Source organism: Facklamia sp. P13064 (assembly GCF_050409425.1).
Lineage (GTDB): Bacteria > Bacillota > Bacilli > Lactobacillales > Aerococcaceae > Facklamia.
In genome coordinates this window covers 230,687-286,196 of sequence record NZ_JBNUPM010000001.1, presented here as the reverse complement: position 1 = coordinate 286,196, position 55,510 = coordinate 230,687, and the positions used below count along the sequence as shown (strand labels likewise).

Sequence of the window (55,510 nt, the reverse complement as noted above, 5' to 3'; positions counted from 1 at the left end):
GGAGGCCTTGGAGTTGATGTATCAGGGGTATGAAGAACTACAAGGAAATTTTAAAGAACTAACAGCATATTTTTTTCAACGATTAGATGAAGCGAGCATTAACTATCAAAGAAATGGTGATCTTAATCATCATAATAACCGCATACACAGTATTTGGTTTAAAGGAAAATTAGCTAGCCAGTTGATTATTCAAATGGACATGCAAGACATTTATCTTTCAGCAGGATCCGCTTGTTCAGCCGGTTCAGTAAAACCCAGTCGCATTCTAACTGCTTATTACCCAGATAACCCAGCGCGTTGGCAAGAGAGTGTTCGAATTTCATTTGGTCGTTATACGACTAAAAATGAGATTGATCAATTAATTGAAGCAATTATAAAAATAAATAAATAGTAAGGAGTAGAACAATGGCATTTACACCAGAAGCAAAATTATTAGGATTCAATCGAACTTTTGAAGTCAGTCCAGAATGTAGACCTTATACTTTAAGAGATAATGGCTTCAATGAAACACGTGGAGGTAACTACTTATACAAACGAGAATTAGATTCGACACATCGTACAGGTTTGGTTTTAAAGGTAACTGTTAATGCTGATTTAAATGGGTTAAAAATTTCAACCGTAAATTCTAACGGTTTGCAGGCGGTTAATGTGTTCAGCCTGGCCAACAACGAGATGGTAATTGAAAAAATAAATTTCATTTTCGACGGATTTGTTGACCGAAACGTTCTAGTTGAAGTAAAATAGAAAATAGTTTTGAATGTATCTAAACGGACTTTCCATTCAAGGTGAGTTCGTTTTTAATCTTTATATAAATATTAAAAGAAAGGAAGACCCAATGACTCCAACAAAAGATAAAGCACAAACGCGAGTAGTGATAGGTATGTCAGGAGGTGTCGATTCTTCGGTAGCCGCCTTATTACTAAAGGAAGAAGGCTATGACGTGGTCGGTCTGTTCATGAAGAACTGGGATGATACGGATGAAAATGGTGTTTGTACGGCTACCAAAGATTATGAAGATGTTGCCTTAGTCGCTGAACAAATTGGTATTCCCTATTATTCAGTTAATTTTGAAAAAGAATATTGGGATCGCGTTTTTGAATATTTTTTAAGTGAATATCGCAAGGGACGAACACCCAATCCGGATGTTATGTGTAATAAAGAAGTCAAATTCAAGGCCTTCTTAGATTATGCCACCGAATTAGGGGCGGATTATATTGCCATGGGTCATTATGCCCAAGCAGCAAGAGATGACAAAGGACAGGTTCATTTGTTGCGTGCATCGGATCAAAGGAAAGACCAGACTTATTTCCTTAATCAATTATCTCAACAGCAATTACAAAAAGCTTTATTCCCACTTGGACACTTGGAAAAAACACAAGTGCGTGAAATTGCAGCCCAAGCAGGCTTAGCAACCGCTAAGAAGAAAGATTCTACTGGGGTATGTTTTATTGGAGAGAGAGATTTTAACCAATTTCTATCTAATTATTTACCCAACCAACCGGGTAAAATGAAAACTTTAGATGGTGAAGTGAAAGGCGACCATATGGGATTGATGTACTATACAATTGGGCAAAGACATGGTTTAGGTATAGGCGGATCTACTGGATCGAATGGCTCCAATGAGCCTTGGTTTGTGATTGGCAAGGACATGGCTACTCAAACACTTTATGTAGGCCAAGGCTTCCACCATCCGCATTTATATGCTGATTACTTAGAAGCTTCGGATCTTTCTTTTACAGATGGTGATAAGAGTGATCGGACTTTTAGATGCACTATTAAATTTCGTTACCGTCAAGAAGATGTTCCAGCAGAAGTGACGATTTATGACCAAGGGAAAAAAGCACGAGTGGTTTTTGATGAACCAGTACGAGCCATTACGCCTGGACAAGCGGTAGTTTTCTACCAAGACCAAGAGTGTCTAGGAGGTGGCATTATTGATGCGGCCTATAAAGATAATCAAATGCGGCAATATATTTAAATGTCAGTCACCCTGAGCATTTAGGGTGATTTTTTTATGGACATATTAAGAGTCTTAGGCAAGCTTTGAATGGCAAGCTCTAGTTCTTAATAAAAAAGATTGATATAATAAGACATACAAGTGAGGTGAGAGTGGATGGAAGAATTAATAGTAGGTAGCGTGGAAAGTACCATCTTCGAAAATGACCAAAATTTTTATAAGGTCTTGCGCATTAGTGTAGATTTAGATCAAACGAGTCTCTTGGTAGACGAAGAATTGGTTATTACGGGTCAATTTACTACGATCCATTACGATACGCCCTATCAATTTTTTGGAAAATTAGTCCACCACCCACGTTTTGGACAGCAATTTTCAGTCACTCGCTACCAGCAATTGATGCCGACTTCACGCAGGGGCTTAATTGATTATTTGTCCAGCAATCGTTTCAAAGGAGTAGGTCCTAAAACAGCCACAAAAATCGTAGAGTCATTAGGGGAAACGGCAATTGATCAAATCCTTGATGATCCCAATGCTTTAGACAAAGTGAGTGGTTTAACAGCTAAAGTTGCCAATCAATTAAGGGCCAGTCTTTTAAAATTTCAAGGAACAGAACGTATTTTTATGCAGTTAAGCGAATGGGGCTTTGGTCCTAATTTAGCAGATAGAATCTATAAGAAATTCCAATCGAATACACTGGAACAAATAAAAGAAAATCCCTATCAATTAGTAATAGAGATTGAAGGAATCGGATTCACTAAGGCCGATAAGTTAGCAGAACAATTAGGCATTCAACCCGACGCCGCTGAACGAATTGCTTCAGCTATTACCATGGCGGTGGCACAAATTTCTACCGATCAAGGAGATACCTATGTACCGATACCGGATTCGTTGAGAACTGCACGCGACCTCCTAGAAAAAAGTCGCCCCTTTTTGATTGAGGATGATTTATTGACCAAGGGGTTGGATCTTGCAATTATTCAAGACCAGCTGTTAGTGCTAGGAGAAGATCTTGTCATTCCCTCAATTTTCTACGCAGAGTACGGAAGTAGTAAAAAGATTCACGACTATCTGATGGCTGAACAAGTTAAGCGATTTGAAGCAGAAGAGATTGATCAAGCCATTGAGGATGTTATGGCCTTAATTAAAATTGACTATGATCAAGAGCAACAGCAGGCATTAAAATTAGCCATTCAATCCCCTCTCTCTATTATTACAGGAGGTCCAGGAACCGGAAAAACAACCTTGGTACAAGGACTCATTTATTTACATGCTATCTTACATGGCTATGATCTGGCCGATCTAAATGAGGATAATTTTGATTCTCCAATCCGTTTGGCGGCTCCGACAGGCAGGGCGGCTAAACGGATGCAAGAAACTTCTCATTTGCCAGCTTCTACCATTCACCGCTTAATTGGTTATAATCGTGAGTCGACGCTAAGAGACTTTGAACCGATGATAATTGATGGCAGCCTTTTAATTATCGACGAAATGTCAATGGTTGATGTGTGGTTAATGAATTGGTTGCTACAAGCCATTCCCTATGAAATGCAAGTAGTCTTTGTCGGGGATAAGGACCAACTGCCCTCAGTAGGACCAGGTAAAGTTTTTTCAGATATGATTGATTCGGGTCTGATTCCAACTGTTTCGCTATCCAAAATTTATCGTCAGTCCGATGATTCATCCATCGTTCATTTAGCTCACCATATACGTCAAGGCTATCTGCCAGAGGATTTTTTAGCCAAGCATAATGACCGTTCATTTATCCCTTGCTCTGCTCAGCAAGTCAGTGATGTGGTTGGACAGATTGTAGCAGCAGCAATTAAAAAAGGCTTTAATAGCCAAACGCTACAAGTCCTAGCCTCTATGTATAAGGGACCAGGTGGCATCAATCAGATCAATGACTTGATGCAAGAAATGTTGAATCCTGCTAGTTCAAAAAAACGTGAGATAAAACATTTTGACCAAGTCTACCGTATAGGAGACAAGGTTCTTCAACTGGTAAATAATACAGAAGAGGGTGTTTACAATGGGGATATTGGCAAGATAACTGCTATCTTAACGGCAAAAGAAAGTTCAAATAATGTGGAAGAAGTGATTGTTGATTTTGATGACAATGAAATCCACTATCGTAAAAATGAACTGGATCAGCTGACTCTGGCTTATTGTTGTTCCATTCATAAGGCACAAGGATCAGAATATGACTTAGTCATCTTACCATTGGTTGATCGCTATTCACGCATGTTAAGAAGGGACATCATCTATACTGCTGTGACAAGGGCGGTCAAATCCTTAGTCATGGTAGGGAACCCTCAAAGTTTTAATAAGGCGGTTTCACAAGTTCAAATAGAACGCAAAACCAAATTAGCTGAATACTTACAATTAAACTTGACTGAGCAAGCAAAGAAGCGAGAGCTGACAAAAAGCAAAAAGCAAGAGGATGATACAGCAAGTGTTACTCAAGTAGCAGAAAGCAAAATGTCAAAAGCAAGCTTTGTCTTAAATGACCAAACCATCTGGCAAGTCGATCCCATGATTGGCATGGAAGGACTCAAGCCGGAAGATTTTGTATAGTAATAAAGCTTTCTTTGTGTGATTTTAATAGTAACTAGCAAAACCTCCTAAAGAATGTTTCTTTAGGGGGTTTTGATAATTAAAACTTCAGTCGCATTATCTATTGATTATAATTTCAAATAAAACAGAAAGGATGCCGACGATTATCAAGATGGCCATCAGAGAATATTGTTTTCTACTATAAGCTAAATTTATTTCCATCAGCCATGTGGCAATATACACTACTGTTGAAATAAAAAGTAAAGCTAACCCTAAGGACAATCCAATCGAAAAAAGTGGATTAGACTTAGGCAAGCCTGATAGCAAGACGGATATAATTATGATTACGCCAATCATGCCTATAATTGGAAAGATTTTCAAAATGTTTTCAATTTTTAAATCTTTCTTGTGATTATCTTTATTCATAAGTTTCACCACCTTTTATAAATATTATTTAGCTAATTTTAATTTAATAACTGGTCCTCAAGATTAATTATATAACTTGTTACAACTTCTATCTTTCTTCAATTCCTTGATTTTTTAAAGGTGTTATGGATGCCTAGGCTTTTACTAAAGAATTTATCGTACGATCACCTACTTTTCAATGAAAAACTTTCTATTAATGATTATATACTAACTGGCAAGATTTTTTTATTCAGGATTGACCTTTTTTATAAAAATTGCTATATTACTAAAGGTAGAGGACATGTCAGGTCATTCTAGAGAGATTACATTTGGTGCAAGTAATCAAGACATTGATGCTCCCTCATACGGACCATTCGAAAGATTGGCGTTTTGCTGGCGTTAACAGTCACTTAAGAAGATAACCAAGAGTTATTATAAGCAAGGTGGTACCGTGGTTAAGCGCCCTTGCATATAATGACTCTTTATTTTTATTGAAGGAGAATGCGGCATGAAACCATTAAAAAGTAAAGAAATACGTCAGATGTTTTTAGATTTTTTTGCAGAGAAAAATCATCAAATCGTTCCCTCAGCTAACCTCATTCCAATTAACGATCCAACGCTGTTATGGATTAACTCAGGGGTTGCTGCTTTGAAGAAATACATGGATGGAACTGAAGTTCCTGACAATCCCAAGATTGCCAATGTTCAAAAGTGTATTCGTACCAACGATATTGAAAACGTTGGTGTGACTGCACGACACCATACTTTATTTGAAATGCTAGGTAACTGGTCCATAGGGGATTACTTTAAAGAAGAAGCCATTCAATGGGCGTGGGAATTTTTAACTTCAGAAAAATGGTTGAATTTTGATCCCAACCGCCTATATGTTACCTATTATCCCGAAGATGAAGAAACTAAGCAGATTTGGATAGAAAAATGTGGTTTAGATGAAGATCATATTGTGGCTGTGGCTGATAATTTTTGGGATATTGGTGCCGGACCATGTGGTCCCGATTCAGAGATCTTCTACGACCGAGGGGAAAATTATCAAAACCTTTCAGCTGATGACCCTGAAATGTACCCAGGAGGAGAAAATGAACGTTACTTAGAAATTTGGAATCTAGTATTCTCACAATACAATCATATGCCAGATGGAAGCTACCAACCCTTGCCTAACAAGAACGTTGATACAGGTATGGGCTTAGAACGGATGGCCTCGGTCATGCAAGATGTTCCGACAAATTTCGAAACAGATTTATTTATGCCGATCATTGAAGCAATTGGTAGATTGACAACTGTCAATTATGGTGATGATGTAAAAACAGATACCTCTTTTAAAGTTATTGCTGATCATATCCGTGCGGTATCCTTTGCTATTGCTGATGGAGCTTTACCTTCTAATGAAGGACGCGGCTATATCTTAAGACGCTTAATCCGTCGTGCAGTTATGCATGGTCGTAAATTAGGAATTAATCATCTGTTTATTTCAGATTTAGTGCCAATTATTGTGGCTATGATGGGTGATCCTTATAAAGAGCTCATCGAAAAAGAAAACTTTGTTAAAGAAGTACTTTTAAAAGAAGAACAACGTTTCCATGAAACAATTGAAGAAGGCGAAGTCCAACTTCATCAAGTGATTAATGCGGTTCGTCAAGCAGGCCAAACGGTTATTAATGGAGACAGGGCTTTTCATTTATATGACACCTTCGGTTTCCCACTTGAATTGACGCAAGAAATGGCTGATGAAGAAGGGCTAACAGTAGACATTGAAGGTTTTGAGACAGCCATGGAAGAACAAAGAGAAAGAGCCCGTGCCGCACGTACAGATGAAGGATCGATGGCGATCCAATCGACAACTCTACAAGCTATTGACTATGATTTTGATTTTGTGGGTTATGAACAATTAAGTTCAGATGCGACATTGAAATATATTGTCGTCGATGACCAAGAAGTGGACCAATTACCAGCTAATAGTGAAGGGATTGTATTCTTTAACCGCTCACCTTTTTATGCCGAAATGGGGGGACAAGTAGCCGATTTAGGAGGGATTTTTGATGGCGATCAAATGCTGGCAGAGGTCCTAGATGTTCAAAAGAGTCCTCATGGTCAATTTATGCATAAGGTGAAAACATTGGAAATGCCGTTAAATCGTGAACAGTCTTATACTTTGACAGTTGACCGTCAAGCCAGAATGAGGACCAATCAAAATCATACAGCTACTCACTTATTACATAAGGCCTTAAAAGAAGTTTTAGGGGACCACGCTAATCAAAAAGGATCGTATGTGGGGCCAGATCGCTTACGTTTTGACTTTTCACATTTTGGTAAAATGTCAGCCGAAGAACTTAAACAAGTGGAATCCTATGTAAACTTTATGGTTGAAAACGCTATTAATGTTGACATAAGTGAAATGCCAATTGATGAAGCAAAAGCAATGGGAGCCATGGCACTCTTTGGTGAAAAATATGGGTCAATTGTTCGCGTAGTTAATGTAGGCAATGAATCCATCGAATTGTGTGGAGGAACTCACGTTAACAATACTAATGAGATTGGAACCTTTAAATTAATGGCTGAAAGTGGTATAGGAGCAGGATTGCGCCGCATTGAAGCCTTAACAGGTCAAGCAGCTATCGCCAACTATCAAAAGAACGAATCGCTACTAAAAGAAGTTCAAAATCAATTGAAAGTTAGCCAAAGTGATCAACTGTTAAGCAAGATTGAACAGTTACAACAGGATCTTAAAGTACAGCAATCTGAAATCGACTCCTTGACTGCACGCTTAATGCAGGAAGCTTCAGATGAAATCTTTGATGATGTTCAAACAGTTAAAGACATTAGCTTTATTGCAGCCAGCGTAGACAATCAAAATATGGATTCTTTAAGATCTTTAGGCGATACATGGCGAGAAAAAGCTGCTTCTAATATCCTTGTTTTAGCCACTTCTCATGAGGGAAAAGCTAATCTGTTAGTTTTAGTCGATCAAGAAACAGTGGCTAAGGGCATTAATGCGGGAGATTTAATAAAACCATTAGCAAAACATATTAAAGGTGGTGGAGGAGGTCGTTTGACTATGGCGCAAGCAGGGGGTAAAAATCCAGCGGCTATTCCTCAGTTATTAGAAGCAGTGCCGCAAGAGATTGAGAATAGACTGATCTAGCCTGAAACACAATTTTAATAGTGAAAAAGCTATAAATAAAGCACAATAAGAGCCTTTTTATAGGGGTTTATGGTAAACTGGAGATAATAGCTAACAAATCAACTAGGGATGTATTAAGTTGATGAGATTAAGAAAGGTTCGGTGAATACATCTATGCAATCATTAGATGAAACAATACTCTTTAAGTTAGATGATTTAAACCAACATACAGTTCGCGAGAGCTTAGAGATTGTCTATCGCGCATTGGAGGAGAAGGGGTATGATCCAGTCAATCAAATTGTGGGCTATCTCTTATCAGGTGACCCGGCTTATATTCCACGTCACAATGATGCGCGTAACCTCATTCGTCGTCATGAACGCGATGAAATTGTCGAAAAATTAGTCAAGTATTATCTAACTAAGAAGGAGTCTTAGTTCATGCCAATTGGAAATCGCAGCATGGGCTTAGATGTGGGTTCTAAAACGGTAGGGGTTGCTATTAGTGACTTAATGGGTTGGACAGCCCAAGGAATCGAAACTATACCGATTGATGAAGAATCGGATAACTTTGGTTATCAACGTCTTCAAGAACTCATCGAAGAGTATAAAGTAGATAAAGTCATTATTGGCTTGCCAAAAAATATGAACAATACATTAGGACCAAGAGCAGAGGCTTCCCAAAAATTTGGTGAAAAACTGCATAAAATTGTCCCAGACTGTCAAATTATTTATCAAGATGAGCGATTGACTACTTCTCAAGCAGAACGGATGCTGATTGAAGAAGGGAATGTCTCACGTAAAAAACGCAAAAAAGTAATTGATAAATTAGCAGCAGTGATGATTTTACAAAATTACTTAGATTATAAGAAATAGGGGTGTTAAGATGGTAGAAGAACATAATCATGAACACGCAGAAAAAGAAATTGACTACATTACTGTTGTCGATGAAGAAGGCAACGAATCGTTATATGAAATTCTATTCACCTTTGATTCACAAGACTATAATAAATCCTATGTCCTTATTTATCCAGCTGGAGCAAATGAAGAAGAAGAAGTAGAAATTCAAGCTTACTCCTATAAAGAAAATCCAGATGGGACTTCTGGTGATTTACAAGCGATCGAAACTGAAGAAGAATGGAACATGATTGACGAAGTATTAAATACATTTTTGGCAGATGAAGAAGAATAGTTAAGAAAGCTAAGCTCTTTCCGATTGATGAAATCGGCAAGAGCTTTTTCTCTTATAAAATCATGAAGCTTGAAACATTAATTTAATCATTCATTAATTAGGTCAGGATAGTTATTTACTGTGTTATTTGCTATAATGCTTACAACATTAGGCTATTAGGAGGAAGTATGAAGATAGATTGGAATAGAATACAAGAAGATGCAAAAGTAAATGAAACCATGCATGTTAAAGAATTACTTTGGACCAATCGAGTAATTAAAATCATTCTTTGGATATTTTTGATTATTATCGTAGTAGGCACCTTACTCATTTATTGGAAACTGGATAAAGATTTAGGGCCGGTGGATGCCAATAGTTCTGAGGCAATCGAAGTGACGATTCCCATCGGGTCGACTTCTAGTGATATTGCACAAATTTTAGAAGATGAAAAACTGGTTAACAATAGTCAAATTTTTAATTTGTTTATGAAATTTAAAGGAGCTAGTGACTTTCAAGCAGGCTATTATCAATTAAAGCCTAATATGAATGCAGAAGAGTTGATTGCAACTTTAAAGGAAGGTGGCGAACCAATCCAAGAAGATATTGATACCACACTGACTGTTGTGGAAGGCATGCAAATAACTGATATTGCACAAGTAGTGGCTGAACAAACACCAATTGAAGCTGATACTTTTCTTGATCGCGTTCAAAGTGAAGAGCTGTTTGAAGACTTGTTAAGGCGTTTTCCAAGCTTGATTCAACCACTATCTGAGATTGAAGGCTTAAAATATCGTTTAGAAGGTTATCTTTTCCCAGCTACTTATGATTATATTGCTGGCATGACGGCTGATGATTTAATCATTAATATGGTTGGAAAAGCTAATATTGAATTTCAGAAATTGCAAGAAGACCTTAGCAATACTTGGTTAAACTATCACCAGTTGTTGAGTCTGGCTTCGGTTGTTGAACGAGAAGCATCGACTGATGAAGATCGCGCCTTAGTTGCAGGAGTTTTCTTCAACCGTCTAAACATTGAAATGGCTCTACAAAGTGATATTACGGTTATTTATGCACTTGGCAAGCATAAAGAGCTGGTTACTTATGAAGATTTAGAAGTAGATTCGCCTTATAATACGTATCAACATAGCGGGTTGCCAGTAGGACCGATTAATAGTCCTTCTCTATCATCGATTATGGCGACTATATATCCAACTTATTCAGATAACTATTACTTTGTCGCAGATATGAATACAGGCAAAATCTATTATTCTGCAACAGAAGCTGAGCATAGTGCCTTAGTAGAACAATACGTTCAACCATTCTTTGATGAAGCAAAAAAAGAAGCGAGTCAAGAAAATGCAGAATTAGAAGAAGAATAGCAAGAACAACAAATGAAACTTTTAACAAGCATTTGAATACTAAAAAAGAAATAATATGAAATGGCTTGCATTCAGCTAATTTATATGTTATTTTCTTAAGTATAGTTTTGAGCAAGTTCAATAGAAAGCAAGTAATCACCTCTTATTGGGTGGTTGCTTTCTTTATGTATTTGTCAATTAAGGGAGTGAAGTAATGGGGGATAGACCCATCATCATCGGTGTCACTGGTGGATCAGGTTCTGGTAAATCAAGTGTTAGCAAGCGAATATTAGAACAGTTTACTGAGATGTCCGTTTTGGTCTTAGCACAAGATAATTATTATAAAGACCAAAGCCATCTGACATTTGAGGAAAGATTAAAGACGAATTACGACCATCCCTTTGCTTTTGACAATGATTTATTTTTTGAACATATCCAAGCTTTTATAAGAGGTGAAACAATTGAAGTCCCTATTTATGATTTTGTGAACCACACGCGTTCACTTGAAACACGTAGAGAAGCTTCACGTGACGTGCTAATCTTAGAAGGGATTTTAATTTTTGAAGATAAAATGATTCGTGACTTATGTGATATTAAAATATATGTCGATACGGAAGATGATATTCGCCTTTCTAGAAGAATTAAACGCGATGTCATTAAAAGAGGACGTTCTGTAGAATCTGTTCTTGAACAGTACGAAACAGTTGTCAAGCCGATGCATCATCAATTTACTGAGCCAACTAAACGCTATGCAGATATTATTGTCCCGGAAGGCGGCCATAATCATGTGGCCATAGATTTATTAGTTACTAAAATTAACACAATTATTAATTAATTTGAAGGAGTATTAACAGATGGCAGATAAAACATATCCAATGACCCTAGAAGGTAAGAAAAAAATTGAAGCTGAATTAGAAGATTTAAAAGTAAATAAACGAGCTGAAATTATTGAACGCATTAAAGTAGCCCGGTCTTTTGGTGATCTTTCTGAAAACTCAGAATATGAATCAGCAAAAGATGAACAAGCTTTCGTTGAAGGACGTATTTCAACATTAGAAAATATGATTCGCTTTGCTGAAATTATTGATGATAAAAATGTTGCGGCTAATGAAGTAACATTGGGTCGTACCGTGACTTTTAACGAATTGCCTGATGGTCCTGAAGAAGCATATACCATTGTTGGCTCTGCTGAAGCAGACCCAATGGAATATAAGATTTCTAACGATTCGCCAATGGCCAAAGCTCTATTAGGCCATAAAGTGGGTGATAAAGTAACTATTGAAACACCGGGCGGCTCATTTGATGTGGAAATTACTAAGGTGGCTAAGGCATAATTTATCCAACAGTTAGACTCCTTTTGGGGGTCTTTTTTTATGCCTTTTTCTAGGATTTGTTTGCTATAATAGATGGAAGATAAGCAAAGTATTATCTTTTTTCAGTTTATCTTTTATGCAATAATAGCAATGACTTAACAGAAGGGAGGTATTCCAATGAAAGACTTCTTTCGCAAACGTATTTTTCTCACGATGATTCTTTGTATCTTTTTAATTATATTAGAATTACTTACAGATTGGCATTTTCTTGGAATGTTTGCAGGAGGATTTTTGCTCATCAGTTTGAGCCTTTATATAGAGCGCTATTGGTTGAACCGATTGATTTTAGGATTGGGTTTGATTTTGGTTATTATGACGATTGTTTTAACCAAATCATTCTGGCTATTTCTTTTAACCATCTTTTTCGCTTTAATTGTCTTTAAAAAAGAGCATATCCATGAAATGGGTAATCTTTCGGAGAGTGTTTTACATCCAGCCCCTAAAGAGTCTGAGAGTTATTACGGGATTAAACTGCTTCAACCACAAGACCAGCAGCGAACAATCTTAGAATATCGCTCTCTTTTTGATATGCGAGAAGAAGGAACCAAGACTTCATATGAGTGGGATGATATTAATCTTGTATATTTTGGTGGAAATTCTATTATTGATTTAGGGAATACCCTCATTCCAGCAGGTGAGCATACGGTAGTCATTCGAAAAATGTTTGGCCGTGTTCGTTTAATCATTCCGAGGGATATTGGCTTGAAACTGAATATATCTTTAATTAGTGGCAATGTTTTATTTGAATCTCAAGACTATGTATTAACATTGGAAAACTTTAAATGGCGTAGTCCCGATTATCAACAGGCTAACCGCAAATTAAATGTTATTATTTCAAGCTTTATAGGAGATGTTGAGGTGATTATTTTATGAATTTACGGTTATGGATTCGTATCTTACTCAATCAATTAATTATTACATTGCTGATCTGTTTTTTTGTGGTTGGTCTTTGTGCATGGCAACTACCAGCTTTTAATATTGAAGACCTTTTTATAATTAAGATCTGGGACGTTCGATTATTTATCTGGGTAGTAGCCATTATTATTGCCTTCTCAGTCATCTATAGTTTATATCTTACCTTTTCACTAAATGATTCTTATGAACTGATTCGAGCAAAAATCAATTGGTTATTGTTAGGCAAATATCACCATCCGATCTTCAATAAAACCAACCGTAAATCTAGTCTCTATACACAAGATTATAGCTTGGCCCAAGATATTAACCGCCTGCGCAATCGCTTGGTTGATTTGACTGAAGACTTACAAGAATTTACAGCTGCTCCGGTCTTTGTCGGTGAAGAGACTAAGGAAGAAATTATCGAACATGAGCGTAGTCGCATAGCACGTGAACTTCATGATTCGGTATCCCAACAATTATTTGCTGCTATGATGATGTTGTCAGCTATTACTGAATCCTATCCTGAAGAGGAAAACCCTAAATTAAGTGCTAAGCTTGAAAAAATTGAATCGGTCATTGGAAATGCTCAAACTGAAATGCGAGCCTTGCTCTTGCATTTACGACCGGTTGACTTACAAGGAAAATCACTGCAACAAGGAATTAATAATTTGCTATTAGAACTACAAGCCAAAATACCTCTAGAACTGACTTGGGAATTAGATGATCCTAGATTAGAAACGGGAATCGAAGACCATCTCTTTCGGATTATTCAAGAAGCGGTGTCGAATACTATGCGGCATGCTCGAGCAAATAAATTAGATGTTTATCTAAGAGAAACAATGGATATGATAAATATTCGCATTGTTGATGACGGACGTGGCTTTGATCCTGTTCAATCGAAAAAGTCAGGCTCTTATGGTTTAACCAATATCCAAGAAAGAGTGAAGGGGATGGGAGGGGCGGTTTCGATAATTTCTTCTCCAGGGCAGGGAACGGTTGTCGATATTAAGTTGCCTTATAAACTTAAAAAATAAAATTATAAAACAAAGGAGTCAGTGTATGATAAAAGTATTATTAGTTGATGACCACGAAATGGTCAGGCTAGGTGTTTCGTCTTATCTAAGTATTCAAGAAGATATGGAAGTGGTGGGAGAAGCTAATAATGGCTTAGTAGGTTATCATCGTGCCCTGGATTTACGACCGGATGTTATTTTGATGGACTTAGTCATGGATACCATGGACGGAATTGAAGCTACGCAAAAAATTATGCAAGAGTGGCCCGAAGCTAAAATTATTATCGTGACATCTTTCTTAGATGACGAAAAAGTATATCCAGCTATTGAAGCAGGAGCTCAATCATATATCCTAAAAACTTCATCAGCTAAAGAAATCGCCGAGGCTATTCGCTCAACCTACCAAGGTAAGAGCGTGATGCAGGATGAAGTTACGCAAAAGATGCTAAATCGCGAAACCGAAGAAAGGCAAGTCCATCTGCATGATGATTTGACCAATCGTGAGCGTGAAGTCTTAGGATTGATTGCTAGAGGGTATTCCAATCAAGCGATTGCAGAAGAGTTGTTTATCACTTTAAAGACGGTAAAAACCCACGTCTCTAATATCCTATCAAAATTAGAAGTGGATGATCGCACACAAGCGACGATATATGCTTTCCAACATAATTTGGTGGATTAAGCAAAAAACTCGCTCAGATAAAAAAATTGCTATATGATAGATTCAGTTTATAGAGGAGGGAGTTGTTGCATTTGATTGCAACAAAGCATATGAAACTAACAGTAACAAATAAAGCTGCAGATTGGTTTAAGGAAGAAATAGGATTTAGCCAAGGTGCTGGTGTTCGCTTTAAAACAAAAATTTATGGATCGAGCCCTTTTGACAATGGTTTTGGGATTGCCATTGATTCTGTTCAGCCAGAAGACCCTTTAGTCACTTATCAAGCGCCCAATGGGGTCCTCTTCTTTATTGAACAAGATGACGAATGGTTTTTTGATGAATATGATTTAGAGGTAACTCTTGATGAAAGACTCTGTGAACCCACTTACAATTACATTAAGAATGGTCATTCCATTCATTAAATGAGGAGGATGTTTGTGTCAGCATTACAAAATCAAAACGCTATGAAAACTAAACGCTTAGTTATTTTAAGTATCTTCATGGCTATTATCCTATTACAAACTTGGGTACCTTTTCTAGGCTATATAGCCATACCCCCATTAAATATTACTATTATTCATGTAACGGTAATTGTAGCGACCTTATGGTTAGGCACTAAAGATGGTTTTATTATCGGAGCATTTTGGGGCTTGAACTCCTTGATTCGTGCTTATGTTATGCCAACATCGCCCATGTATGTTTATGTCTTTTCTTCACCATTAGTCTCACTTTTACCACGGATGATTATGCCTTTGATTGTTGGATGGTTTGCCCACCAAGCTCAAGATAAAATTCAAGATCGCTTGCGCTATATGATAGCAGGGGCCTTAGGTTCAATCTTAAATACAGTTTTCGTCTTAGGGGCAATTGGCCTCTTTAAACAGGCAGAGTATTCACAAATTAGTGGAGCCAATCTCGATAGCTTATGGCAGGTGCTCGGAGGTATTGTGTTAGTGAATGGTGTACCTGAGATGATCTTTTCAATTTTAGTGACGCCAATTTTACTGAATGCCGTCAAAAAATTACCTCAAACTCTTTAAGTAGGAAGTCCAAGATAATTCGTCTAAAAGCTGACTGACCTTCTTTGACATTTCCTCATGGAGATGCTAGTATGTATTTATACCTTTAATTGGGGGTGTCATGGTTTCGACAGGTGTTGTTCGAACCTTGGATGCGTCAGGTAGGCAGCGACTACCTCACCAACGCTACAGTTAAATATAACTGCAAACAATAATAACAATTTAGCTTTAGCTGCCTAAAAACAGCTGGCTAAGATCAGCCTAGCATCGCCCATGTGTTAGTTCCTGGTCTCAAATTAGTGGGATACGCTAAGTCTTTCCGTCTGTAAGCCTTAGAAGAGATAAGCAGACTCGCAAACACAAATGCCTGTTGGTCGGCTATGTGGGAGCTAAATAATAATAGACGCAACTATTGACGTAGATTCTTTGGTGGCGAGACATTTGGACAGGGGTTCGACTCCCCTCATCTCCATTGTATTTATTGTAATATCAAGGTTTGCAAGCATTTTGTCCAAAAAATGCCCAAAACTAGTTGAATTTGCAAAATACGCTGTTCATCCTATTATCATTATCTTGTCGCAATTCATCTATAATATGGATATAATATTTTCGTGTAATTTCTGGGGAACTGTGTCCCAATCTTTCGCTTATATATTCAATAGATAGTTGATTATGTAATAAGATACTTGCGTGAGTGTGCCTCAACGCATGAACAGTAATATTTTTAATGCCTGCCTTAGTGCAGGCTCTTTTTAATGTTTTATTTACTGAAGTAAGTGTGATTGGTTTATCTCCATAAGCTAGTAAATAATTATCAGGATTGCGGTTATTAATTAGTTTTTCGCGCTTCTTATAGGTTATAAACCATGCTAGTTTATCGGATATACCTTTATCAAGCTTAATGATGCGATTGCTTGACAGGGATTTAGTTGATTTTACTTCTTTGGTGTAATGATAATCAAAAGATTTATTGATAGAGATCGTATCATTTTCATGATTATAATCTTCAAATTTCAAAGCAAGTAATTCTCCAATTCTTGCGCCAGTAAATACTCCTAGTAATAAAGCGAAGCGAGAAGTCATTGAAGGATTGAAGCCATTATTTAAAACATCCAAAAGCTTGTTGACTTCATGTTCAGATAGATATTTTAATTCTTTGGACTTTTCAGGTTTATTTCCATGAATATCTATTTCGTGACTGGGATCAATAGGTATTAATCCATTTCTAAATGCGTAACGGACAACCAACTTTAAATGACTATGTAGCTTGCTAACTGTTTCCTTAGCATGTTTTTCAGCAAACCAATCAATAAATTCTTGATAGTCTAAATTATTTAGGCTGCTTAAATATTTGTCTCCAAAAAACTCTTTAACTCTTCGAATATCTCTTTCGTAGGCTTTTTGAGAGTGCGTACCTATCTTATCTTTTTTCTTTTTAAGGTAATAGATCTCCATAAATTGCCAAATAGGAGTATCCGCTTCAAATACATTGATATTCTGTAGAAGTTTCTTTTCTATTTCCTCTGCTTCAATTTTAGCCTCTGTTTTGGTTCTGAATCCTCCTTTTTCTTTTACTTTAAACTCGCCATTATCTTTATAACTAATTCGATACGACCAAGTACTACCTCTTTTTCTGTAGCTTGCCATGGTGCTCCTCCCTCACTTTTTTGACAAATGCCTTTATTTCTTGGTATTCTTCTTCATTTATTTCTCCTTCCGATAAATTTAAATGTAACCCATCTTCCACATTTAACTCCCGTTTTAATCTTTGGATAACTTCCACCTTGTTCATAATTCACCTCCTTTCAATGGGAACGTATGTTCTTTTAATGTTTAAAAGAAAAAGCCCGAAGGCTTAGTCTTTAAACCAAAATATCTCCATTTCTATCTGGCCTCTTAAATAAAGCACCAAAGAATGAAAACAAAGCTAGTATCGCTGGTATAAACGTCCAGCTGAACAAAAGATACATAAACCCTTTAAAATTATCACCTATATAAAATTTATGGATTCCAATTGCTCCTAAAAAGAAAATGATAATCAAGTAAAGAACTTTATTTACTTTTTTACGACCGTTATTATAATACATTCCTGGGTTTTCTGCGTGCTCCACAACTATATGATGAACTTCATGAGAATGATTTTTACTACTGTTGTTTTTTCTAAACACAAAAATTATTGTTAAAATTGCAATAAAAACTAAGTATTCCATCCGAAAATATTCCTCCAACTTTTAATAGTAGATTTTATTTATTTGCTAAACTCTGTCTATACTCATAGGCTTCAGGAGATTCAGTTATTTCAACAGTGAGTTCCTTATGAGAGTCCAGGATATCTTTGATCTTAGAAAAAGGAACTTTGAAATATTCTTTTCTGCTATTTACCTTGTTAACTCTGTATGCATCTAACTCTCTGTGTAATTCAGATTCTAATGCAAAAGCGTCTTCGCTAAACATAAGAGCGTGAACATCAAATTTAAACGGAACTGAAGCGCTACTAAGTTCTGCAATACGTTCTAAGGGTTCTAGACGTCTAGTGACACCAATCTTATAAATATCTTCACCAAAAGATCCGATGTTTGAGATTACATAAACATAACCTGCTGTTGCATGTCCTTCTCTATAATCAATATCCTCTTCGATTTCTTCAAGTTCTGAAATTTTATCTTGGTATGATGATAACTGTTTCAATAATTCTGGTTTCTGATCTTCAGTAGCGTTTTTTATCATCTTTTCAACATTTTCAATCATTTGCATATAGTGAGCTCTATCTTTTTCCAATTGAACTCTTTTTCTTTTTATTTCTTCTTGAAGCTTTTTGTCTTCTCTTTCTTTAGCTCTTTGTTCACGAAGTAAATCTTTTTCTTCTTGTTTAATTAGTTCATACTCTGCTGCCAGTTCTAATTCCTTAATTTTTAGTTTTAGGTATCTTTCACTAATTGCTACTTCATTTCTTTTATATAACTTATTAATCTGTTCAAAAATTCTTTTTAAAGCTTTAATTTTATTATCGGAGTTAGAAGTTGTAATTTTCGATAGAAGGCTATCAGCTTCTCCATTGAAGCCTCTAAGCATTGCCTTTATTAATTGGTTTTGCATTGTTTTTCCTTTAGATAAGCTATTATCTAATTTCATAGGGGTCAATATTAATCCAGCGCTATTATTTTTAATTAAGTCTTTTTCTTTCAACCGTATTTTTGCAAGCGCGTCTTTATATTTATCAGAATCACTAAATTTATACTTTCTTTTATACAAGCCATAATCTATAAACTCTAATTCCAAATTAGCTTCCTTAATTTTATAATTTAACTCTTCTAATAGGTGTTTCTTTTTTTGAATTTCAGTATCTAGCGAATTATTCCTAATTTTTGAAAATATGTTTTGTTTCTTAGATGCGTTATCCTCATTATTTAAAAATTTTTCATTTTCTTTTATTGGTAAAACTTTCTCTTTTTTAAATAAAAGACGCCCTAAATAAAATAAGATTAAAAATAAGATCAAATTTGTCAAAATATCTTGTTTAGTAAAATTTGTTAAAAGTCCCATAAGAACAAAAAAGCAAAGAAGTCCAAGAACAATTTTGTTGAGCCATCTCACAAGTATTCCTCCATTTCGTAAGGTATATAGTTTTCTTTTAAGATACAAAAACTTGATTTGTTCCAATCAATTTCTTTATCAAATAGACAAAGAGCTGTTGCAAATTGATTGGCTACTCTTTCCATTTTCCCTTTAGCATTTATACCGATGTGATAATAACTGACAACATCATAATCATTAATCGCATGCCATAGCTCGTGAGACATCACAAAATAGCGTTCTTGAGTATGCTCCAATTTCTTATTTAGTATGATTAATTGTTTATTGTAAATAGGTAAGTATATTCCTTTGAAATCGTCGTCGGTTGGGGCATAGCGAACATCTATCATATAATTATCAGCAATTTCAAAAGGGTTGCTAGTCTTATGATAGTTAACCAGATCAACTACTTTATCAATTATGGTTTGATTCATTTCCCTCCTCCTCTAAGAATGCTTTAACAACAGTAGTCAATACTTTAAGATTGTGGTCGCTTATTTTATTCCCGTTATAGGTTAAAGATCCTGATTTTATTAAATTTGTTATTTCAATGTCTTTTGGTGATGAATGCCCTAAGAGATAATCAACACTAACATTAAAGATTGTTGCAATTTCTTTTATAACTTCGATGCTGGGTTCTGTTTTTCCAACTTCCCATCGACCTATAGATTGTTGAGTAGTGTTAAGACGTTTTGCTAATTCTGATTGTGTCATATTGTAACGATCTCTCAATTCTTTCAGTCTGTTCCCAAACATACATTTCACCTTCCTAAATTTTATAAATATATTATACACAGAAAATGTGTTAAGAATACTATAAACACAGAAAAATTGTAAAAACTATTGACTAACACATAAATTGTGTTAATATGTAGTTATAAAGCAAGAAAGGAGTATGAAATGAATAAGTTATCAGAACTAAGAAGTTATTATGGTTATTCTCAAAGTGAGTTAGCAAAAATATTAAATACTAATCAACAAACAATTAGTAGGTGGGAATTAGGAGTAACAATTCCTAAACCTTATCAAATGCAAATGCTAGAAGATCTATTTAAAGTCGACAAGGAAGATATTTTTTTTAACCTATTTAACTCACAAAACGAGTTAAAAGTAAAATAAAACACAATTTAGGTTTGTTTATTCTTATCCTTTATAAAATTGAAGAAAAATACTTAAGGAGGTGGATGGATGTCGATTGAAGAACAAATAACACAATCGGTTATTACGGCACTTAAACTGCATTTGCCTGAGCAAGCAGATGTAAAGATTGAAATAAATCTTTTAGAAGCGAGTGAATTGGTTGGGAGAGACCGAGAAGATTTAAGGAAAGTTCTATATCTTAATCGCAAGGAAATAGAGAGCAGAGTGGGGAATTCAGGTTTTGTCATTTTCCCCGAAAATAGAAGTCGTTGGCGAATAGCAAGGAAACCGTTTATCGAATGGTGGGAGTCAAATCTATATAAAACAAAGGCGGTGAATTAGATGAACGAAGAAGAAATTAAAAAGACTGAAGAAGAACGCAACAAATTACTAATTTTTTATCTAATCATTTTATTATCAATCATTATAATAGGACCATTATTAGTTTACGGATTGTATCTGTGGGGGTGGTATTAATGTTTGAAAATGCTTTAAAAGCAGTTGTTTTTTACAAGAAACCAACATTTATCGTCGGAAGAATGTTGAGGGATGGGTGTGAATTGAACGACCAAGTTTTTTTAACTCTATCCAGGCTTGGGGCAGGATTGATTACACAGCAGCGAGCAATTTCAGAATTAGCAAGTGAATGGAAAACACAAAAAGAAAAAAGCCCGCACGGCAATGCGGACTAAACACTAAATCTAGGAGGATTATATCATGAATCAAAGACTTTTGAAAGGGACTACAGATAGTCTCGGGGTTCCATTGGAACCAGATGAAGATTTGCCAGTTGCTAAAGATTGGAAAGGCGAAGCACTTTATGAAGGTGATTCAGTAATTGAGTTTGATGGGGATCTTATTTATGATGAACCGACTGAAATAGCAGAGTATTTTAGACAATTTGATAGATATGAATTGCGCAAAGGAGTGAATTGTTAGTGAGGTTTAGCGAATCAACAAAAAACATCTTTAAGGCTTTGTCAGAATTTAAAAAAGAATTCAAGCAACCTTTAAAAGACGCAGATAACCCATTTTTTAAATCTAAATATGTTCCTTTGGAAAATGTGGTTCAGTCAATAGACAATGTAGCGCACAATCACGGATTAGCCTATGTTCAATCTACAATCACTAATGAGCAGGGACAAGCAGGAGTTACGACTATAATCACCCATTCGAGCGGAGAGTTTATTGAGTTTGATCCACTTTATTTAAAAGCAGACAAACCGACCGCACAAGGCATGGGCTCAGCTATCACATACGCTAGGCGCTATTCATTATCGAGCGCTTTTGGAATAGCAAGTGATGTTGATGATGATGGAAACGAAGCGAGCCAAAGTATCGGTCATAACAAAAAAGAAAAAGAAAGATTTAATAAAGCACAAAAACCGACTTTAGAAGAAACGATTAAACGTGCTGATCAATTAAGAACATCTATTCAAAATATTAAGAAAGTTTCGCGTCAACAATTAGATGAGTGGATATTTGAGTATTTAAAAGTTAAAAGTACAGAAGAAATCACTCCTGACATGTGGAACCAGGTTGTCCCATGGTTAATAAAGTTGGAAGCGAAAGCAAAGTCAGACGCGAAAAAGCAAAAAGAAGAACAAGAAGTTATTAATTGGGGAGGTAATTAAAATGAAAGATCTGATGCAAATTGTGGAGTTTAAACCTGATTTATACGAAATTAAAAATTTAAATCAAATCAAGGAATACGCAGAAAAAACTGCTAACAAATATAAAGGGATAGTTGTTGCTAGTGAAGAGACCTATCAAACAGCTAAAAAACAAAGAGCAGAAGTTAAAAAACTTAGAGAAGAAGTAGAAACTGCTAGAAAAAAAGTAAAGAATGACAAGCTGAAAGAGTTAGAAGATTTTGAAAAAGATATGAAAAGTATCTCTTCAATCTATAACGAAGCTTGGGAAGAGTTGGAAAATAATATAAAAGATTTTGAAGCGCGTGAGCGACAGGAAAAAGAAGATTTAATTCAAGTTTTGATTTCTAACCACGGAGAGGGCTTTGAAATAGAACACAATCCAAAGTGGACGAACAGAACTTTTTCTGAAGAACAAATAGCAGAAGAAATCAAACATCAAGTACAAGATATAAAAGAAAAAATTGAAAAGAGAAAGCAGGAATTGAAAGTCATTGAACAAGCTGTACTAGCTAGCGGATTAGAAGATACCGCTGGTTGGATAACTATGTATGACAGGGGAATCGACTCTCAAGAAATATTGCAAAGGATTTTTAAAGCAGGAGAAGACAAGAAAAGTCTTGCTGCGCAAAAAGAAAATAAGATCCAAGAAGAAAATATAAACACAAATCTCTACAACCAAGATTTAGAAATAAAAAACATTAAAGACGAAGAACCTCAAGAAAAAATTGTAGAAGATATTATCAAAATTAGAGGGACAATAAAACAGTTTAACAATTTAAATGAATATCTTGTTAGTACAGGTATGAAAGTTGAACGCTATTATCCTGAAAAAAATTAAAGAGGGGATATTATGCGCTGTGAAGTTAAAAACTTTAATGACCATGAAATTTTACTAAAAACACATGATTCAATTGACTTTAATAAATTTACAGAAAACACATGGAACGGTCGCATATTTGGATATTTTGAACCTTGGATTAAAGGGAGTAGCACAGACCAGCAACGGAAGCACTATTGGGCATTAATCGGAGACATACATGATTATACAGGAGAACGTAAGGGTCGAATCAATCTTAACATGAAAGCTTTGTATATGATTGAAAAAGACACAGATAAAGAGCCTTCGATTGCTAGAAATAAAATGAAAAAAGAAGAAGTAGCAGAATGGTTAGATATGATAATTCATTACTGCATTGATAAACAAATACCATTTCAGCATCCAGTTGGGTACGTACCGAGCGATATTACTAAGTATGTTTACAAGATGACTATGAAAAGAATGTGTGTTGCTTGTCATAAATACGCAGAAATACATCATGCAACAAATCTAATTGGTATGGGCAATAACCGAAGTAAACATAATCATTTGGAGTCAACATTTTTACCTCTCTGCAGGGAACACCATCAACTAATACATAACAAAGGGTTAGATTGGTTTTGCGCAGAATGGAATGTGGTTCCAATTAAATTATCCAGGGAAGATCTAAAAGAATTAGGGGTGATGTAATGAGTGAAAACAAACGGTATTACTGGCTTAAACTAAATGAAAACTTCTTTAAGGAAGATACAATTCAATGGATAGAAGATCAAGAAAACGGAAAAGATTATGTGATTTTTTATTTAAAACTATGCTTAGAGTCTTTAAAAGATAATGGTAAGTTGGTTCGCTATGTAGGAGAGAAATTAATTCCATACGATGTAAAAGCACTAGCAAAACTAACTGGCACGTCATTAGATACAGTAGCAGTCGCAATGAAAACATTTGAACAAATTGGTCTTGTGGAAATGTTAGAGACGGGAGAACTCTATCTTAAACAAATAAATGAAATGATTGGAAGCGAGACTGATTCTGCTAAGCGAATGAGAAAACTCAGAGCAAAAGAAAATCTGACTGAGCTTCCCGAACCGTCACATTGTGACAACAACGTTCAGAAAAGTGACATTGTTGTTCAGAAAAGTGACACAGAGAAAGAGATAGAGAAAGAGATAGATATAGATATAAAGAAAAAGAGTAATAAGTCTCAGCAATCGAAGTCTCGATATGCTGAGGACTCTAACTATTTCTTACTTTCCAAATTTTTATTATCTCTTATCAAAAAAAGGAATCCTGAACATAAAGAACCTAATTTACAAAACTGGGCAGATGATTTCAGAAAATTAGTCGAATTAGATAATAGAGATTTAAGTCAAGTGAAGAATGTTGTTATTTGGTGTCAGAATAACGACTTTTGGCAAAATACTATTCTAAGTCCAGCTAAAGTACGGAAACATTATGACAAGCTTGTCTTACAGATGAATAGTCCGAATAAGACCCGTAATCAGCACATAAAAACTGAACCAGTGCCAAGCTTTATGACGAATAAGCAAGAAGTGAAATCAGAAGTTGTTAGTAAAGAAAAGCAAGAAGAAATGAAGAAAAGACTGAAAGAAACTTTGAAATCTTGATGGGAGGATTTTAAATGTATGCAGTTATTAATGAATAAGTATCAGATACCTTTAACAATAGCTAAATATGATTACAAGACGGGTAAATTTACGCATGAATATTTTTAGGAGGGATTATTATCAACCATGTAAATTTAATAGGTCGTCTAACTAAAGAAGTAGACCTTAGATATACTTCATCTGGCACACCAGTTGGCAATTTCACTTTAGCAGTAAATAGGAGCTTCACAAATGCAGAAGGAGAAAGGGAAGCAGATTTTATAAGATGTGTGATTTGGCGTAAAGCTGCAGAGAACTTAGCTAATTTTACACGTAAAGGGTCACTAATCGGTGTTGAAGGATCCATTCAAACTAGAAATTATGACGATGATCAAGGAAACAAAGTTTATATCACAGAAGTTAACGTTAGGAACTTCCATTTGTTGGAACCTAAAGAAGTGACAGAGCAAAGACCGATAGACAACAACAGCCAACAGACATATCCTTCAAATCGGCAAAACGTGCCACAGGAGGCCTTTTCTCCTAGCAACCAATATAATCAACCGTTTACACAACAAAACGGCTCACAGGCGCAAGATTTCAGTAATATAGGCATGGGAAAGTCAGAAATCAATGAAGATGATTTACCATTTTAGAATTTCCATAGCCAAGGAAAGATAGAGAACTTGTTTGAAAGAGGAAAGGAGAAGGCGAGTGAATAAAGTTAAGTGCGAGCTTTACAACGATCATTTTCAAAATTATAAAAGATATGGAATTCCAAAAGCCCAGCTTGTTATTGCAGACATTCCTTACAACTTAGGAAATAATGCGTATGCAAGTAGTTTGGAATGGTATGTGGACGGAGATAATAAGAAAGGTGAGTCAGAAAAAGCTGGAAAACAATTTTTTGATACAGACAGTGATTTCAGAATATCTGAATATATGCACTTTTGTTCAAAGTTATTAAAGAAAGAGCCAAAAGAGAGAAATCAAGCGCCAGCAATGATCGTTTTTTGTGCCTTTCAACAAATGCAAATGGTAATAGATTATGGTAAGAAATACGGCTTTAAAAACAATTATCCGATTATTTTTTGTAAAAAAAGTTCTTCGCAAGTTTTGAAATCTAACATGAAAATTGTAGGAGCGACTGAATATGCCGTTGTATTATACCGAGATAAACTACCTAAATTTAGAAATAACGGGAAAATGATAAAAAACTGGTTCAATTGGGAAAGTGACAGTCGAAAAACAATTCCTAAAGTTCATCCAACGCAAAAGCCCGTTCAATTATTGAAACGTCTAATTGAAATTTTTACAGATGAAGGGGATATCGTTATTGATCCTTGCGCAGGGAGCGGGTCAACGTTGAGAGCCAGTTTGGAGTTAGGTCGACATTCTTACGGTTTTGAAATAAAAAAAGATTTTTATAAAAAGGCAAAAGAAGAGATGTTATCTAATGTGCCTTTGCAAAGTAGTTTATTTTAAACAATAAAAGAGGAGGATAAATAAATGCTACCAAAATTTAGAGCGTGGGATAAAGCGACAAACAAAATGCGAGGTTGTTATGGATTTAATGAGATGGAAAACGAAGTATACGTATCTAGTGTCGCTAATGACGAGTTTAATGGGAGATTAAGAACAGTTCATGCTGTTAAATGCAGACCTGATGAAGTTGTTCTTATGCAATCAACATTTCTTAAGGACAAAAATGGTACCGACATCTTTGTCGGCGACATAATCAAAACCGACTCAACACAGGGTGTGGTTTTATACGATGTTTTAGAGGGCTTATATCACATTAACGGAGATCCCTTGCAGTATTTCGTTAGCGAAACGAATTCTAATAATTCTCAAACCGAAATTCAAGTCATCGGAAATATCTATAAAAACCCAGAACTATTGGAGGACTAAAAATGAAAAGAGAAAAACTTGAAACCTATTTAGGTAAGAATGTCGAATTATCATTTTTTGATGGCGATGTCATTCGTGGTGTATTAAAAAAGAGTGAATATCCAAAATATTATTGTTGTTTTAGGCCTATAAAGAGTAATACATATTTTAGGACCAGTCACGTTAAAAAAATAAAAGAGTTATTGGAGGACAAGTAAATGAAAGAATTAATAAAAGAAATTGAACAGTTTGTCGATGATGCCTTAGACCCAGATGTTGAAGATTTTTTATTAATGCTAAGAGATAGGTTACTTGAACTGGAAAAGAAGGAGGCTGATTAAATGTTAACAAAAGAATTTATTAAAAAAGTTAAAGAGAGTAATGAAGATTGGGACGTAGAGCTAGCGGATAAATGTATATACATTAAAATAGGTCGTACATATTATTGTAGTGTAAGAACTGATGAAACCTATGCTGTTGACACAAGATATGGAGATTTTTATGAAACGAGCGAAACAGATAAAGAAAAACTTTTTAAATTATGCGTTGAATACGCGTCAACGCCGATTGAAGAACGAGAAGATAGGTTGTCGGATATCGAAAGAGCTATTTTAGAAAATGTTGAAGGTATTAATTACATTGCTAGAGATAGGGATAATAATCTATACGCTTACAAAGACAAGCCGACTAAAGACTCTTACGGCTGGAAAGTAAATAATAATATCGATGACTATATAAAATTAAATAAAAATTTATTCTCCTTTATCAAATGGGAAAATCAAGAACCGACTGAAATTATTGATTTACTGGAGGCTGATTAAATGCCACTAATCGTAGCATTATTATTAACCGTACTTATCATGTCATCAATATACAGAAAGGACGAGTTCGATTGAAAGAACGAAAAGTAGGAGATCGCTACCGACCCATTGTAACGATTAAAAAGATGAAAAAGGGTAAAGCTACTGTTATTGAAGCGAGTGGGAACACTTATATCTTAAGACACCCTGACCAGTATAGGAGGAAAGCATGAAGCAATTTAAGATTTTAGTAAAAGATGTTCACGGAAATCAAAGATATGTTTACTTTGATGCTAAAACGATTCAAGAAGCAGAAACTGAAGCAAAAGCAAAATATCATTCAGTAGTTGCCATTGAAGAAGTAACGCCAAGCATGGATCTATTCGAGGTGTTTTAAAATGGCGAATGATAGGCACAGAGCAGTAGCGAGAGCAAAGTATAATACGTTTTTGCGACTATCAAAAAAGATAAAGTATCTAACGCTGAAAGCTTTGAGAGGTATATTTGGAGGTGATTGATTGAAGCGCAGTACATTTAATTATATTCAGGATATATTGAGAGATTATCCGAAACTTGATAAATACATCGAAGAACGAGAAGAAGAATTGCGTTATCCGTTTAAACCAACCGATATTAATGCTGGTATTCAAGGCAATGGACGTAACGATAAGATGACTAATATGTTGATAACCATCGAAGAAGATAAAAGAATCACTGCATTAAGGCGTAATCAACGTGTTATATCGGACAATTTGGACGAATGCGATGAAGATACTAAAACAATTATTAATGAATTGTATCTCAAAAAATATCCAAGGTACACAATGAATGGATTGGTAGAAAATAAGATTATCTATTGTAGCAGGAGTCAGGCTTTTAATTTAAGAAATCGATTCTTCGAGAATATCGCTGATGATTTAGGACTAGATAAATAGATTGTGGACTTTTTGTGGATTTTGAAGGGTAGTATATGTGTTAAATTTGTATTGTGGGAAGTTAACAAACAGACCGCGTCTATGTATTGTGTTCTAAAAATATAGACAAAAAAACTTTTAGCAACTGTGGCGGAATAGGTAGACGCTTAAAAGGGATAAGACATATTACGTGGGCAACCCTTGAACAGTAATGTGTTATGTAAGGTGCAAATCCTTACCAGTTGCATTGCGGATTGTGATTGGTCCGCAGACTCGTACAACCAAAATCACCTCCTTTCTTACCACCCTATGCGACGAGGGTGGTTTTTGGTATAATTTTATTATCTTAATTTAAAGGAGGGAAAAATGGCAACTGTTTTTATTGGAGGATATATGCTACTGTATTTTATTTTATTGATTGTTATGATTTTTATATGGTTAGGATTTAAAGTCAGTCTTTATAAAAAAGGTGAAATAAATGAGAAGGATAGAACTATTAGGTTTATAAAAAAATATCTTTTTAAAAGTTCAGACGAATTTATAAATTTTGTCTTTTTTTGTCTTTTACTAACTGTTTCTTTTATTATCTTTTTTTGTGGTTCCTTCCTTGTGTACTCTCTTGAGAATACTAATTATTGGTATAAATTAGGAGAGATATTTATGGATAAATCGATGGATATTGTTCTGGTAGGTATTTTAGGCTTGTTTTTAAGCAGAGTAATTCAGAATATTAAATAGGTTATAACTTAAAGACACCCATTCGGTGTCTTTTTATTATGCATTGAAAGGTGGTGGTCTATTGAGTGGCTAAAATGACAGTTAAACAGAAGAAGTTTGCTGATGAATATATAGTGAGTGGGAATGCGACACAAGCTGCTATTAAAGCTGGTTATAGTAAAAAATATGTAAATACTAACGCTTCTAAATTACTACAAAATACTACAATTAAAACTTACATAGACCAGCGCTTGAAAGAGATTGAAAAAGATAAGATTGCAACCGCTGATGAAGTCATGCAAAAGCTCACTTCCATTCTAAGACAAGAGTTGACGGAGGAAAAGATAGAAGTTAGTCCGATTACCGGAGAGTTCCTAACAATTAATAAAAAACCTAGCATAGCAGAAGTTATCAAAGCAGGCACCGAAATCATGAAACGCTACCCGCTAGACGCCAACGAAGGGGCAACCTTTGTTATCAACTATAAGGGGATTCCTAACGATGAAGATTGATGTTGATTTAACAAAAGAAGTAAATCCTAACTTTTATTGTTTATGGAATTGTAAAAAGCCTTATCGGGTTTTAAAAGGTGGACGTAGTAGTTTTAAATCTTCAGTTATCGCTCTAAACATTATTGATGATTGGATCATGAACTATTTGACTAAAGGTAAAAAGGCTAATGTAGTTGTTATTCGTAAGGTGGCTAATACCCTAAGAGACAGTGTTTATCTAAAGCTGCAATGGGCGATTAGTAAGTTTGGTATGCTTAACCAATTCGATATGAACGTATCGCCTTTGAGAATTAAGCATAAAGCCACTGGATCTACTATCTTTTTCTATGGCCAAGATGACTTTTCAAAGTTGAAATCAAATGATATTGGTAATTTAATTAGTGTTTGGTATGAAGAAGCAGCGGAGTTTGATAGCTTTGAAGAGTTTGACCAGACCAATGCAACTTTTATCCGACAAGGACATAAGGATGCTAAGCAAGTGAATATTTACTGGTCTTATAATCCGCCTCGTAATCCCTATTCATGGATTAATGAGTGGTCTAGCAACTTAAAAGGCAATAACCTATACCTCGTTCACTCAAGTAGTTACCTTGATGATGAATTGGGCTTTATCAATGAGCAGATGCTAGAAGAAATTAATCGAATTAAGGAAAATGACTTTGATTACTATCGTTATATCTACTTAGGCGAGCCAGTCGGACTGGGTGACAACGTCTATAATATGGATTTATTTAAGGTTATAGACGAGTTTCCAGAAAATGATACATTAATCGCCTTATATCTTTCGACGGATACAGGGCATCAAGTTTCAGCGACAACAACCTCTTGTTATGGTTTGAGTGCTAAAGGAAATGTTTATCTGCTTGATACTATTTACTACTCTCCAGAAGGTAAGGTGGTAAAAAGAACACCAGTTCAACATTGCGAGACCATCTTTGAATTTGAGCAACGAATGATTAAGGAATGGAAATTGCCGATTAGGAACTCAACCATTGATTCGGCTGAAGGAGCCATTCGTAACCAATATGTAGACTTATATGGTGCTTATTTACATCCAGTAGCTAAGAAGAAAAAAATAGACATGATCGACTATGTGCAAGAATTGCTCGCACAGGGTCGGTTTTTTATTTTGGATAAACCAAGTAACGAAATATTTATTAAAGAACACCAACAATACAGATGGGAAGAAAGGTCTATTAAAAACAATCCAAGTAACCCAGCAGTTATTAAAGTAGCAGATCATACATGTGATAACTTCCAGTATTTTGTATGTGACAACTTAGACGATTTAGGATTGACAGCAGGTAAGGGGGTTAGTTAATGTTTGAAAAATTAAAAAGTTTAATTAGAAAGGTGGGGGTCACAATCGGATTAGTAAGTGAAATAAAAAGTGTTGAAGATCATAAAGACCTAGTGATTGATGAGAAGGCATATTCAAGGATTAAACAAAACAAATCAATTTACAGTGGGTTCTTTGAAGATTGGCACAAGTTAAAATATCGTAATTCTAATGGTGATATTAAGACCAGGAATATGGTGACACTTAATGTTGCTAAAGTCATGGCTCAAAGAATGGCAAGTCTTATCTTCAATGAGAAGGTGATTATTGATGTGACTTCAAGAGGCAAACCACCAGAGAACGAAGAAGATAAAGCACATGAGTTTATAAAACAAACCCTAAAAGCTAATGGCTTCCATAAAAACTTCCAACGTTATTATGAGTACTGTATGGCTTTAGGTGGTATGGCTATTAAAGTTTATGAACATAATGGCAAAGTTAAGCTTGCTTGGGCCAGCGCAGATACTTTCTTCCCTCTTTCGAATGACTCTGATGTAATTGATGAAGCCGTATTTATCAATGAAGAAACTAAAGACGGCAAGTATTATACACTTTTAGAGTGGAATGAATGGGAAGGTAATAACTATGTTGTTAGAAATGAACTTTACGAGTCAAAAGACAGTAAGAAATTAGGGGTTAAAATTCCTTTAAATACTTTGTACGAGGGATTGGACGAAAGAACCGTTATTCAAGGCCTATCAAGGCCTTTGTTTATTTATATCAAGCCTAATATTGCTAACAACAAAGATTTAACAAGCCCTCTAGGTATCTCGTTGTATGAGAATTCCTATGACACGCTTTATTTTATTGATTACCTATATGACTTCTTCATGAACGAATTTAAGTTAGGTAAGAGACGGATTACTGTTGACCCAACAATGCTTAAGGGTATTGCTAAATATGATAATAGAGGTCAAACAGTTGGCTTTGAAAAAGTCTTTGATACAGAAGAAACAGTATTTACTCCGATTGGTAAAGCTGATGAAGGTATTAAAGATTTATCGGTTAGTTTACGGTCGCAAGACATTATTGATTCAATCAATGCGAATTTAGAGTTGTTGAGTATGCAGGCTGGTTTATCTCCAGGTACTTTTACTTTTGATGGTAAATCAGTAAAGACAGCTACAGAAGTAGTAAGCGAGAATTCTTTGACTTATCAGACTAAGAACAGTCATGGAACTTTAGTTGAAGAAGGTATCAATGAGCTAGTGACCACTATTTTAGAGGTGGCATATCTATGTGATATCTATGATGGCGATTTAGAAGTTGATGTATCTGTTGATTTTGATGATTCTATCGCTCAAGACAGAAATCAGAACTATCGCTATTATTCATCCGCTACAATCGATGGATTGATGCCTAAAGCAGAAGCGATCCAACGTATTTTCAATGTGAACGAGGACACTGCCAATGAGTGGTTAAAAATAATTAACCAAGAAAAATCTCGTCCGATGATTCGATCAGAACAAGTAGATATGCTTAACTTATCGCCGTTGAATATGGAGTGATTAAATGCAATCTAGTTTGTTTATCGAAAGAATCTACCAAGAAATCGAAATGGAAATCTTAAAAACCATTGGCGAGACACTAGCTATCGGATTGTATGATGACCAAGGCCATTTAAGATGGCAAATGAACCAGTTATCAATGATTGGTAGGTTAAGACAAAAGCATTTTGAAATCATTGCTAATCATGCCAATATGACGGTTCAAGCAGTCGCTCAACTAATCAATGAGTCAGCTATCAAAGAAGCTACGCGGATTGACAATCAAGTGAAACCAGCAATTGATGCGGGAAAAATTGATGCGATAGCTACTAATGACCGTCTTTTTAACTCAATTAGAGCTTTAGAAAGGCAAGCGATAGATATCACTAATATGCTTAATAGTTCTCTATTAGAGGGCGCAGAACAAGTTTATCGTGATATTATCACTCAATCAGTTGTTGAGGTTTCTGTCGGAAGGAAATCTTTAAATGAAGCATTAGTAAAGACGATTAAAGAGTGGGCAGATAAGGGCATTCCAACGTTTACCGATAAAGCAGGCAGACAGTGGAGTAATGAAGCTTATGTGAATATGACGGTAAGAACGACAGTTAAGAATGTTGTCAATCAAATATCTAATGACCGATTTAATGAATATGATATTGATTTGGTGCAAGTTTCTGATCATTCAGATAGTCGACCAGATCATGCGCCTTTTCAAGGGAAAATTTATTCAAGAAGCGGTAAGTCTAAGAAATATCCGCCTTTAGAAGTTACAGGTTATGGTGATTCAATCACTGGATTAGTAACAGGAATAAATTGCAGACATATGCTATATGCCTATATTGAAGGAGTATCTCTTAATAATTCTAAGGTTGTTAGTCTGAAAGAAGCTCAAAAGAACTATGAACAAGCCCAAAGACAACGCTACTTAGAAAGACAAATAAGAAACGCTAAGAAGCGTAAAATCGTCCTAGAAAGCGTTAAGGCAGAGAAGCAAGAGATTATCAATGCTAAAGAATTAATCAAGCGTAGACAAGCAAGAATGAGGCAATTTATTAAAGATACTGAACGTACTAGAAGATATGACAGAGAAAGGGTGGAGAATTAATGAACCATGAAACAATGTTGCTGGTAGCTAAGAAAGCATTAGAATCTGTGGATCCATCTGATGTAGTAAGAGTAACTTTTGATCAAGGGCAGAGCCCGAACGGTTACGCAGGAATGACAATCAACGTTATTTTTAATGAGCCGAATAATCAAACTGATGAAAAAACCGAAGAATGGCTTGGTGATTAGCAGGAGGTGATCTTGTGCTGAAAGATGCTGTATCTCGTGACTAAACGTTAATTAGGAGGAAGTATGGAACAAAAAGATTTTACTAAGTCAATAAACGATTTGATTTTGCTAGGGAAAGAACAAGGACTAAGCACTAAAGGTATATCAGATAAATGGCATACCTTTGGAGAGCTTTACTATCATCGCATGATGTTGTTTGCTATTATCTGCAATCAAAACAAAGAGATTGCATGGAAAGCTAAAAAACATAGTGACGGAACAATGTTTGAAGATAGTTTTAATGTTGGGATTAATACACCAGAGGGTCAATATACCTATCACTATCATTTAGACGATTGGGATATGTTTGATGTAAAGGAATTAGAATATGCACCAGAATACGATGGGCACAAGCCTAAGGATATCACAAGACTAATAAGTATTTTATAAAAAAGTCCTATCAGTAGGGCTATTTTTTATGGGCTTTTATCTGTTAGCCCTAAAAGAAACAGAAGGGAAAAATACCTATTACAGGGGGAAATATTAATGGAATTTGAAAATCAAGTTACCGTTGACGAAACAACGGAGGAAACAAAGGTTACTGAACCAGAAAAATCAGAGGAAAGCAAAAATTCTTTTTCGCAAGAAGATGTTAATAATGTAGTCGCTCGAGAGACTAAAAAAGCAACTGAAAACTTGCTAAAAGAATTGGGAATTGAAGATTTTGAAAATGCAAAAGACGGTCTTCAAAAGTTCAGAGAATGGAAAAACTCGCAAAAGACAGAAGCTGAAAAACAGTCAGAAAAGCTGCAAGCAGCGATTACTGATAAGGAGCAAATAGCTGAAGAAAACTCAACGTTAAAAGCTCAAATCAGCGCCTATAAGTTAGGAGTTAAAGATGATTCTTTAGAAGATGTCATTCAACTTGCAAAAGCTAAAGTCACAGATGATATAACAATCGATGATGCAATTAAGCAAGTGGTCGAGAAGTATCCTCACTTCAAAGAAGCAAAAGAGGATGATTCAAACACTAAGCCTAAATTTGTAGTCGGAAAAAATCCAACTTCTTCCGATGACGGAGATGTTTGGGAAAGCGTAATGAAAAAATATAAAAAATAAGGAGTTAACAAAATATGATTACTTTATACACTCAAAACTTTGTAAAGATTTTACCGGATATTTATGCAGTTAAATCACTATTCTTATCCACTTTTGGTGGGGCTCTACAAGTAAAAGACGGAGTCTCTGAAACAGATAAGTTTATGGAATTAAAGACAATTGATGCCGATGTAACAATTCAAGATTATTCAACCGATGCAAACGTAGGTTTCTTAACAGGAACAGGAAATACAACTCGCTTTGGTCCTCGTAAAGAGATTAAAGCAGTAAATAGCCAGATTGAATATGAAGCGCCTTTAGCGATTCATGAAGGCATTGATAACATGACTGTGAATGAAAATCCACAGAGAGTCATTGCAGAGCGTTTAGCTAAGCATGCCGAAGCATGGACGGAACACATTAACGCATTTTTATCAAAAGCACTATCTGATGCAGCATCTGAAACCTTAACAGGTGAATTGACAGAGGGCGGAGTCGCTAAAGTCTTTTCAGAAGCTCACGCAAAGTTTGTTAATAATAAGGTGGATACTGCTCTTGTAAAGCGTGCTTACGTTTCTCCAGCAGTATTTAACTTAATTATGGAATCTAAATTAACGACAACTGCTAAACATTCAAGTGCTGACATTGATAACAACACAATCACTAAATTTAAAGGGTTTGTTATTGAAGAATTAGCAGACTCTTACTTCCAATCGGGTGAAAATGTTATGTTCGCAGTAGACAATGTGGGAGTAGTCGGTGTAGGGGTTCATGTGGCGCGTACTTATGAGTCTGAAGACTTCGCAGGCGTAGCCTTACAAGGGGCTGCTAAATATGCTAAACATATTCCAGAGAAGAATAACAAAGGAATCTTAAAAGCGACTTTAACAGAAGCGGGAGTATAGGAGGTTAAAAAATGGCCAAATATAAAGTATTGAAACCAATTAAGGACTTGGAAACAAATAAGCGTTTAGAAGTTGGGGAAGAAGTTGAACTAACTGTTAAACGTGTCGAAGAGTCCGAGAAGAAATACGGAAAAGGTTACTTAGAACGTATTGAAGATAAAGGACCATCTAAAGGCGGTGAATAACCGTGGTAAATGCAGAATATTATACAGATGACTATGCGGGGGTGGAGATAGAACCAACCAAGCTAAATAGATTAATTAAACGAGCCAGCAGGGATATTAATTCCCTTGTTGGCTTTATTAATTATGAGGAATTAAGCGAGTGGCAACAAAAGCTATACGATGATGCGATTTGTGCACAAGTAGAGTTCTTGGCCACTAATGGCGAGCTCGCTTCTACTCTTGTAGAGTCACAAGCAGATAGCTTTTCTATTGGTTCTTATTCAGAGTCTAAATCAAGGCGAGTCAATGAACCTAAGCAAGGGGATATTACTAATCGTTACGCTTTAGCAACTTTAGATTACTTGGTTCAAGCAGGCCTTTGGTATCAAGGAGTGAGGGTGTTATGGTAAAGCCTATTCGATTGGATTTATTGATTCATACCGTTGAGGTTGAAACTTACTCGGAACCTGACACATGGGGAAATACCTATGAAGAGAAAAAGACCATTGAAAAAGTGCGGGTGGAACCAAGAAGAAATCTAGTGACAACGAAAGACAATCGTCAAGTGACTAGTAACGCTATTCTTTTTCATGATGCGACATTCTCAACACCTTGTGATTTCGAACTTGAAAGTAAAGTCATATTTAATGGCCAAGAAATGAAGATTGTTTCCATTCAACCATTTTATGACAATCAACGATTACACCACACCGAAGTGGGGCTGATTTAATTGTTTGATGCGCATATTAAGTTTGAGCGAGAAGGCATTGACCGAAAATTAAGGAATGGCCAAGACAAAGCTAAGATGATTCTCACCGAGCAGATTGTTAAGGATAGTAACGAATATGTTCCTATGCTTGAGGGTGTATTAAAGGGCAGTGCTTTATCAAACAGTGACTACAAAAACGGTATAGCAGTATGGCAAACGCCTTATGCTCGTAGATTGTATTACAATCCGCAGTTTAACTTTTCCAAAGATGCCAATCCGAAAGCAGGGGGCCTTTGGTTTGAAAGAGCCAAATCTAATCATCTGAAGGAGTGGCAAGATATTATAGCGAAGGAGTACACATAGCATGCAAGAGAAAATTGAAGAATTAATTACGCTGATCAATAGCTTGAATCTATTTGCTAAGTGTATTGTTGGCAATCTCTCTCAAGAAGATAGGTCTATCTCGCTGATAGTTGCGCCTAGCGGTTCGATTGATAGATTCCTGGATAGTAATCGGGTGGAGTCTTTCGCCTTTCAAATACTAGCTAAATCACCTAATCAAAAGGAAATAATTCAAGCATTAGATACTATCAAAGACGAATTAGAGCGTAATGGAGTAGAAACAACTACATTACCTAACTATGTTCAAAGAGACGGTAAGTCAACTATTTACACAGCGATATTCAAGACAAGTATCGAAAAATTTAATTAAAAGGAGTTAGTAAAATGTCAGAAACTATTACACAACAACAAAAACGTGATCAACGTATAAAGAACGCGAAACTCAAAAAACATTATATTGCAGACCCAGCTTACCCAGACCATTTTATGCGCTTAGGTAAGTATGTAACGGAAGCAAATGACGGTTCCGAAGACATCACAGAAGATGGTGTCGCATGGTATGACGGTGATGGTACGGTTTCAGAGGAAATCACTGGTTATACTGAACGAACAGAGTTTGTCGGAACTTATGGTGAAGACGAAGAAGCTATGCGATATTTAAATCACATCAGACGCGATCCGGGGAATCGTGAGGTTATTTGGAAGGTAGAAAACGCAAATGGTACAACGGAAGTCGGACTAGCAACTGCTTCAAATATTATTACAGGCGGTGGAAATGCAGGAGAGTTTGGACAGTTTGCGACAACCCTAACGCGTAAAGAAGCACCAACTGTCACGGATGCAGAGGGCAAAGAATACACTTTTGAACATCCAGCTGATCCAGCGAGCGTTTAATTAGGTCACACGCTATCTAAAGGGGGCATTTGCTCCCTTTATTTTTTTATCAAAAAGGAGATTAGAACATGAAAGTAATTAAAATCACACGTGATGTTATTGATATTCCATTTGTTGATGCGGATGGAAAAGAGTTGTTGAAGTTGGAATTCGAAGTGAATGATGAAAATCTAACGCGCATTATCAACTTTAAAGAAAATATGGGCAAAGAAGAAGTCTCAACTCTAGAGGACATGAAAGCAACAATTAAGAAGTATGTAGATATAACGCTTGGAGATGGTTCGTTTGAGAAGATTTACGCAATTAATCCTAACATTATCGCAATAACAATTTACTTCAAAGCGATTGCAGAAGGAATTCTTAGCGAAATCAACGAACGAAAATTTAATATGCAAAACAATGAGATTGATAATCTAATTAATTAGGGGCTGACAACATGCTTCAATTCTATTTGCCTCTAAGAGATTACATAGAAATAAACGGCAAAGAATACGGCATCAATAGCTATTTTAACGTGCTTTTAAAGGTCATTGATGTTTTACAAAGTGATCAGTTTGATGAAGCGGACAAGCTAGTGATAGCTTCTGTATTTATGTTTGGAGAGCCCAATTTAAGAGAAAAGTACCCTGACGATTCATCCGCTGAACGTATAGGCAAAGAATGGGAAAGGCTAGGGTTCAATTCTTTAGATCCCGCTTTAATTGCTGAAGCGATCGAAAAAGTCTTTGAGCTATACGGTGGGCAAAATTTCGAAGGTCAAGTCTATGACATCACAGGCGAGCCAATGCCAAAAGAAATGTTAAAAACAAGTGGCAGCGATGAAAAGTTAATCGATTATAACCAAGACTCGGATGCTATTTATGCCAGTTTCATGCAAGTGTACAACATTGATTTGATTGAGCAACAGAACAAGTTGCACTATGCCAAGTTCAAGGCCTTGTTAGACAATTTACCGTCTGATTGTGCAGTAGGCCGCTTAGTAGAGATTCGTAGTTGGTCAGAAGAAAATGACAATCGAGACCGCAAAGACATCATGCGAGAATTAAAAGCTAAAAACAAATTGAAAGGAGGTTAATAAATGTCAGATGGAAGAATAGAAATAAAGGTTGATGTTGAAGATTCCAAGGTCAAGAAACTCTCAAGAAGTCTAGATGACATCACAAGTAGCGCGAAAGGTACTAAAAGTTCATTAGATAATATTGACGGCAGTAGTTTAAGAAAAACTGGAGATAACGCTAAGTATGTTGGGGATAATTTAAAAGATGCCGATAGCAAAGCGTTGAGCCTAGCAAAAGCGTTCGGAATTGTTAAATTGGCAAGCGCTGCCTTTGATGCCATTAAAAATGCGATAGGCGACATGGTTGGAGAATTAAATGACTCTTTGAAAGCTTGGCGAACTTTTGAGGGCAATATATCCATGCTTGGTAAATCTAAAAAAGAGATAGATGCCGTTAAGAAGTCTTTGCAGACCTATGCTACCGAGACAGTCTATTCTGCTTCGGATATGGCCCAAACATACTCACAAATGGCTGCAATTGGTTATGAATCGGTTGAGCAACTTGTCAAGGGTATGGGTGGGTTAGCTGCATCAGCAGAAGACCCTAAGCAAGCAATGAAGACCTTGTCACAACAAATGACACAGGCTTTATCTAAGCCTGAATTAGCTTGGCAAGACTTTAAGTTGATGATGGAACAAGCTCCTGCTGGAATGAGTGCAGTTGCTAAAGAAATGGGAATGACGCTTGATGAATTAGTTGTAGCTATCCAAGATGGCGAGATTGCTTCTAAAGATTTTGCGGATGCAGTGGCTAAAGTCGGTACTAATGCAGACTTTACAAAATTAGCAACAGAATACAAAACAATTGACCAAGCAATGGACGGTTTGCAAGAGACAATCGCTAACAAATTATTACCAATGTTTGAGAAACTGACAGACACTGGAATAAAAGCTATCTCTGGATTAGCAGATGCGATTGATAAATTTAATTTAGATGGCTTCAACGAGATTTGGAACAATCGCTATAGTAACAAAAGATTAGTATTTGATGATCTTGTAAAATCGGCTAATTCAGCCATCAGAGATTTACAAAAGGTAGACATCAAAAAAGCGGTTAATGGCCTCATGCAAGATGCAGTCGATACTATTCAGAATGGGTTCGATTTTAGTGCAAAAATGTATGATACCATGGCTAATTCAATTGACTCAATAAATTGGGGCGCACTTGGAAATAAATTAGGAGAGTTATTTAGTACACTTTTAAGCGGAGACTGGTTTAATGATTATGACATGAGTGGATTCTGGGCATCATACACTAAGTTTGAGACAGAATTTTTAAAAGCTATCGATGAGCTTGCTATCGGCATGTGGGACGGCATTATGGAAGCCCAAGGTTCCGCAGAAGAATGGGGCGTTTTTGAGAAGTTCTTTGCTAGCTTAGAAGACATCACTTGGAACGGAAGTTTTACTGGGTTAATTAATGATATTAATCAAAAATGGAAAGATGCTGTTGATGGTGTCGACTTCGATTGGAATGACGTTCTCGGTAAATTCGAATGGAATGACGGCTTTGTAAGTAATTGGTCGATGGACTGGAATAGACCGGGTGAATCTTTTGCAGAACTTGGTAATAAGATTATGGAAGGTCTTAAAAATGCTTGGGAGAACTTTAAGCAAGGAATTGCTGACTGGTGGAATAGTTTATCCATGCCAGAATTTAGCTTCCCAGAGTTTGAATGGCCAAATATTGATTGGGAAAATCCTTTTGAAAAAATTGTAGAAACTGTTAAGGGATGGTTCTCAAATTTTTCATGGCCAGAATTTTCATGGCCTAGCTTTTCATGGCCAGATTGGACTTGGCCAGAAACAAAAGTAGAAGCAAAAGAGTTAGAAGAAACTAAAACATCAGTCAGTGAAGATTTCAATAGTTTTTCTTGGCCAAACTTTTCTTGGCCAGAGTTCTCATGGCCTGAATGGTCATTTCCTGAAATTGATATTGATTTTAGCGGAGTTTTATCAAACTTAAAAGAAAAATTTGATGGCATGATTCAAAGCGCTAAAGAATGGATAGGTGGCCTTGATTGGTCGTTCTTAAATCCTACCAACTGGTTTGGTGGTGGGGCTAATGCAGCTGGAGGGGAAATTCAAACACTTGATGGGTCTTTCAACCTAGGAGAGTTGGCTTTAAATGCTGATTCAATTAGCGTGGCGAACATTGAGGAACAAATCAAACCAGCGATTGACTCATTAATTGAGTCGGTTAAGGCACAAATTAGTGAATCAAGCCCGGGGATTTCTGAAGCCTTTAATCAACTTTTTAGTGGTATAAATGCAGATAGTTTAAATGTTGAATCTAGTATCGTACCTATGATACGTACAGCAATGGAATCAGTGAAAACAACCATCGTTAGCTATCAAGAAGGAATAGGATCAACGTTTTCAAACATGATGAACTTAGCTTTTACCAATGGAATGTCAGATATTAATACGGTATTTGAAGCGCCTATGCAATCAGCAATGCAAGCTATGAATGATTATCTTTTACAAGGCTTTACACAAGCCGAGCAAACGACTTTAACTTCATGGCAAAACATGGAAACATCTACTGTCGATTCCACGCAAAGAATATTAGATAACATTATCCAAAATCAGCAGCAATCAAATGATGCTATCTTACAAGGATTAAATCAATCGGAGCAGACTACAACCACCTCATGGCAAAACATGGAAACAACCGTTAGCAATTCTATGGATCGCATTGTTCAGGCGGGTATACAGGGAATGTCTAACATGAATAGCGCGTTGTCAGAAGGATATTCACAAGCAGAGTCAACATCGCAAGGTACGGCAAATAGTATTGAACAAATAATGAGTTCGTTAAGTAGCACGTTATACAATATTGGGTATGACGCAGGAATTGGTTTTAATAATGGACTAGCAGCGACAGCAAGCACAATATACGCAACAGCAAGAAGTATCGCTCAAGGTGTTCAAAGGACAATGAAAGCTGCATTGGATAGTCATTCGCCTTCAAGGAAAATGTTTGCTATCGGTTCCGACAGTGGGGAAGGCTACTATCTAGGTTATGGCAGTTGGAAGAATGCGATCAGCAATTTGTCAAAAGATATGGCAAATGTTTCTTTGCCTAACATTGATAAGTTTAAAAATAAAATCGGTAAGCTTCCTAGTTACGCAGGTAGCTTTAATACTAATGTTTCTCAAGTGCTGCAAGCATCCAATGAGATTAATAATTCGGAGGTTGTAGAAGCAGTAGAAAGTTTAGAAGATACCGTTTCTAAGTTAAGACTAAATCTGGATAGCAAACCGATTGCAAATGCAGTTCAACCGCACATAGACAGAGGAATTGGCCAAGAGAGTAGATACAACGAAAGGTGGGTGATGGGTTAATGAGTCAAATTCCAATCAGGGAGTATATTTTTACAAATAACTTCAATTCAAAGACTTTGGGGTTGAGAAGAAGAAGCCATGACTATCCATCACCTGATCCCAAAGGGTCAAATGTTTCTATTCAAGGACAAAACGGTTCTCTTGATTTTGGAATGATCGGCGGAGAGAAATTCTTTGAAGATCGTCCGATTAGTTATGAATTTGTAACTGTCCGAATGGATAAAAATAAGCGTAAAGCATTAGAGATGACCATCAAACAACAGCTTGTACCATACGGCAGACAACCAATTTATGATACTTGGTTTTATGGCCATTATTGGTTTGGAGAATGCACAAAAGTTAAGGTTAAAGACGATCCGAGAAATAGAGGGACACTCGTTTATATTGAGTTTGCAGTCTATCCTTATCTTTACTCAACTTTTGATTATTTCCCAGACATTTGGGATATATTCAACTTTGATACAGATGTTATTAACTATAGTTTTTACTATATCGACGGTGTTTATGAAGTGGATTTATATAATCGTGGCGGGTCTAGTACAATCCCATTGATTACTGTCTATAGTGATGAATTAATCGAGGAAGGACTTGATGATTCAGGTGAATCTATCAGAGATACCGTTTTAAAAGAAGGAGAGCTATATACAGTAAAGCCTGGAGATATTCTTCATCGAATAGCTAATAAGTTCAATGTTTCTTTATCTGAATTAGCTAGGTGGAACAACATCCGTATGGATTCGCAAATTTATGCAGGTCAAGTTTTACAAGTTAGCGCTCCGCAATTAGTGTCTGCATCTGGTAATTTGATCACAACTAATCCAGTCTATATGCAGATTGAATATTACGGGGATGTGATCAATTTAGAAAAAGGCGCTAATAAAAACACCAGTCTCGTTTTAAGGCAAGGACTAAATCATCTAAAAATCAAAGGCAAGGGCGTTATTGGGTTCCAATACAGGGCGGAGGTGATGGGATAATGTACCGTGTTATTTTAAAAGATAATCATTTAGATAATGCAGGGAAGATACTCCATGAACCACAAGCCAATGGAAACAAATTAATTAGTGGTAAAGGTGTCCTGAGGTTGCAAGGAACTGATTCTTTTGTAGCTGATATACCTAGCAATAATGACCACTACCGAGCTATTAAACCTTTTAAATCTTTGATTGAGATATACAACATATATAATCAAGAAACGATTTTCGAAGGGCGCATTATTGATCATGACATATCACTTGATGCTGGGGGTTACCATTTTCAAAACATCGTTGTCGAGGGAATGCTTGGTTATTTTAGAGATTCAAGTCAACGCTATGCTAGGTTTCAAAATAAAGGCGCTAGGGACTTATTAGAGTATATAGTCAATGATCATAATACACAGGTTGAACCTCATAAACGGTTTATAGTTGGAGAAGTCACAATGGAGTCTGTTACTGATGCGCCTTATCGGTGGATAGGGTATGGAAAAACCTTTGATGTTTTAAGAGATATGCTCTTAAGAGACATTGGGGGTTATTTTATTGTTCGCAGAAATGAGGAGAAACAGCTTGTCATTGACTGGTTAAAAGAGGTGGGGGAGAAATCCGATACCAAATTTGAATATGGCCAGAATATTATAAAGGCTAGAAGAACAATTGATGTATCACAATTAATAACAGTCATTGAACCGTTAGGGGCTGACTTAGATAGGTCTAACAACATAGAGAGCGAGCTATACGGCTCTCAAGTAACAAGGCCTAGGTTAGACATTAAAAGTGTGAATAATGGTTCGCCGTTCTTACGAGATGAAAAACTAATCGAAGAATTTGGTGTGATTATTGGCCAAGTAGATTTCACTGAGATTTCAGAACCTAGGTTATTAAAAAACAGAGGGCAACAGTACTTAGACCAACAGTCTGCAAGTTTCAACTCTTGGGAATTAGATGTAGTCGATCGTAGTCTAATTGACCCTTTCTTTGACCCTATAAAAATAGGCAATCAATACGAAACGGACATTCCGATGATATCGGCACCAGAGTTCTTACAAGTGACCGAAAGAGGGTTTGATGTGGTTAATTTTGATGCGGTTTCTATTAAGGTAGGGTCTTCAAATGTTAGCTTGTCTAAATACCAGTTAATCAATCGGGAATCAAAAGAATCTATGCTGAAATACCAACAAATGCAAATAGAACAAATTAAAAAACAAAATCTAATCAACAGTATCAATTTACAAATCCAAGCGATAGTAAGCGAGATTGAAAGATTAGAACGGCAAAAGCAGCAATTAATTGCAGACGAAGCAACACAAGAAGAAATAAACGCAATTACAGATAACATCAATGCTAAGCAATCGGAACTGGTAGAACTGCAAAACAAGTTGGCAGAATTAAACAATAAGGAGGCAGACAATGGATAATTTAAACAATTTCCCGTTTGTTGATGAAGAACGCGCAAGGGTATGGGCGGAATTGGAAGCGAAAAGGGATTGGGACAAGGTTGACTGGTCAACTGAAAAACAGATAACAGAATTGATCGAATTTATAAAAAGGAAAGGTTATGGCGGCGACGTAAGAGAAGCGATTGCACAAGGTTTCCAAAAAATGATAGATACTTGGATTTATCAGGGCATGTCAGAGGCTGAAATAGTGCTTGCTAGAGGAAAAAATGAAACGTTATCTAAAAGGTTCGGAAGTATAGATCAAGAAATCGTAGAAATTCTTAACAAAATTATCTACCTTTCTAAAGATAAAGTTTCAAAAGGTAAAGTTGGACTTGATGAATTAACGCAAGAAGTTAAAACAGCCATAACAGGTGGTTCAGTTGCGGTTGTCGGTATCAATGCAGTAGATACAATAAATGTAAAAGACAAAGCAATTACTGTAAAAAAATTAAATTTAGAATATAATTATGCTAGAGATTTGCACTTCGAAATTGGGTCGATTTCTTCTTCTGATGGTTCAGACACGCTATCTAATAATCGAATAAGAACAAAAAATATATTGCATTTGGATAAAGGTCAAAAAATTTCTTTTCTTGACAATAGGTTGTCATTGGGTATTTTTAAGTATACCTCGAGTGGGACGTATATTAGTTCACCAAACGTGTGGTTAAAAGAATACACAGCTATTCAAGACGAATATTTGAAGCTGACAATAAAAAAAGCTGATAATGGAGAAGATATCAGTGATTACACCTCAAACATTCATGAATTCATGTTTATTAACGGAGATAATAGGTTAATAAAAAAACCAGATCAAATCGCCAACAATGTCATAATGCCAGAACATTTAGCTTTTGATTTATCAGTAAAAACCTCTGTTGATTTAATTATTTTTGCAGGGCAATCAAACATGGCAGGCAGGGGGACAGCAAGTGCAGCTCCCGAAATTAAACAAGGACACGGCTTTGAGTTTAGAGCAATTAGTGACCCAACTAAACTATACAATATAATTGAGCCTTTTGGCGTGAACGAAAACAAAGAAGGTGGAATAAGTGAGCAGACAAAAACAGGATCATTAGTATCATCTTTTGCTAATACATGGTATAAAATTAATAAGAGACCAATTGTTGGAGTATCAGCAAGTAAAGGCGGGTCTGTTATTTCAGAATGGCAAGTTGGACAACCATATTATGAAGATGTAATTCAAAGATTTTCCATAGCTGAAAAATGGTTAACTGACAATGGTTATAAAATAAATTCAAAAATCTTTTTATGGTTACAAGGTGAAACAGACGGTGTAAATAAGACAGCAAAAGAAACATATAAGGAACTAGTATTGCAATTAAAAAACAATATCTTAAAGCAGGGATTTGATCAATTTCATATGATTAGAATTGGACAATGGAATGGAGATAGTCAAAGCCACGAAGAAATAATAAAAGCTCAAACGGAATTGGGCGAAATGGAAAAAGATATAACATTAGTTAGCTTATCGTTAGCCACTTTAACAGATCAAATGAAGGATACTCAGCACTTTAACCAATATGCTTTGAATTTAATTGGCGAGGAATCAGCAACTAATAGTTCTTTTGCAATCAATAATTATAAGCAACCCATTGATTATGATCATTATTATAAAAAAATTTTTTTCCCTCAGATTAATTAACAAGTAATATTACATATGAAATATTATTAAAGATATAGATTTAATAATTTTATAGAACTGCAAGTGTCTTAATGGCACTTGCTTTTTTTGTCAGCAAACTATTATATAAAAGGAGAATTTATGGAATTACAATTTGAATTAGAGAAATTAATCGAACAGTATCAAGCAATTAATCACAACTTATACATTATTATTTTTGTGTGGTTTGTGGTGGCAGATTTCGTTACGGGATACGCAAAAAGCTTTTTAGGTGAAGTGGCCAATTCTACAAAAGGGCTGCAAGGGTTGATTAAACACTTACTAGTTGTGTCACTTGTTTTATCAGTCTATCCAGTCTTGTCTGTTCTTGGTTTTAAATCAATTGCAACTAGTTTTGTCGTTTTTTATATAGCGACCTATGGCATTTCAGTTATCGAAAATTTAGGACAAGCAGGCGTTCCTTTGCCAAATTTTGTCTCACAATATTTTGATAAGTTAAACCGCGAAAATACAGAGATCGATATGAGTAAGGTAACTATGACTATTGACGATGCTTATCGGAACCCTCAAAAGGATCAGTTAAGACCTAAATAAAGGAGTGAATAATATTGAATAAATACGAAGTCAGAAAATTTGAACAAATGCTTACCAAAGTTAATTTGGGTGGGTGGATGAGTCCGGACGAGGTTAAATACCTCGTCTTTCATTTTGTCGGAGCTGCGGGTCAAGCGTACGATAATGCGAACTATTTTAAGGATACAATGAGATATGCGTCCGCCCATTTATTCTTAGACCCAAAATATTCTGTGCAGGTCGTACCTTTTAATCGGGATGCATGGCATGTTGGCGACGGACGGGGCAAATATGGTATCTCTAATCAAAACGCAATTGGTGTGGAATTGTGTCAAGATACATCAACTGGACGCAATGCTTGGGAATGGGACTTCCACCCGAGAACACGGTTAGAAGCAATTTTAGTCTTTGCTCATCTAATGAAGAAATATAAGGTGCCTTTATCAAGAGTTGTTCGTCACTATGACGCCAGTCGAAAATCTTGTCCCGGAAACTGGATGAAAAACGACTGGAAGAAATGGAAGTTATGGAAGAAAGATTTAGAATTGTATGTGACTACTGGAAAACTTGTAGATTCTCAAAGAGGTATTGTCTATATTGACAAACCGGGTGTTGGAGGTAATAAACCGAGTACACCGTCTACACCAAACGTTAAATTGACTAACCGCGAAGTTGCTAAGCAAGTTTATAGAGGGGATTGGGGAAATGGTCAAGAACGTAAGAATCGATTGACTAAAGCGGGATATGATTACACAGCAGTACAAAAAGAAGTGGCGAAGTATAAGGAAGAATTGAATGCAGGGAATAAGAAGCCCGTTGACATTCCCAAGTCTGTCGGTATTTATAAATTCAATACGAAAGTATGGGTGCGGACAGAAGCCTTTGAAGGAAAGGACACCATCACAAAAGAAGGGTACATGTATGATAAGGATGATACTGTATCCCTTGAAAAGGTGTTCGAGCGTGACGGTTGGATTTGGGGGCAGTACACCTCGTATTCTGGCAAACAGCGATTTGTAAAAATTGGTGTTATTGGTGGCAAGCAGTTTGCTACTAAGTTGTAAATTCAAAAGATTATCAAAAGAAAAACTCCCCACTTCCTTAATTGGAGGTGGGGTTATTTTTATGTATAGAAGCTATTTATAGTTTTCATAAAATAACTGTTGCATTTCCGTAACTAGAAGGCTAATATTTATGGTAATATGAATTAGAGAAGGAGGTTAATTATGATAGTTAACAGCACAGTTATAGTTGCAAGAAAACAATTTCACGAAGAAGATGGAAGTATACATTTAATTAACCCTATAGCTGAAATGCAAGTACCTTTTCTTCCTACTACTGTTTCTTTTACTGTTTGTTCATTAATAGTTGTATCTGAAATCGAGAGCAGTTATGAGGCAAGAGTCACAATAACTGATAAGAAAGAGAAAGAGATTTTATCAGCGAGCGGTCCATTAAACTCATCGAATATTGGCGAACGAGGAGTTTTGCAGTTAAACATTAATGCAGATGATGTGATCATTAAAAATGATGGTACACACATATGCGAACTATATATAAATGAGAAAAAGGTTGCATCGTATAGTTTCGAGATTTTTAATAAAAATATTGATTTAGATTAGGAGGGTTAACATGAAATTGAAACAAGCTGCAAGTGCTGTAGCTGTAACTACTCTACCGTTCGCTCCTTCTTATATAAATCAAATCACTCCACAAGTTACATTGCAAGTGAATGAAAATATAACGTTTAACAATACTGACATTAATCTTGTTGAAATCGAAAAAGCAAAAATTCATGATTTGATTAAAGAAGTAGTAGATAAGCAAGGTTTTTCAATAAAACTAAATAAATATGCGGATGATGCAAATTACACATACGTATCTTTTTACTCTGATAAATTTTCATTTGATCAACTTTTTGATATCGAAGAAGAACTAAATGATCATGCGAATAGAACGAACTCAAAACTTATATTTACTGTAGGTGAGTAAATGTATATATGGGAAACAAACTTAGAAATCTGCAAAATAGTTAATCAACTAGATAAAGACATTGAAGGAGAACAATTAACCCCAAGTAAAATTGAAGGGCTAAACCGTATCGCTGTACATTCTGGATATTATGCTTGTCTTAATAAAATAAGGCAGTTAAATAATTTGAAGGGTTTTGAAACGGTAAAAGGTGGATTAGGTAGTCACACTGAAATTATTGATTGCTTAAATAAATATGAAGATTTACCCGATAAAAACGAAATAATGAGAACCATGAGAAAATTAAAAGAATATAGAAAAAAAGCTGATTATGAAGATGGTAATAGTAATTTATTCAGCAGAGATCCCGTTGATAGAATAATTAAAACATGTGAAAAAACATTTAATACATTGAATAAATTATAGGGTAACTATTTATAGTTATCCTTTTTTAATTTAAAATTCTTTACAACAAGAACACTTGTTCGTATAATCTAAACAAAAAGGAGTGATTAGATGAGCGTAGATCGTTCTTATTTAAAATCTAAAAAAGCTAGAGAATATCAGGATCGTAAAATGGCTAAATGGATGGGGTTTTTCTTGTCAGATCATACAGCGACTTTAAAAAGCAATTACGATGTTCACGAACCTATTTATAAAAGACAAAATCCGCAAGAAAAGCTGATGTTATTAAACCAAGCTTACATCCAAAAGTTGGAAGTGAGATTTACATATATCGACTCCAAAAAGAAAACCACTTTTATTGAAGGGACTATTGATGTTTTTGATTTTGATAAGATCGCTGTTAAAACTGAAGGTGCTTATCTGTTTATAGAAATGGACGATTTTATTAGGGTGGATTATGATGATATCAGCTACTAACAAAGAAACCCCACTCTCTGTTAAAAAAGTGGGGAAGTTTTATGTCCAAAATATTGCCCAAAATGGGGAAATCATTTTAATTCATTAAGTGTCAACTTTTACTAAAATTTTCAACACACATCATGTTAAACCATTATAAATCATTTAATAACTCCCCTCATCTCCATTGTATTTTAATAAGAATATAGATTTATCAGTATTTTAAGACATAAGTAGTTGAACTTAAATAAAGTTATGGTTCGAAATGCTTAATAGGTCTTATATTGAGATAAAATAAATCTATATTCTTTTTTGTATGGTAGTAAATATAGGGCAGTGTCAAATAAATTGTGTAAGCTAATGTAAGATTAAGTAAAAATCTTCTAACTAGATAATATTATAGGCATTATACGTCATCCCCTATAGGGGATGAATTTTTTTGCTTTGACCTTTTCCTTGTATTTCATCTAGCATTTTATTTAGTTCCTATTGTGCTTGACCAAATCCCTTATGGATTCTAGAAGAAAACTTCGTATTGAATTTTGAAACATAGGTATATAGATACTTTTCTAAAGATCTCTCATGGGGAAATTGTTCCTTAACCATTGCAGCCTTTGACTTCCGATTTTTCGTAATTAAGAAAGACTGTCCTTTCGCATACAGGTAATAAGTTAATCGCTTCTTCTAAATTTTGACGAAATAGGTCTTGAACAGATTTATCTTCTGCTAGTGCTGTGAATAATTTTGTGCTAACGACTTCCATAAGGGACCTCCTGTGTGATTGCTTATTTGATTTTACAATCTTACATAAGAGAGGTCTCTTTTTCTACAAAGATTCGGAGCTTACACAAAATAATTTACGGTCTGAAGAAAAGCGTAATTATCTATATTAGAAGGTTATTATATTGTGGGATCTCTCCCTTTTAATAACTTCTTTTTTCTTAATCATAGTAGCTTTAAAATAAGCATATTTGACACTAAAAGCTGGTTGAATTAAACTTAAACTAATTAATCGGTCAGTCGACCGAACGGGAAATGGGTGGATAAATGACAAAAATATCTATTAATGATGGGAACTCTAATCAAGATATGCGATCTTATATACTTGAGATTGCATCAGTTTTAATTAGTGAATTAGGCATTGAAGAAACAACTTTGCGTAAAATTGCTGAAGCAGCGGGTATTAGTAAAGGAACGCTTTATTATTATTATCCTGCCAAACAAGCGATCATTTATGAATTGGCAGAAAAAAATTTAGAAATGATGACAGAAGACTTACTTTTATTCATTGAAGAGTCTGATGAGGAGATTGATGCAGAAGAAATATTGAAGACTTTATTTAATAAAATTATCTATGCGGATACTAGAGGCTCCTTACATCTTTATCTTTTAAGCGATGCGATTACTAATAATCAATCCTTGGCTAAAAAGTTTGAAACACGCTATCAGTCCTGGCGAGAGACCATTCGAAAAAGTTTAATAAAAGGATTAAAGCGACAGGGAAGAGATTATCACGCCCTCTCTTATCTTATTTTAGCTTTGTTAGATGGCTTAATTATTCAACAGAAATTTGCTACGGAAGAAATACCTGTGAATCAGATTGTTAAATTGCTTATTTAATTAAGCAAAATTTATAAAAGGCGGTTGCATGTTATGAAAAAATTAATGGTAGAAATTGGTTTAAAATTTTTAGTAAGAGGATTAATAGCTGCTGCTAAAGTAGAGCCTGCAATTCAGAAAGAGTTAGGACACTATGCGGATGGTTTCTTGTTTGAATTGACAGTTTTAAACACTAGTACAAAAGTATTCTTTGAAAAAAGAAATGATGGCTTTAATTATTTAGGAAAGCATGTGGATGCCCCAGCTGATCTGTCGATTATTTTTAAAAGTTATCGGGCTGCACAAATGTTAATTCTTGGTCAAATAGGTCTGCACCAGGGCTATGCTCAACATCGTTTTATTGTTAAAGGTGATTTCCTAAAAGCTATGCCTCTCGTTCGAATTTTATATTATGTAGAAGCTTATCTTTTCCCAAATTTTATTAGCAAAAATATTTTAAAAGAACAACCAGTGCTTTCAGCCAGCAAAGGCAAAGCCTACTTTCATTTAGTGTTTTAAGGAGGATTAGTATGAAAATACCAGAATATTATGAATTTATGAATTCAGTCAAGATTTTATCTGGCAAAGGCGCTTTAGAAAACATCCCATTTGAATTATTGAATTTAGAGGCCCAGAGGCCTTTGATTTTAACAGATGAGTCATTGATAAAGCATGGACAAGTGCAAATTATTACAGAGGCTTTAGAAGATGCCAACATTGAAATCGCTGCTATCTTCAAAGAGATTCCACAAGACTCATCATTAAATGTGGTCCACGAAATCAGTGACGTCTATCAAACACATCAATGTGATAGTATCATCGCTATTGGCGGTGGATCAGTTATTGATACTGCTAAAGGAGTAAATGTTTTAGTTTCTAAAAAAGTCAAAGACTTAAATGAACTCATGGGGTTAGAGCTAGTCGGTGGTAAGTTAAATCCTTTGATAGTTGTGCCAAGTACTGCAGGCACAGGCTCGGAGGCAACCTTAGTCTCAGTGATTGCGGACACGAGCCGTAAGGTAAAGTTGGAGTTTATTTCATACAGTCTTTTACCAGATGTGGCTGTTTTAGATTATCGAATGACAGCGTCACTTCCAGCGAAAATAACTGCATCAACTGGAATCGATGCCTTAACACACAGTATTGAGGCCTTAACGGGTTGTCAAAAAAATCCACTTAGCTCTGCTTATGCCTTAGCTGCCATAGAATTAATTGGGAAGCACCTTAAAGAAGCGGTCCAAAATGGTAAAAATAAAGAAGCTCGCATAGCCATGGCGAATGCGTCCTTAATGGCAGGTATATCCTTTTCTAACTCAATGGTAGGCATTGTTCATGCGATAGGCCACGCTTGTGGATCAATCAGTAAAATTGCCCATGGAGATGCGATGGCGATTTTACTTCCATATGCTATGGAAATGAATTTAAAGCATTCACAATCTTGTAAAGAGGAGTATGCTAGAATTTTATTGGCTTTCTCTGGACCAGAAGTATACAGCCAGACACCCAAAGATCAAAGAGCCGCTCGTACAATAAATGCTATCAGAGATTTACTTAATGAATTGCATAAAATAGCGGGTTTACCGACCCGTTTGCGAGATGTCGATGTTAAAAAAGAGGATTTTAAACAGATTGCCAAGACAGCCATGAATGATGGGGCTACAATTGTGAACCCAGTGCAAGTTACTACTGAACGGATTATGGATATTTTAGAAGCAGCTTATTAAGAAGGAGCATGATAAAAATGGAAGAGACAAGTGGTGTATTAGAAAAACAAAAAGAATATTTTGCAAGTGGAGAGACCAAAGCAATTGATTTTCGAATTGCTAAGCTGAAAAAATTGTATCAAGCGATTGAAGACTATGAGCTTGAAATATTAGAAGCCTTAAGAAGTGATTTAAATAAAGCAGGATTTGAAGGCTATGTTAGTGAGATTGGATTGGTTTTAGAAGAGATCACTTATATGTTAAAAAACATGAAGAGATTACTCAAACCTAAGCGTGTACGAACACCAATCTCTCAGTTTCCATCAGTCAGTCGTGTCTATAAAGAGCCTTATGGGCAGGTGTTGATTATTGCCCCTTGGAATTATCCATTTTTGCTGACTTTATCGCCACTTGTTGGTGCCTTAGCGGCCGGAAATACTGCTGTTATCAAACCCTCTGAATTTGCACCGGCTACATCTGCTATTATTAAAAAAATGATCGCAGATACCTTTGACCCGGCTTATGTGACGGTGGTGGAAGGGGCTGTTGAAGTTAATCAGTCTTTGTTAAGTAAAGATTTTGACTTAATTTTTTTCACAGGAAGCAAACAGGTGGGGAAAATTGTAATGGAAAAAGCAGCTCAGCATTTGACGCCAGTCGTCTTAGAATTAGGTGGGAAAAGTCCAGCCATTGTTGACAAATCAGCCGATATAAAAATAGCTGCTAAGCGAATTGCTTGGGGCAAAGCTTTAAATGCAGGACAAACCTGTGTGGCTCCAGATTATTTACTTGTTCAAGAAGATGTGAAAGAAAAACTAACAGAGGAATTAATGAAGACTCTGGAAGGTTTTTTTGGCAAGCACGCAGAAACCAATCCTGAATATCCCAAAATAATCAGTGATAGGCATTATCAGCGATTACTTAATCTGCTAGAGACAGGCAAAGTGATTTACGGGGGTCAAAAAAATGATGAAACACACCAAATAAATATCACATTAATGGAGGATGTTTCTTGGAAAGATCCAATTATGCAAGAAGAGATATTTGGTCCGATATTACCCATAATCACCTATAAGACTATAGATGAAGCGATGGATCATATTAAGGCACGTCCAAAGCCTTTAGCTTTGTATTTATTTACAAAAGAGAAAGATATTGAGCGAAAGGTTTTAACGGAGGTTTCCTTCGGAGGGGGAGCAATAAATGAGACAGTAACCCACCTAGCGACTCCTTATATGGGCTTTGGTGGAGTGGGAGAAAGCGGAATGGGCAGCTATAATGGCAAAAACAGCATTGACACCTTTTCTCATAGTAAAAGCATCTTGAAAAAAAGTAATTGGCTTGATCTTCCTTTCCGTTATCCACCTTATAAGACAAGTATAAAATGGATCAAAAAGATTATGAAATGAGATGTTTTTTAGCTAGCAATAAGCAGTTGACTAGCAAGTAAATGTTCAGCATACTTTAAGTTTTGTTTAAAGAGAAACTAGTATAAGAAATCGATAAAATTAATAATATAAAGATCTTTATAGGAGAGATGCCCCCCAAAGATAGAGCTATCAAACTCACTTTTGGGGGTTATATTAGAGTAGCTGATTATTTTAATAGCAATAAATTAAATGCAAGTAGCCTTTTAAGGAAGTATAAAGACCTAGCATTGAATGGGCTCACTAAAAAAACTATAGCTCTTCATGAGTGGAACCTAAGACTAAAACAGCTCGATCAGGACAGTGTTTTTATTAACTAACTTAAAATAGATGTTGACTAAGTAAAGTATAAACTAATAGCTATGACAAAGTTTTTTAACTTCTAGAAGATTGCCTAAAGATTTAGCTTATGGAAATCACTATTTTTATTTAAGGAAGAATTTGTTTTATGGTTTGATAGCCTATGAAAAGTTTTGTAAACTTTGCTATGCTTGTAATAATACGAAAAAAATAGTTACGAAATTGACGGAGGATTTATAGTGGAAAATTTTACTGCAATCTGGAATATCTATGAAAGCTCTTTTCCTGAAGATGAAAAAAGAAGTTTAAACTTACAATTAGAAATATTGAAAAATCCTAATTATCAAATGAAAGCCTTAGAAGATGACGGTAGAGTAGTAGGTTTTATATCTTTTTGGGACATTGGAGAATATGTATTTATTGAACATTTTGCCATAGATGACAGTTTCCGAGGTAGAAATTATGGCAGTAAATTTTTGAATACTTTCTTAAATGAAGCTGATAAAAAAATAGTCTTAGAGGTAGAAAAGCCTGAAGACAATATCACTAAACGAAGAATAAATTTTTATCAGCGTTTAGATTTTAAGTTGAATGCTTATGACTACACGCAACCTCCATTAGAAGAAGGGAAAAATGCGATTCCGCTTTTATTGATGACTTATCCAGAAGCAATGGATCAAGAGCAATTCAATAAGGTTAAAGAAGCTTTGTATCGGGTCGTTTATGCGAATGAGATTAAGTAATCCGATAAGATGCTAGCAAAATCGAGAAAGTTTACTAATTACAAGGCTGCTTAAAGTGGATAAGAATTTTAGACCCTTACACTCCATATGTTAAAATAGTATAAAATGTTAGGAGATTATTATGAATCAATCAATGGAAGAATGGATAAAAGCTTTGGATATGGAAGCTCATCCGGAAGGTGGCTATTATTGCGAAGTTGAAAGATCACAAGACAAACTAAAAATAAATGGGAAAGAACGTTCTCTGTTCACTAGTATCTATTTTCTATTGGAAAAAGAAAACCCCTCACATTTTCATCGTTTAACTGCTGATGAAATATGGTACTATCATTACGGACAGCCATTGACCGTGCATATGATTTCTCCAGATGGCGATTATACAAATGTTACTTTAGGATTAGATGTTGCGCAAGGTCAAGTACTACAATATCGTGTTCCTAAAGGGACAATCTTTGGCTCGACCGTTGAAGATGGGTTTTCGCTCGTATCGTG

General features: G+C 35.7%; 74 protein-coding genes and 1 other RNA gene (2 of these 75 cut by a window edge). 67 read left to right on the top strand and 8 right to left on the bottom strand.

The features are described from left to right. The 4 genes from ACQV2S_RS01420 to recD2 all read left to right on the top strand — a co-directional run. Positions 1 to 391, top strand: partial view of a cysteine desulfurase family protein gene (locus ACQV2S_RS01420; protein WP_428882476.1) — the 3' end only. Its footprint begins 752 nt before the window's first position; the window shows 391 of its 1,143 coding nt (coding positions 753-1,143); its start codon lies off the left edge, out of view; its stop codon occupies positions 389 to 391. Between the two features lie 14 nt (positions 392 to 405). Next, positions 406 to 744, top strand: coding sequence for a cysteine desulfurase (locus ACQV2S_RS01415; protein WP_428874259.1), 339 nt, complete (start codon positions 406 to 408; stop codon positions 742 to 744). A gap of 91 nt (positions 745 to 835) precedes the next feature. Beyond that, positions 836 to 1,978: a tRNA 2-thiouridine(34) synthase MnmA gene (gene mnmA / locus ACQV2S_RS01410; RefSeq protein ID WP_428884902.1), complete on the top strand. Its 1,143-nt coding sequence runs from the start codon at positions 836 to 838 to the stop codon at positions 1,976 to 1,978. A 135-nt stretch (positions 1,979 to 2,113) separates the two neighbouring features. Beyond that, entirely contained in the window at positions 2,114 to 4,528 is a 2,415-nt protein-coding gene (gene recD2, locus ACQV2S_RS01405; protein WP_428884901.1) for an SF1B family DNA helicase RecD2, read from the top strand. A 96-nt stretch (positions 4,529 to 4,624) separates the two neighbouring features. Here the strand turns inward: recD2 and ACQV2S_RS01400 are convergent, their stop codons facing one another. Further along, complete coding sequence (locus ACQV2S_RS01400; RefSeq protein WP_428874256.1) at positions 4,625 to 4,933, bottom strand: hypothetical protein; 309 nt, start codon at positions 4,931 to 4,933, stop codon at positions 4,625 to 4,627. Between the two features lie 487 nt (positions 4,934 to 5,420). Between ACQV2S_RS01400 and alaS the strand changes: the two genes are divergently transcribed. From alaS to ssrA, 13 genes are all read left to right on the top strand, one after another. Next, a complete protein-coding gene (gene alaS, locus ACQV2S_RS01395; RefSeq protein ID WP_428884900.1) occupies positions 5,421 to 8,069 on the top strand; it encodes an alanine--tRNA ligase in 2,649 nt (882 codons plus the stop codon). A 153-nt stretch (positions 8,070 to 8,222) separates the two neighbouring features. After that, positions 8,223 to 8,483, top strand: a complete 261-nt coding sequence (locus ACQV2S_RS01390; protein ID WP_428874262.1) for an IreB family regulatory phosphoprotein — start codon at positions 8,223 to 8,225, stop codon at positions 8,481 to 8,483. 3 nt (positions 8,484 to 8,486) lie between these two features. Next, positions 8,487 to 8,921, top strand: coding sequence for a Holliday junction resolvase RuvX (gene ruvX, locus ACQV2S_RS01385; protein WP_428874254.1), 435 nt, complete (start codon positions 8,487 to 8,489; stop codon positions 8,919 to 8,921). Between the two features lie 10 nt (positions 8,922 to 8,931). Next, the gene (locus ACQV2S_RS01380) at positions 8,932 to 9,237 is read left to right on the top strand and encodes a DUF1292 domain-containing protein (protein ID WP_428874253.1); all 306 of its coding nucleotides are present in this window, start codon (positions 8,932 to 8,934) and stop codon (positions 9,235 to 9,237) included. Positions 9,238 to 9,404: 167 nt separating this feature from the next. After that, entirely contained in the window at positions 9,405 to 10,595 is a 1,191-nt protein-coding gene (mltG, locus tag ACQV2S_RS01375) for an endolytic transglycosylase MltG (RefSeq protein WP_428884899.1), read from the top strand. Positions 10,596 to 10,788: 193 nt separating this feature from the next. Continuing rightward, the gene (gene udk, locus ACQV2S_RS01370) at positions 10,789 to 11,409 is read left to right on the top strand and encodes a uridine kinase (RefSeq protein WP_428875420.1); all 621 of its coding nucleotides are present in this window, start codon (positions 10,789 to 10,791) and stop codon (positions 11,407 to 11,409) included. Positions 11,410 to 11,428: 19 nt separating this feature from the next. Beyond that, positions 11,429 to 11,908 (top strand): transcription elongation factor GreA, encoded by a 480-nt coding sequence (gene greA, locus ACQV2S_RS01365; RefSeq protein ID WP_428884898.1) that lies wholly within the window; start codon positions 11,429 to 11,431, stop codon positions 11,906 to 11,908. A gap of 156 nt (positions 11,909 to 12,064) precedes the next feature. Then, positions 12,065 to 12,820 carry a cell wall-active antibiotics response protein LiaF gene (liaF, locus tag ACQV2S_RS01360; protein WP_428884897.1) on the top strand — a complete coding sequence of 252 codons (756 nt, stop codon included), beginning with the start codon at positions 12,065 to 12,067 and terminating at the stop codon, positions 12,818 to 12,820. Further along, positions 12,817 to 13,878, top strand: a complete 1,062-nt coding sequence (locus ACQV2S_RS01355) for a sensor histidine kinase (RefSeq protein WP_428874247.1) — start codon at positions 12,817 to 12,819, stop codon at positions 13,876 to 13,878. The genes liaF and ACQV2S_RS01355 overlap by 4 nt, the downstream gene beginning before the upstream one ends. A 25-nt stretch (positions 13,879 to 13,903) precedes the next feature. Then, positions 13,904 to 14,536, top strand: a complete 633-nt coding sequence (locus ACQV2S_RS01350; RefSeq protein WP_428874246.1) for a response regulator — start codon at positions 13,904 to 13,906, stop codon at positions 14,534 to 14,536. 65 nt (positions 14,537 to 14,601) lie between these two features. Next, complete coding sequence (locus ACQV2S_RS01345) at positions 14,602 to 14,937, top strand: HesB/YadR/YfhF family protein (protein ID WP_428874245.1); 336 nt, start codon at positions 14,602 to 14,604, stop codon at positions 14,935 to 14,937. A gap of 15 nt (positions 14,938 to 14,952) precedes the next feature. Continuing rightward, positions 14,953 to 15,555, top strand: a complete 603-nt coding sequence (locus ACQV2S_RS01340; protein WP_428874244.1) for an ECF transporter S component — start codon at positions 14,953 to 14,955, stop codon at positions 15,553 to 15,555. A gap of 91 nt (positions 15,556 to 15,646) precedes the next feature. Beyond that, positions 15,647 to 16,009, top strand: a transfer-messenger RNA (tmRNA) gene (gene ssrA / locus ACQV2S_RS01335). A 53-nt stretch (positions 16,010 to 16,062) separates the two neighbouring features. On the opposite strand, the gene ACQV2S_RS01330 is transcribed toward ssrA, so the two are convergent. From ACQV2S_RS01330 to ACQV2S_RS01305, 6 genes are all read right to left on the bottom strand, one after another. After that, positions 16,063 to 17,181 (bottom strand): tyrosine-type recombinase/integrase, encoded by a 1,119-nt coding sequence (locus ACQV2S_RS01330; protein WP_428884896.1) that lies wholly within the window; start codon positions 17,179 to 17,181, stop codon positions 16,063 to 16,065. After that, the gene (locus ACQV2S_RS01325) at positions 17,156 to 17,326 is read right to left on the bottom strand and encodes a hypothetical protein (RefSeq protein ID WP_428884895.1); all 171 of its coding nucleotides are present in this window, start codon (positions 17,324 to 17,326) and stop codon (positions 17,156 to 17,158) included. Before ACQV2S_RS01325 ends, ACQV2S_RS01330 begins: the two co-directional genes overlap by 26 nt. A 70-nt stretch (positions 17,327 to 17,396) precedes the next feature. After that, entirely contained in the window at positions 17,397 to 17,744 is a 348-nt protein-coding gene (locus ACQV2S_RS01320) for a TM2 domain-containing protein (protein ID WP_428884894.1), read from the bottom strand. 34 nt (positions 17,745 to 17,778) lie between these two features. Further along, on the bottom strand, positions 17,779 to 19,128 hold the full coding sequence (locus ACQV2S_RS01315; RefSeq protein WP_428884893.1) for a DUF4041 domain-containing protein: 1,350 nt from the start codon (positions 19,126 to 19,128) through the stop codon (positions 17,779 to 17,781). Then, entirely contained in the window at positions 19,125 to 19,541 is a 417-nt protein-coding gene (locus tag ACQV2S_RS01310; protein ID WP_428884892.1) for an ImmA/IrrE family metallo-endopeptidase, read from the bottom strand. The genes ACQV2S_RS01315 and ACQV2S_RS01310 overlap by 4 nt, the downstream gene beginning before the upstream one ends. Further along, complete coding sequence (locus tag ACQV2S_RS01305) at positions 19,522 to 19,863, bottom strand: helix-turn-helix transcriptional regulator (protein WP_428884891.1); 342 nt, start codon at positions 19,861 to 19,863, stop codon at positions 19,522 to 19,524. The genes ACQV2S_RS01310 and ACQV2S_RS01305 overlap by 20 nt, the downstream gene beginning before the upstream one ends. Positions 19,864 to 20,007: 144 nt before the next feature. On the opposite strand from ACQV2S_RS01305, the gene ACQV2S_RS01300 reads away from it, so the two are divergent. The 44 genes from ACQV2S_RS01300 (at position 20,008) to ACQV2S_RS01085 (ending at position 49,267) form a co-directional block, all read left to right on the top strand. Continuing rightward, a complete protein-coding gene (locus tag ACQV2S_RS01300; RefSeq protein WP_428884890.1) occupies positions 20,008 to 20,226 on the top strand; it encodes a helix-turn-helix transcriptional regulator in 219 nt (72 codons plus the stop codon). 69 nt (positions 20,227 to 20,295) lie between these two features. Further along, positions 20,296 to 20,589, top strand: a complete 294-nt coding sequence (locus ACQV2S_RS01295) for a hypothetical protein (RefSeq protein WP_428884889.1) — start codon at positions 20,296 to 20,298, stop codon at positions 20,587 to 20,589. 134 nt (positions 20,590 to 20,723) lie between these two features. Further along, positions 20,724 to 20,939 carry a hypothetical protein gene (locus ACQV2S_RS01290; RefSeq protein ID WP_428884888.1) on the top strand — a complete coding sequence of 72 codons (216 nt, stop codon included), beginning with the start codon at positions 20,724 to 20,726 and terminating at the stop codon, positions 20,937 to 20,939. A 25-nt stretch (positions 20,940 to 20,964) separates the two neighbouring features. After that, the gene (locus ACQV2S_RS01285; RefSeq protein WP_428884887.1) at positions 20,965 to 21,186 is read left to right on the top strand and encodes a hypothetical protein; all 222 of its coding nucleotides are present in this window, start codon (positions 20,965 to 20,967) and stop codon (positions 21,184 to 21,186) included. Continuing rightward, positions 21,186 to 21,881 (top strand): ERF family protein, encoded by a 696-nt coding sequence (locus tag ACQV2S_RS01280; RefSeq protein ID WP_428884886.1) that lies wholly within the window; start codon positions 21,186 to 21,188, stop codon positions 21,879 to 21,881. The genes ACQV2S_RS01285 and ACQV2S_RS01280 overlap by 1 nt, the downstream gene beginning before the upstream one ends. A 1-nt stretch (position 21,882) precedes the next feature. Beyond that, a complete protein-coding gene (locus tag ACQV2S_RS01275) occupies positions 21,883 to 22,740 on the top strand; it encodes a DUF1351 domain-containing protein (protein ID WP_428884885.1) in 858 nt (285 codons plus the stop codon). A 12-nt stretch (positions 22,741 to 22,752) separates the two neighbouring features. Beyond that, positions 22,753 to 23,409, top strand: a complete 657-nt coding sequence (locus ACQV2S_RS01270; protein WP_428884884.1) for a putative HNHc nuclease — start codon at positions 22,753 to 22,755, stop codon at positions 23,407 to 23,409. Beyond that, positions 23,409 to 24,347, top strand: a complete 939-nt coding sequence (locus ACQV2S_RS01265; RefSeq protein WP_428875922.1) for a phage replisome organizer N-terminal domain-containing protein — start codon at positions 23,409 to 23,411, stop codon at positions 24,345 to 24,347. Before ACQV2S_RS01270 ends, ACQV2S_RS01265 begins: the two co-directional genes overlap by 1 nt. Before the next feature lie 116 nt (positions 24,348 to 24,463). After that, the gene (ssb, locus tag ACQV2S_RS01260; protein WP_428884909.1) at positions 24,464 to 24,982 is read left to right on the top strand and encodes a single-stranded DNA-binding protein; all 519 of its coding nucleotides are present in this window, start codon (positions 24,464 to 24,466) and stop codon (positions 24,980 to 24,982) included. 58 nt (positions 24,983 to 25,040) lie between these two features. Next, a complete protein-coding gene (locus tag ACQV2S_RS01255; protein ID WP_428872865.1) occupies positions 25,041 to 25,811 on the top strand; it encodes a DNA-methyltransferase in 771 nt (256 codons plus the stop codon). A gap of 24 nt (positions 25,812 to 25,835) precedes the next feature. Further along, positions 25,836 to 26,237 carry a YopX family protein gene (locus ACQV2S_RS01250; protein WP_428884883.1) on the top strand — a complete coding sequence of 134 codons (402 nt, stop codon included), beginning with the start codon at positions 25,836 to 25,838 and terminating at the stop codon, positions 26,235 to 26,237. Positions 26,238 to 26,239: 2 nt separating this feature from the next. Further along, the gene (locus ACQV2S_RS01245; RefSeq protein ID WP_428875928.1) at positions 26,240 to 26,434 is read left to right on the top strand and encodes a hypothetical protein; all 195 of its coding nucleotides are present in this window, start codon (positions 26,240 to 26,242) and stop codon (positions 26,432 to 26,434) included. Next, positions 26,435 to 26,557 carry a hypothetical protein gene (locus tag ACQV2S_RS01240; RefSeq protein WP_428875929.1) on the top strand — a complete coding sequence of 41 codons (123 nt, stop codon included), beginning with the start codon at positions 26,435 to 26,437 and terminating at the stop codon, positions 26,555 to 26,557. It abuts the gene before it with no gap. Further along, complete coding sequence (locus ACQV2S_RS01235; protein WP_428884882.1) at positions 26,558 to 27,037, top strand: hypothetical protein; 480 nt, start codon at positions 26,558 to 26,560, stop codon at positions 27,035 to 27,037. It begins immediately after the preceding gene. A gap of 71 nt (positions 27,038 to 27,108) precedes the next feature. After that, the gene (locus ACQV2S_RS01230; protein ID WP_428884881.1) at positions 27,109 to 27,249 is read left to right on the top strand and encodes a hypothetical protein; all 141 of its coding nucleotides are present in this window, start codon (positions 27,109 to 27,111) and stop codon (positions 27,247 to 27,249) included. Next, entirely contained in the window at positions 27,246 to 27,413 is a 168-nt protein-coding gene (locus ACQV2S_RS01225; protein ID WP_428884880.1) for a hypothetical protein, read from the top strand. The genes ACQV2S_RS01230 and ACQV2S_RS01225 overlap by 4 nt, the downstream gene beginning before the upstream one ends. A 121-nt stretch (positions 27,414 to 27,534) precedes the next feature. Next, positions 27,535 to 27,951, top strand: a complete 417-nt coding sequence (locus ACQV2S_RS01220; RefSeq protein WP_428884879.1) for a transcriptional regulator — start codon at positions 27,535 to 27,537, stop codon at positions 27,949 to 27,951. Between the two features lie 345 nt (positions 27,952 to 28,296). Next, a complete protein-coding gene (locus ACQV2S_RS01215; RefSeq protein WP_428884878.1) occupies positions 28,297 to 28,668 on the top strand; it encodes a hypothetical protein in 372 nt (123 codons plus the stop codon). Positions 28,669 to 28,742: 74 nt separating this feature from the next. Further along, on the top strand, positions 28,743 to 29,159 hold the full coding sequence (locus ACQV2S_RS01210; protein WP_428884908.1) for a terminase small subunit: 417 nt from the start codon (positions 28,743 to 28,745) through the stop codon (positions 29,157 to 29,159). Next, the gene (locus ACQV2S_RS01205) at positions 29,149 to 30,480 is read left to right on the top strand and encodes a PBSX family phage terminase large subunit (RefSeq protein ID WP_428884877.1); all 1,332 of its coding nucleotides are present in this window, start codon (positions 29,149 to 29,151) and stop codon (positions 30,478 to 30,480) included. Before ACQV2S_RS01210 ends, ACQV2S_RS01205 begins: the two co-directional genes overlap by 11 nt. Next, positions 30,480 to 32,006 (top strand): phage portal protein, encoded by a 1,527-nt coding sequence (locus tag ACQV2S_RS01200; RefSeq protein ID WP_428884876.1) that lies wholly within the window; start codon positions 30,480 to 30,482, stop codon positions 32,004 to 32,006. The genes ACQV2S_RS01205 and ACQV2S_RS01200 overlap by 1 nt, the downstream gene beginning before the upstream one ends. A gap of 4 nt (positions 32,007 to 32,010) precedes the next feature. Beyond that, entirely contained in the window at positions 32,011 to 33,093 is a 1,083-nt protein-coding gene (locus tag ACQV2S_RS01195) for a phage minor capsid protein (RefSeq protein ID WP_428884875.1), read from the top strand. Continuing rightward, on the top strand, positions 33,093 to 33,281 hold the full coding sequence (locus ACQV2S_RS01190) for a hypothetical protein (protein WP_428884874.1): 189 nt from the start codon (positions 33,093 to 33,095) through the stop codon (positions 33,279 to 33,281). Before ACQV2S_RS01195 ends, ACQV2S_RS01190 begins: the two co-directional genes overlap by 1 nt. Before the next feature lie 63 nt (positions 33,282 to 33,344). Continuing rightward, positions 33,345 to 33,710 carry a hypothetical protein gene (locus ACQV2S_RS01185; protein WP_428884873.1) on the top strand — a complete coding sequence of 122 codons (366 nt, stop codon included), beginning with the start codon at positions 33,345 to 33,347 and terminating at the stop codon, positions 33,708 to 33,710. A 96-nt stretch (positions 33,711 to 33,806) separates the two neighbouring features. Further along, positions 33,807 to 34,379 (top strand): hypothetical protein, encoded by a 573-nt coding sequence (locus tag ACQV2S_RS01180; protein WP_428884872.1) that lies wholly within the window; start codon positions 33,807 to 33,809, stop codon positions 34,377 to 34,379. Positions 34,380 to 34,393: 14 nt separating this feature from the next. Beyond that, entirely contained in the window at positions 34,394 to 35,263 is an 870-nt protein-coding gene (locus tag ACQV2S_RS01175) for a capsid protein (protein ID WP_428884871.1), read from the top strand. A gap of 11 nt (positions 35,264 to 35,274) precedes the next feature. Continuing rightward, positions 35,275 to 35,448 carry a hypothetical protein gene (locus ACQV2S_RS01170; protein ID WP_428884870.1) on the top strand — a complete coding sequence of 58 codons (174 nt, stop codon included), beginning with the start codon at positions 35,275 to 35,277 and terminating at the stop codon, positions 35,446 to 35,448. Positions 35,449 to 35,450: 2 nt separating this feature from the next. Next, entirely contained in the window at positions 35,451 to 35,837 is a 387-nt protein-coding gene (locus ACQV2S_RS01165) for a hypothetical protein (protein ID WP_428884869.1), read from the top strand. Further along, the gene (locus ACQV2S_RS01160) at positions 35,831 to 36,157 is read left to right on the top strand and encodes a putative minor capsid protein (RefSeq protein ID WP_428884868.1); all 327 of its coding nucleotides are present in this window, start codon (positions 35,831 to 35,833) and stop codon (positions 36,155 to 36,157) included. The genes ACQV2S_RS01165 and ACQV2S_RS01160 overlap by 7 nt, the downstream gene beginning before the upstream one ends. Then, positions 36,158 to 36,499, top strand: a complete 342-nt coding sequence (locus ACQV2S_RS01155) for a minor capsid protein (RefSeq protein WP_428884867.1) — start codon at positions 36,158 to 36,160, stop codon at positions 36,497 to 36,499. It abuts the gene before it with no gap. A gap of 1 nt (position 36,500) precedes the next feature. Continuing rightward, positions 36,501 to 36,848: a hypothetical protein gene (locus tag ACQV2S_RS01150; protein ID WP_428884866.1), complete on the top strand. Its 348-nt coding sequence runs from the start codon at positions 36,501 to 36,503 to the stop codon at positions 36,846 to 36,848. Positions 36,849 to 36,862: 14 nt separating this feature from the next. Then, positions 36,863 to 37,372, top strand: coding sequence for a phage tail tube protein (locus ACQV2S_RS01145; RefSeq protein ID WP_428884865.1), 510 nt, complete (start codon positions 36,863 to 36,865; stop codon positions 37,370 to 37,372). A 68-nt stretch (positions 37,373 to 37,440) separates the two neighbouring features. Continuing rightward, positions 37,441 to 37,797, top strand: coding sequence for a hypothetical protein (locus ACQV2S_RS01140; RefSeq protein ID WP_428884864.1), 357 nt, complete (start codon positions 37,441 to 37,443; stop codon positions 37,795 to 37,797). Positions 37,798 to 37,808: 11 nt separating this feature from the next. After that, a complete protein-coding gene (locus ACQV2S_RS01135; protein WP_428884863.1) occupies positions 37,809 to 38,447 on the top strand; it encodes a Gp15 family bacteriophage protein in 639 nt (212 codons plus the stop codon). Between the two features lie 3 nt (positions 38,448 to 38,450). After that, positions 38,451 to 41,777 (top strand): tape measure protein, encoded by a 3,327-nt coding sequence (locus ACQV2S_RS01130; RefSeq protein ID WP_428884862.1) that lies wholly within the window; start codon positions 38,451 to 38,453, stop codon positions 41,775 to 41,777. Further along, on the top strand, positions 41,777 to 42,754 hold the full coding sequence (locus ACQV2S_RS01125; protein ID WP_428884861.1) for a LysM peptidoglycan-binding domain-containing protein: 978 nt from the start codon (positions 41,777 to 41,779) through the stop codon (positions 42,752 to 42,754). The genes ACQV2S_RS01130 and ACQV2S_RS01125 overlap by 1 nt, the downstream gene beginning before the upstream one ends. Beyond that, positions 42,754 to 44,172, top strand: coding sequence for a phage tail protein (locus ACQV2S_RS01120; protein WP_428884860.1), 1,419 nt, complete (start codon positions 42,754 to 42,756; stop codon positions 44,170 to 44,172). Before ACQV2S_RS01125 ends, ACQV2S_RS01120 begins: the two co-directional genes overlap by 1 nt. Continuing rightward, positions 44,165 to 45,862, top strand: coding sequence for a sialate O-acetylesterase (locus tag ACQV2S_RS01115; RefSeq protein WP_428884859.1), 1,698 nt, complete (start codon positions 44,165 to 44,167; stop codon positions 45,860 to 45,862). Before ACQV2S_RS01120 ends, ACQV2S_RS01115 begins: the two co-directional genes overlap by 8 nt. A gap of 120 nt (positions 45,863 to 45,982) precedes the next feature. Further along, positions 45,983 to 46,435 (top strand): phage holin family protein, encoded by a 453-nt coding sequence (locus tag ACQV2S_RS01110; protein ID WP_428884858.1) that lies wholly within the window; start codon positions 45,983 to 45,985, stop codon positions 46,433 to 46,435. A 14-nt stretch (positions 46,436 to 46,449) separates the two neighbouring features. After that, positions 46,450 to 47,478, top strand: a complete 1,029-nt coding sequence (locus ACQV2S_RS01105; protein ID WP_428884857.1) for an N-acetylmuramoyl-L-alanine amidase — start codon at positions 46,450 to 46,452, stop codon at positions 47,476 to 47,478. A 162-nt stretch (positions 47,479 to 47,640) separates the two neighbouring features. Beyond that, positions 47,641 to 48,036, top strand: coding sequence for a DUF6941 family protein (locus ACQV2S_RS01100; protein ID WP_428875967.1), 396 nt, complete (start codon positions 47,641 to 47,643; stop codon positions 48,034 to 48,036). Positions 48,037 to 48,046: 10 nt separating this feature from the next. Further along, positions 48,047 to 48,406, top strand: a complete 360-nt coding sequence (locus tag ACQV2S_RS01095; protein ID WP_428875968.1) for a hypothetical protein — start codon at positions 48,047 to 48,049, stop codon at positions 48,404 to 48,406. Continuing rightward, complete coding sequence (locus tag ACQV2S_RS01090; protein ID WP_428875969.1) at positions 48,407 to 48,811, top strand: HEPN domain-containing protein; 405 nt, start codon at positions 48,407 to 48,409, stop codon at positions 48,809 to 48,811. A gap of 90 nt (positions 48,812 to 48,901) precedes the next feature. After that, positions 48,902 to 49,267, top strand: coding sequence for a hypothetical protein (locus tag ACQV2S_RS01085; RefSeq protein WP_428884856.1), 366 nt, complete (start codon positions 48,902 to 48,904; stop codon positions 49,265 to 49,267). 577 nt (positions 49,268 to 49,844) lie between these two features. Here the strand turns inward: ACQV2S_RS01085 and ACQV2S_RS01080 are convergent. After that, positions 49,845 to 50,009, bottom strand: a complete 165-nt coding sequence (locus ACQV2S_RS01080; RefSeq protein WP_428874243.1) for a hypothetical protein — start codon at positions 50,007 to 50,009, stop codon at positions 49,845 to 49,847. Between the two features lie 284 nt (positions 50,010 to 50,293). Between ACQV2S_RS01080 and ACQV2S_RS01075 the strand changes: the two genes are divergently transcribed. The 6 genes from ACQV2S_RS01075 to ACQV2S_RS01050 form a co-directional block, all read left to right on the top strand. Continuing rightward, entirely contained in the window at positions 50,294 to 50,866 is a 573-nt protein-coding gene (locus ACQV2S_RS01075; RefSeq protein ID WP_428874242.1) for a TetR/AcrR family transcriptional regulator, read from the top strand. 33 nt (positions 50,867 to 50,899) lie between these two features. Continuing rightward, positions 50,900 to 51,364, top strand: coding sequence for a hypothetical protein (locus tag ACQV2S_RS01070; protein ID WP_428874241.1), 465 nt, complete (start codon positions 50,900 to 50,902; stop codon positions 51,362 to 51,364). An 11-nt stretch (positions 51,365 to 51,375) separates the two neighbouring features. Further along, entirely contained in the window at positions 51,376 to 52,569 is a 1,194-nt protein-coding gene (locus ACQV2S_RS01065; RefSeq protein ID WP_428884855.1) for an iron-containing alcohol dehydrogenase, read from the top strand. A gap of 17 nt (positions 52,570 to 52,586) precedes the next feature. After that, positions 52,587 to 53,957 (top strand): aldehyde dehydrogenase, encoded by a 1,371-nt coding sequence (locus tag ACQV2S_RS01060; protein WP_428874239.1) that lies wholly within the window; start codon positions 52,587 to 52,589, stop codon positions 53,955 to 53,957. A 557-nt stretch (positions 53,958 to 54,514) separates the two neighbouring features. Beyond that, on the top strand, positions 54,515 to 55,018 hold the full coding sequence (locus tag ACQV2S_RS01055; protein WP_428884854.1) for a GNAT family N-acetyltransferase: 504 nt from the start codon (positions 54,515 to 54,517) through the stop codon (positions 55,016 to 55,018). A gap of 121 nt (positions 55,019 to 55,139) precedes the next feature. Beyond that, positions 55,140 to 55,510: the 5' portion of a cupin domain-containing protein gene (locus ACQV2S_RS01050; RefSeq protein WP_428884853.1), read on the top strand. Its footprint extends 109 nt past the window's final position; only the first 371 of its 480 coding nucleotides appear in the window; it begins with the start codon at positions 55,140 to 55,142; its stop codon lies beyond the right edge, outside the window.

Excerpts from the sequence above, each read along its gene's own strand:
- ACQV2S_RS01400 (WP_428874256.1), bottom strand. The coding sequence starts at position 4,933 with ATGAATAAAGATAATCACAAGAAAGATTTAAAAATTGAAAACATTTTG.
- ACQV2S_RS01185 (WP_428884873.1), top strand. The coding sequence starts at position 33,345 with ATGGAACAAAAAGATTTTACTAAGTCAATAAACGATTTGATTTTGCTA.
- ACQV2S_RS01300 (WP_428884890.1), top strand. The coding sequence starts at position 20,008 with ATGAATAAGTTATCAGAACTAAGAAGTTATTATGGTTATTCTCAAAGT.
- ACQV2S_RS01080 (WP_428874243.1), bottom strand. The coding sequence starts at position 50,009 with ATGGAAGTCGTTAGCACAAAATTATTCACAGCACTAGCAGAAGATAAA.
- ACQV2S_RS01390 (WP_428874262.1), top strand. The coding sequence starts at position 8,223 with ATGCAATCATTAGATGAAACAATACTCTTTAAGTTAGATGATTTAAAC.
- ACQV2S_RS01320 (WP_428884894.1), bottom strand. The coding sequence starts at position 17,744 with ATGGAATACTTAGTTTTTATTGCAATTTTAACAATAATTTTTGTGTTT.
- ACQV2S_RS01070 (WP_428874241.1), top strand. The coding sequence starts at position 50,900 with ATGAAAAAATTAATGGTAGAAATTGGTTTAAAATTTTTAGTAAGAGGA.
- ACQV2S_RS01195 (WP_428884875.1), top strand. The coding sequence starts at position 32,011 with ATGCAATCTAGTTTGTTTATCGAAAGAATCTACCAAGAAATCGAAATG.
- ACQV2S_RS01090 (WP_428875969.1), top strand. The coding sequence starts at position 48,407 with ATGTATATATGGGAAACAAACTTAGAAATCTGCAAAATAGTTAATCAA.
- ACQV2S_RS01380 (WP_428874253.1), top strand. The coding sequence starts at position 8,932 with ATGGTAGAAGAACATAATCATGAACACGCAGAAAAAGAAATTGACTAC.
- ACQV2S_RS01130 (WP_428884862.1), top strand. The coding sequence starts at position 38,451 with ATGTCAGATGGAAGAATAGAAATAAAGGTTGATGTTGAAGATTCCAAG.
- ACQV2S_RS01095 (WP_428875968.1), top strand. The coding sequence starts at position 48,047 with ATGAAATTGAAACAAGCTGCAAGTGCTGTAGCTGTAACTACTCTACCG.
- ACQV2S_RS01305 (WP_428884891.1), bottom strand. The coding sequence starts at position 19,863 with ATGTTTGGGAACAGACTGAAAGAATTGAGAGATCGTTACAATATGACA.
- ACQV2S_RS01350 (WP_428874246.1), top strand. The coding sequence starts at position 13,904 with ATGATAAAAGTATTATTAGTTGATGACCACGAAATGGTCAGGCTAGGT.
- ACQV2S_RS01415 (WP_428874259.1), top strand. The coding sequence starts at position 406 with ATGGCATTTACACCAGAAGCAAAATTATTAGGATTCAATCGAACTTTT.
- ACQV2S_RS01075 (WP_428874242.1), top strand. The coding sequence starts at position 50,294 with ATGACAAAAATATCTATTAATGATGGGAACTCTAATCAAGATATGCGA.
- ACQV2S_RS01060 (WP_428874239.1), top strand. The coding sequence starts at position 52,587 with ATGGAAGAGACAAGTGGTGTATTAGAAAAACAAAAAGAATATTTTGCA.
- ACQV2S_RS01145 (WP_428884865.1), top strand. The coding sequence starts at position 36,863 with ATGTCAGAAACTATTACACAACAACAAAAACGTGATCAACGTATAAAG.
- alaS (WP_428884900.1), top strand. The coding sequence starts at position 5,421 with ATGAAACCATTAAAAAGTAAAGAAATACGTCAGATGTTTTTAGATTTT.
- ACQV2S_RS01265 (WP_428875922.1), top strand. The coding sequence starts at position 23,409 with ATGAGTGAAAACAAACGGTATTACTGGCTTAAACTAAATGAAAACTTC.
- ACQV2S_RS01160 (WP_428884868.1), top strand. The coding sequence starts at position 35,831 with ATGGTAAAGCCTATTCGATTGGATTTATTGATTCATACCGTTGAGGTT.
- ACQV2S_RS01100 (WP_428875967.1), top strand. The coding sequence starts at position 47,641 with ATGATAGTTAACAGCACAGTTATAGTTGCAAGAAAACAATTTCACGAA.
- ACQV2S_RS01170 (WP_428884870.1), top strand. The coding sequence starts at position 35,275 with ATGGCCAAATATAAAGTATTGAAACCAATTAAGGACTTGGAAACAAAT.
- ACQV2S_RS01270 (WP_428884884.1), top strand. The coding sequence starts at position 22,753 with ATGCGCTGTGAAGTTAAAAACTTTAATGACCATGAAATTTTACTAAAA.
- ACQV2S_RS01065 (WP_428884855.1), top strand. The coding sequence starts at position 51,376 with ATGAAAATACCAGAATATTATGAATTTATGAATTCAGTCAAGATTTTA.
- ACQV2S_RS01120 (WP_428884860.1), top strand. The coding sequence starts at position 42,754 with ATGTACCGTGTTATTTTAAAAGATAATCATTTAGATAATGCAGGGAAG.
- ACQV2S_RS01235 (WP_428884882.1), top strand. The coding sequence starts at position 26,558 with ATGTTAACAAAAGAATTTATTAAAAAAGTTAAAGAGAGTAATGAAGAT.
- ACQV2S_RS01285 (WP_428884887.1), top strand. The coding sequence starts at position 20,965 with ATGAATCAAAGACTTTTGAAAGGGACTACAGATAGTCTCGGGGTTCCA.
- ACQV2S_RS01240 (WP_428875929.1), top strand. The coding sequence starts at position 26,435 with ATGAAAGAATTAATAAAAGAAATTGAACAGTTTGTCGATGATGCCTTA.
- ACQV2S_RS01140 (WP_428884864.1), top strand. The coding sequence starts at position 37,441 with ATGAAAGTAATTAAAATCACACGTGATGTTATTGATATTCCATTTGTT.
- ACQV2S_RS01085 (WP_428884856.1), top strand. The coding sequence starts at position 48,902 with ATGAGCGTAGATCGTTCTTATTTAAAATCTAAAAAAGCTAGAGAATAT.
- udk (WP_428875420.1), top strand. The coding sequence starts at position 10,789 with ATGGGGGATAGACCCATCATCATCGGTGTCACTGGTGGATCAGGTTCT.
- ACQV2S_RS01275 (WP_428884885.1), top strand. The coding sequence starts at position 21,883 with ATGAAAGATCTGATGCAAATTGTGGAGTTTAAACCTGATTTATACGAA.
- ACQV2S_RS01290 (WP_428884888.1), top strand. The coding sequence starts at position 20,724 with ATGTTTGAAAATGCTTTAAAAGCAGTTGTTTTTTACAAGAAACCAACA.
- mnmA (WP_428884902.1), top strand. The coding sequence starts at position 836 with ATGACTCCAACAAAAGATAAAGCACAAACGCGAGTAGTGATAGGTATG.
- ACQV2S_RS01190 (WP_428884874.1), top strand. The coding sequence starts at position 33,093 with ATGAACCATGAAACAATGTTGCTGGTAGCTAAGAAAGCATTAGAATCT.
- recD2 (WP_428884901.1), top strand. The coding sequence starts at position 2,114 with ATGGAAGAATTAATAGTAGGTAGCGTGGAAAGTACCATCTTCGAAAAT.
- ACQV2S_RS01245 (WP_428875928.1), top strand. The coding sequence starts at position 26,240 with ATGAAAAGAGAAAAACTTGAAACCTATTTAGGTAAGAATGTCGAATTA.
- ACQV2S_RS01135 (WP_428884863.1), top strand. The coding sequence starts at position 37,809 with ATGCTTCAATTCTATTTGCCTCTAAGAGATTACATAGAAATAAACGGC.
- ACQV2S_RS01115 (WP_428884859.1), top strand. The coding sequence starts at position 44,165 with ATGGATAATTTAAACAATTTCCCGTTTGTTGATGAAGAACGCGCAAGG.
- ACQV2S_RS01200 (WP_428884876.1), top strand. The coding sequence starts at position 30,480 with ATGTTTGAAAAATTAAAAAGTTTAATTAGAAAGGTGGGGGTCACAATC.
- ACQV2S_RS01250 (WP_428884883.1), top strand. The coding sequence starts at position 25,836 with ATGCTACCAAAATTTAGAGCGTGGGATAAAGCGACAAACAAAATGCGA.
- ACQV2S_RS01125 (WP_428884861.1), top strand. The coding sequence starts at position 41,777 with ATGAGTCAAATTCCAATCAGGGAGTATATTTTTACAAATAACTTCAAT.
- ACQV2S_RS01175 (WP_428884871.1), top strand. The coding sequence starts at position 34,394 with ATGATTACTTTATACACTCAAAACTTTGTAAAGATTTTACCGGATATT.
- greA (WP_428884898.1), top strand. The coding sequence starts at position 11,429 with ATGGCAGATAAAACATATCCAATGACCCTAGAAGGTAAGAAAAAAATT.
- ACQV2S_RS01180 (WP_428884872.1), top strand. The coding sequence starts at position 33,807 with ATGGAATTTGAAAATCAAGTTACCGTTGACGAAACAACGGAGGAAACA.
- ACQV2S_RS01325 (WP_428884895.1), bottom strand. The coding sequence starts at position 17,326 with ATGAACAAGGTGGAAGTTATCCAAAGATTAAAACGGGAGTTAAATGTG.
- ACQV2S_RS01210 (WP_428884908.1), top strand. The coding sequence starts at position 28,743 with ATGACAGTTAAACAGAAGAAGTTTGCTGATGAATATATAGTGAGTGGG.
- liaF (WP_428884897.1), top strand. The coding sequence starts at position 12,065 with ATGAAAGACTTCTTTCGCAAACGTATTTTTCTCACGATGATTCTTTGT.
- ACQV2S_RS01355 (WP_428874247.1), top strand. The coding sequence starts at position 12,817 with ATGAATTTACGGTTATGGATTCGTATCTTACTCAATCAATTAATTATT.
- ACQV2S_RS01215 (WP_428884878.1), top strand. The coding sequence starts at position 28,297 with ATGGCAACTGTTTTTATTGGAGGATATATGCTACTGTATTTTATTTTA.
- ruvX (WP_428874254.1), top strand. The coding sequence starts at position 8,487 with ATGCCAATTGGAAATCGCAGCATGGGCTTAGATGTGGGTTCTAAAACG.
- ACQV2S_RS01110 (WP_428884858.1), top strand. The coding sequence starts at position 45,983 with ATGGAATTACAATTTGAATTAGAGAAATTAATCGAACAGTATCAAGCA.
- ACQV2S_RS01330 (WP_428884896.1), bottom strand. The coding sequence starts at position 17,181 with ATGGCAAGCTACAGAAAAAGAGGTAGTACTTGGTCGTATCGAATTAGT.
- ACQV2S_RS01150 (WP_428884866.1), top strand. The coding sequence starts at position 36,501 with ATGCAAGAGAAAATTGAAGAATTAATTACGCTGATCAATAGCTTGAAT.
- ACQV2S_RS01205 (WP_428884877.1), top strand. The coding sequence starts at position 29,149 with ATGAAGATTGATGTTGATTTAACAAAAGAAGTAAATCCTAACTTTTAT.
- ACQV2S_RS01310 (WP_428884892.1), bottom strand. The coding sequence starts at position 19,541 with ATGAATCAAACCATAATTGATAAAGTAGTTGATCTGGTTAACTATCAT.
- mltG (WP_428884899.1), top strand. The coding sequence starts at position 9,405 with ATGAAGATAGATTGGAATAGAATACAAGAAGATGCAAAAGTAAATGAA.
- ACQV2S_RS01225 (WP_428884880.1), top strand. The coding sequence starts at position 27,246 with ATGAAGCAATTTAAGATTTTAGTAAAAGATGTTCACGGAAATCAAAGA.
- ACQV2S_RS01295 (WP_428884889.1), top strand. The coding sequence starts at position 20,296 with ATGTCGATTGAAGAACAAATAACACAATCGGTTATTACGGCACTTAAA.